Raw genomic sequence first — 57,671 nt, forward strand, 5'->3', positions numbered from 1 at the left:
ACAAATCACATAATTCATCCCTAAAGAAGGCATACGGTTTTCATGTCCCTGGTTTCCTCCTTGTGGTTCTAGTGTAACATCTCCTAAATCAACGGAGTTACTATTCAGCCCCACATTTGGTTCTGTCTGTACAAAACCTTGTGTAGGAACTTTCATACGACCTCTTGATTCAACAGGTGCAGCCAAACTAGAGCCTGATGTAATCCTTGCTTGAGTAGCACCCTTCGCACTTACCTTAAAATGATTACCTTTTATTTCTACAAGATGTAGATGCGCAGGCATTTCTGTAGAGGTTAAGGCATGCGTTTCTTCACCTGCCGTTTTCCCTAAAGAAATTTCATTTGAAAACCCTACAGGAATTCGGCCTCTAAAATCCGGTAAGGCAAATGTTGTTACGCCATTTCCTCCATACATCGCTCCCAGTATACTAAATAAAGCTTGATTCTGATTAATAGACAAAATTTGTCCATAGCAGAAAGCCCAATTCCTAGGAGCATACGGACCTGCAAACATCCGAATTTCACCAATTGTTCCTTCGTACATATAAATTAAAGTTTTTGAATTATCCTATTTAATAGGAAGGAGAGAGTAGAATGGCAACCTATATAAATTGCGTTATANNGAGCTCAACTTTTAGAGGGGGGACAAATAGGGGGGACAAATTCATAAAATAATATTTTTTCCGAAATAATAAAGAATAAATGATTAAAAATAAACAAATTACATTGTTAAAACCTTATAACAGATAAAAAATACAATCCAACTAAAAACAATAAAGTAGCCATGTCGTATGCCATAAAGTAGCTTTGCCGTAGTCAATCTCTTTCCTCAAAAAATAAAAGCCAATAGGTTTGCACATTATTTTAAAACTAAACAAAAAGTATGAAAAAAAGCGTTTTCCTTTTTACAACTTTATTCTCTGTCCTCTCGTTCGGGCAAGTAGGGATTAATACAGAAAATCCTCAAGGAATTTTTAATGTAGATGGTAAATCTTCTCCCGAAACAACAAATCCAAAAACAGGAATTCCAGATCCTTTACAAGCTTCAGATGACTTTGTAATTACGTCTTCTGGTAGTGTTGGAATTGGAACAATATCTCCAGATCCATCAGCTATTTTGGATGTAAATACAGATGGTGCCTCTAATGGCAACAAAAGAGGTTTTTTAGGTCCTAAAGTTTCGTTAGAAAGCAATACAGACCAAACCACAATAGCCAATCCTGCTATAGGATTGCTAATTTACAACTTAGGAAAAAGAGGATTAACAACAGAAGGTTATCTCTATTGGAACGGAACCGAATGGGTTAAATTTTCTACAAGAAGTAGTATTTCTCCTTCAATTAACAAATTAGATTGTAGTTTAGCTTATATCACACCAAAAAAATTCGAACAAGGAGTTCCTTATATTGGAACTTTAGTAATTCCTTATTCAGGAGGAAATGGAGGATCTTATCCTGCTGGTTCGCCAATACTTTCTACAGGAATAACTGGTCTTACAGCTACATTACAATATGGTGATTTAGAATATGGAGTTGGTCAACTAATATACTCAATAACTGGAACTCCTTCTGGTTCATCTCCAAATACCGCAGAATTTGCAATAGATTTTTTTGGACAATCTTGTTCTGCTACTGTAGGAAAAAATGAACTTTCTCGAGGCGAATCAGAATATTTTAGTGGAACAGGGGTTTTAGCAAGTCTTTCCAATGTTTTATTAAGCAGCAATGGAGATAAAATGCCAACGATTGAAGACACTTTTCAGTTTGATGCTTTCGCAATCTCAAGTTCTAATTCCGCAGGTCCTGTATCCATTGTGCCTAGAGTATACAATATAAGTAATGAAGCTCAAAAATTTTGGTGGATGGGAATGACCTCCCAAGAAGGACGTGGTGATGCGAATGTCATCCTAGCTCCTAATGGTTATCAGAATCTTGATAACGGAATGTATTTAGGATATGGTGTAAATATGGTAAAAGGAGTTTCGACTCCAGGTACTGCGGTTACATACTCAAATAATACCGAAGGATATAATTTTGATTTTATCCTCGAAGGAAATAAATGGTACAAAGTAGAAATGTCTTTTACCATTGATAATATGGACACGACAAATAATGCCGATAATGTTCGAAAATGGTACTGCCGAATTACCAGAATGTTTTAACCAAACAAACCTATTAAGTTACAATACGGGATAAAAAAATCCCGTATCTGTAACAATTCATACCACATGAAATATTGAACTTAAAAAATAACAACCATAATTTGTTTAAATAAAAAAAGATAAATTCATGTATGGGATTTTTTCCGAAATAACAAAAACTAAACAACTTAAAAACAATTAATTAAACTTAAAAAAAAATACACAACAGGTAAAAAATACAATCCCTCTAAAAAAGATTAAGTACCTATGTCGTACAAAGGAAGGTAGCTTTGCTGTAGTTGATTTCTTTTCATAAAAAAGAAAAGAGAATAAGTTTGTAAATCATTTAAAACTAAACAAAAGAAGTATGAAAAAAGGCATTTTATTTTTTATAAATTTACTCTCTATCCTCTCTTTTGGCCAAGTAGGTATTAATACTTCCAATCCGCAAGGCTTATTCAATATTGATGGAAAATTAACAGCAGAAACTACCAATCCTTCAAGTGGAGAGCCAACATCTAAACATTTTGAAGATGATTTTATAGTCACTAAATCTGGAGCGACTGGTATAGGTACAAATCCTAATAAATATGCTATGCTTGATGTTTCATCAATAAATAAAGGTTTACTTGTTCCTAGAATTACTTTAAATTCTAATACAACGGATCTTAATGCAGATGGTGATAATGATATTTCAAACCAACCACAGGGTTTACTAGTTTATAATATAGGTACAGCTTTACCAAAAGGATATTATTTCTGGAACGGAACCGAATGGCGAAGCATTGAGGACACTACTTCTGTTAAAGCAAGTGCATCTGTAAATTGCACCGCTTCTACAATAGATCCTTCGCAAAATATTGATGGAACTTCTCCTAAACCTATACTGTCAGGTAGTATCATCAAAGTTCCATATACGGGAGGAAACGGTGGAAAATTTGTAGGTGTTACCTTAACATCTGTAGGTAATCCTAATATTACGGCTACAATTGCAGATGGAAAGTTAGAGTATGGTTCAGGCTACCTAGTTTTTGCAGTACAAGGAATACCCATTGCTTCTCAGTCGTCGCCAATAGGAATCTCATTTGATTTAACTTCTTTTTTTGAAGCAAATACTGATATAACAGGATGTAAAGATATAACTGTTGGTACGCAAATGAACGCTGATATTAAAATAATTGCAGTGATGGATTACATGAAATTTGTAACAGATCCTGATACAGGTGTAAAAGGCTTTACTGTTAATGCTACAACTCCTGACGGTTTATATACTATAAAAGTTTTTATGAGACACTCTATTCAGAATAATACAGCTACTTCAAAAAATAATACTTATCGTACAGACAGTGGTACTGAGAACAACGTCTTGATTCGTAATAATACTGCTGATTTAAAAACAATTATGTGGAATTACAACACAGAATATGGTGGTTATATAGGAGATGCTGGAGGCTCATTAAAAGTACCTTCAAAAACACCTGGAGGAGGTGTAGGAAATACATGGAGAACATTGTCTACTTCAAATACAGGTGCTTGGGCAGATCAGGGAATCTATAATGCAAGTAATTCTGGTCCTGAACATAGAAGATACACTTGGATTGATACAACTTCTAACACAAAAGTAGCATACACAGCTATTGTTATGGCAGGTATGGATCCTACTACTGTGCAAACTGATGTAGAAAAATTAAAAGTATATATAAAAATAGAGCAAGTAACAGGTTTGTAAAACAATCTTTTTATTAATCTCTTATAGATAATAAACTACCTACAACAATTTTTTTAATTAAAATCTCTTTCATTTATCTAAAAATTGAAAGAGATTTTTAACTATCAAAAGCAATAATTTGTCGTATAAAATAAGACTTCATATTTAGAGTTTACTTTTCTATTTCTCTTTATTAAAATTCTATTTTATATTAAATAAATGAAAAATGAATTTCAAAAACATCCATATCGGATCTATTATTCTTCAACGAGTAAATGAATGTAACATTGAAAACACACGTATTTGTAATTTTTTAAAATGCAATGAAATAGATCTTCAAAAAATGTATTCTTCTGAAAGTTTAGACTCAAAAATTTTATTGAGATGGAGCAAATTATTAGAATATGATTTTTTTAGAATTTACTCTCAACATCTCATTTTATTCTCTCCTCCAAATCCTCCAAATCAAACAGATAAAAGAAACTCTTTGCCTCAATTCAGAAAAAACCTTTATACAAAAGAGCTAATTGATTTTATTGTAGATAAAATTAAAACGGATAAAATGACGACAAAACAAGTCATTGAGAATTATAGAATACCTAAAACAACTTTACACAAATGGCTAGAAAAGAACAAATAATAAAACCAAATTATAAAAAAATTTACAATGATATTCTAGATGAAATGTTTCCTGAAAAGAAACAGGAGTTCTCCTATTTTTTTAATAAAAAGCAGGTATCATCTTTAGATATTATTGATATAAATAATAAAATATTTGGCTACAAATCTGAAATTGACCGAAAACATTATGCTTATTTAAAATCAGATATCATTGAGATTCTAAATTATCAGAAAAAACATTGTTTAAATGATGCTCAATTAGCAAAACATTTTAATATCAGTAGAAACTCTGTAGCAAAGTGGAAAAAAATATTTTTATAACCATATTATATCAAAAACAATATTTACACATACACAATATTGATTTAAAACACTTTATCTATTTTATTTATAATGAGACTTAATTAGAAATTACGTTTATTTTAAAGCTTTTCTAACATGTTTCTTAAAATTTTAAAAATAAGATTGGTAGAAGTTACTTCTTCATTGAAAAAGTTTACTTATCTCGTATTTTTATAACTATATCGTTAATTTACAATACTTTGCTAAACTTCTCGAATAATTATATTTGCGGAATGATGATAAAGAAAAGTTGGAATTTTATTTTAAATCGACATATCCCCTCCCAAATAGACGAACTAGAACTTATATATGCACAAAGAATGAATTTATTTTCTTTTGCTTTAGGTATCGTGTTTTATGTAAATGGAATTCGCGATTTATTTTTTGGTCATACCATTTATTTTAGTGCCTTAATAGGTATTGGAACAATTTATATGATTGTGTTATTTGGTTTAAACCTATAGCTTGGCTATTTAACCTCATCTTCTTACTTTTTGTTATTTTCTTTTTCTCCACCACAAAGGGATTTGGAAACGGCTTGTCAATGTATTATTTTGTAATTCTGATTGCTTCGTTATTTATTTTCAATGAAAAGGATACGGTTAAATTAAATATCATCATTTATACTATTGCGTTGATATTATTTATAATAAGTCATTATTATGATTTTAGGATTTTTACAATCGAAGATTCCGAACATAAAACATATACACGAAATCAAAGAATTTTTACATTTATTGAAACGTTCATAGGAATTATTTGCTTCGGATATTTTATTCTATCAAAACATTTTAGAGTAGCTCGTTTATACAAACAAACTATGCGAAGCGAAAAAATGATTATCGAACTAAGGCGAAAACTTAGAACTGATACTCAAATTTATGCGATAGAAGAAGTCGTAAAACTCGCTGTAAAAGACGATATAGCTTATATTCCTAAATTTAAGTTAGTTTTTCCGAATTTCTATGCCAATCTTTTGTCCATTAATCCTGAAATGACGCCAGACGAATTCAAATTTTGTTCTTTACTCAAATTAGGTTTTACAACCAAAGATATTGCAGAATACAACAATCTTGCAATAAGAACTGTGCAAACAAGAAAAAGTAGATTAAGAAAAACCTTTGACATCTCTTCCGAAGTTGATTTGTACAAATGGATTGACGAAGTGTGAATAACTTTTTCTATTCCTTTTTTTTTAAAATGACAAGTTTTGGCGTTATCAAAAAATATCTTAGCCATCCAATCAAATTATTAGGTATGAAAAAAGATTTTTTTTTGACACGTTATGCTCTTATCATTAAAAGATTAGAAAGGTCAGCAGCTACATACGAAGGAATAGAAGATTATCTATTGAATTCATTTGAATTTCAAGATGCTGAGGTTTATACTTATTCTAAACGAACTCTTCAAAGGGATTTGAGAGCAATTCAAAACTTATTTAATATCGAAATTATAAATGATCGGTCTAATTTATTTAAGTATACAATTGTCTCTCGTCCTATCATGGAAGTCGATGAGTACAATCAACGTTTACTAGAATCTTATCAAATTATTAATACACTTAATACTTATCCCGATTTTGAAGACTATGTTTTTCTAGAATCTAGAAAACATCGTGGAATAAATTCTTTTTATGAATTGCTACATGCAATAAGAAATAGAAAAGTAATCCAGTTCTCTTATCACAATTATTTAAAAAATACATTTACGGAACGGAAGGTACATCCATTAATTTTAAAAGAATCGAAAGATCGTTGGTATTTAGTTGCTCTTGATAAAAAGGACGAACAAGTAAAATGTTTTGGTTTAGATCGGATATCTAATTTATCTCTATTCGATGCTACGTTTAAAAAATATGAAATGGATTTTAAAACTTATTTCAAATATGCTTTTGGAATTATATGTTTTCAAGACCAAAAACCGTATCGAATTGTTTTGGAATGTAGCCAAAATCAGAAAGAATATATCAAAAGTTTTCCATTGCATGACTCTCAAATTATAGTAGAAGAAACTACACAAAAATGTGTGTTTGAAATGTTACTTTATCCATCGTATGATTTTATGCAAGAAATTTTGTCCTATGGAAAAGAAGTAAAAGTACTGGAGCCTCCTATTTTAATTAACCAAATAAAAGAACAATTAATTGCTTCTTGTCAAAATTATCAAATTCTTTAAAATAACAACTCTATATATTTTCTATCGATGAAATCAAACAGTTTTTGTACTGCAGATTTCATCGATTTCTTTTTTACCAAAAAATTCATTTCACCTACGACAAGTTTTGGCATAATCTACTTTTAGTTTTGTTTAAAACGACAAAAAAAAGTAAATTTTATGAAAAATGATTATTTAAAAGACCTCGATGATTGGGATAATGAATCGCAACAGATTTTATTATCTCTAGCTAAAAATAACGAATTTATTTCTTTTGAAGAAATGGAAAAAGGAGTTTTAGGAAAAGGAAAAAATATTTTTGATGGAATTAAAACAAACAAAACTTTCCAAGATATTTCAAATGAAATTGCGATAGAAAGTCCATTTGGAAAGCAAAGTATTTTTTATAACTATTTTGTAACAATTAGTAATCCAAAAGACAAAGTAATAAAAGATGAAAAGAAATTCTATACCAATTTTATAGCATGCAAATCTGGTAGTGAAGTTTTTGAACGCTATAATGATGATCAAAATATAGCTGATAATGAAATGAACATTTATTGTGAAGAGGAAGTACTGGAAAGTCAAACTTCTTTGGAACAGCATGTCGTGTAAGAATTGGAAAAGGTTTTAGAGGAATTTTAGAAAGAAATAATTTTAATGTTTTTATAACCAATTTCAATACGACAACAACTTCTTTAAATGATTTTGTATCAAAAATAGCAGCTTCTCATAAAATTTCTTCTTCTTTATTAGAAATAGCGATTAGGATTGAGTTTTTAGAAAAGAATGAGCTTAATCAAGCTTATCAACAAGTAGCTAAATTAAATAATTCTGTAGCAGATTTTTTACAATCAGGAGTAGAAATATTGGATACTTATAAACTGACAGATGTAAGCTATGATTACGAAAAATATTTTCTGAGTCTTAGAAATACAACGAGTCAAAATTATCCTTACAAACCATTATTACCTATCAAAGCTTTTATGACAGAGCAAGATAGAATGTACTCTAAAGATGCAAAAAATTTTGTAACAACAGGTTTAAAAAGTTTAACTAGTTTTTTAGGTACTTTCGAAGAACTAATCACTGGAGTTGGCTATTATTTATTGAAAAAGACAAAAGAGTTTTCGCAAGATGTTGCAGAAGCAATTGTATTTTTTGCAAAAGAACAATTAGAAAAAATAATTCCGGAATCTATAAAAACAATTTTTAAACGATTAAAAAATTGTTTAGTAAAAATAGTTAACGCGATAGATAATGCAGGACAATTAGTTAAAAACAAATTGGGACATGATTTGGCTATGGCAAATGCCTTTTTATGCGGATTAGCAAATGGATTAATTTCTTTGGTACAAACAATATTAATGCTTTTAGCTTTTGTTGTGGATAAGATACCTTTATTGGAGGTAGAAAAAATGACTCCTTCGGAATTAGTTAAACACCAAGAAAAGTTAGAATTTGTAGAAGATACTATTGATTTGTTAGAAGAAAAAGTACCTCATTTAGTAGATGCTATCAAATTATTGATTACAGATAATAAGATATGGAGAGAGTTAACAAGTTTCTGTAAATTATTGAAAAATAAAATTGCTAACCTCAACCAATATTTTTGGATGTTTTTTATTGGAGCCGTCACTTTTGAAATTTTACTAGAAGTTATTATTGTAATTTTTACGGCAGGTAGTGGTAATGTAGTTAGTTTATCATCAAAAATAAGTAGAATTTCTACTAAAGCAGAACAACTTGCCACAAAAACTGCTAACTTCGTTGGTAAACTTACTTCTCAAGTCAAAAATTCTCTCAACCAATTGATCAAATGGCTAAAAAAAGAGTTTGAAGATTTAATAGAAGCTGTAAAAAGTGGAAAATTTGTAGACTATGTAAAAGAAAAATTTTATAGATTAATAGATGATCAAGATGGTTTAAGAAAAATATATCTAAATAAATGGTTACATAAATTTGATGAAAACTTTGTAAATCATTTGAGTGGAGATGTTGAATTTATTAGTCAAAAAGTTTTCAATAAAAAATGGTTGAAATATGAGGAATGGATATATTTAGGAACGAAAGGACAAGGAGGCCATTTTATGAATAAATTTGTAAGGATAGATGAAATTATATATCCAAAGAATACTTATTCTATGTTACAAATAGCCGAAGATATTCCTTTTAAAGCTAAAATATCTGTAAAATCACTAAATGGTAAATCATTTCCTAAACTTGCAGAATCTTCGATGTTTCCTAAAAATTGGGATGTTAAGAGAATACAACAAGAAATAGCCTATGTATACGAAAATACGGTGGAGAAAGGAATAGGATTAAATCCAGATTCATTGAGCAAGAAATTTAAGCAGTATAAATTTAAAGATTCTTCTGGTAAGTTTGATATTTTAATAGAGATCGATGAAGCTGAAAATATTATGAATGCATATCCAAAATTATAATAATAAAAAAAAGTTAAAATGAAATATAATTTTAAAAAACATGATTGGGACGGAACAATGGTTTTTGGAATAGAGTCAGAACAGAGTACAATTAATAATATTGGTAGTTGGGATTGGACTTCAGAAAAAGTTCAAAAAATTATAAATGGAATAGAAGACAGTAAAACCAAACCCAAAGGAGAAGAATATACATGGGGCAATGAAGATGTCAACCTCTATTCGAATAAAAATGGCGTTTTGTTAATAGATGTTCTAGCTCAAAGAGGTAAACAATATGATCCAGATATTATAACATTAAAATTAACGCACGAAGAAATTTTAACATTTCTAAATGATTTTAAAAAATTTGTAGAAGAAAACAGTTAATTTTAAAAACCGCTCAATGAGCGGTTTTTCTTTTTAATAAAAATCCATTTCCACTACGTCAACTTTTGACACAAGCGGCTGTTACTTTTGTCTAAAATCACAATAAAATGGATAAAGTAACACAACAACGCATTGCAACTTTACATCCTTTGGTTAGAGAAGAAGTGGCACAAATTATCAACGAAATAGATAAACGATTAACAGGACGAGCTAAAGTGCGTATTACACAAGCTTTACGAACATTCGAAGAACAAAATAATCTTTATGCGCAAGGTCGTACAAAAAAAGGATTAAAAGTAACGAATGCTAAAGGTGGACAAAGTATTCACAATTATGGATTGGCAGTTGATATCTGTTTAATTATCGATGGAAAAACGGCAAGTTGGGATATGAAAACCGATTGGGACGATGACGGTTTAGCCGATTGGATGGAATGTGTTTCAATCTTCAAAAAATATGGATGGATTTGGGGTGGAGATTGGAAAAATTTCAAAGACGGAAGTCATTTCGAAAAAGAGTTTTTACAGACTTCTAAGGGAAAACAAAAAGTAAATAATTGGAGAGACCTCATCAAAATGAAACAGGACAAATTGGGCTACATTATTTTCTAAACAATTCAAAAAAAACACAAAAAAATGAAAAAGAAAATTACTATTCTCTCCATTGACGGAGGAGGAATACGAGGAATTATACCTTGCATCATCCTCCGTTATATCGAAGAGCAAATACAATTATTAGATAACCCATATGCCAAAATAGGTGATTATTTTGATTTGATTGCAGGAAGTAGTACTGGAGGTTTATTAGCTTCTATTCTGCTTTATCCAAATGATCAAAGAACAGCAAATTATTCGATTAAAACAGCATTTGATTTATACACAGAAAAAGGAAATGATATTTTCAATGTTTCATTTTGGCAACGATTAATCAATCCGTTTGGATTATTTAGTGAAAAAATTTCTGAAGAACAATTGGAAAAACATTTAGCTGATTTCTTTGGTAACCTTGAATTGAAAAGTTTAATAAAACCATCGTTAATTACTGCTTATGATTTAGAAAATAGGAAAGCTAAATTATTTAATTCGTTTAATGCGCATGTAGATTCAAACAATTTTCAGGTAAAAGATATTTGTCGTGCAACATCTGCTGCCCCAACTTATTTTTCTCCAGCTCAAATCAAATCAAAGTATGGCCAATTGTTTACGTTGATTGATGGAGGAGTTTTTGCAAATAATCCTGCTTTGTGTGCATATGCAGAAGCTCGAAAAATTCCTTTTGGAGATTTGTTTCAAGACCTAGAAAAACCAAATTATCCTTCAATCAAAAATATGGTAATCGTTTCTATTGGTACTGGAACTGTTTTGAAAAAATATGCGTACAATAAATTTGAGAATGCAGGAAAGCTAAAATGGATAGAACCACTTATAGATATTTTACTATCTGCAAATGCAGAAACCGTCGATTATCAATTGTCTCAAATGATAAATACGTTAGGCAAGCGAAATCGTCAGAATTATTATCGAATCAATCCATCAATTAAGAATGCATCTTCTGAGATGGATGATGTCCGAAAAGAAAACATTGAAGCATTGATTCAAGCAGGATTAAGCTATGTTGATGAGAATAAAGAAGTATTGCATCAATTGGCACAAAAGTTAATTAAGAATAAAGTTTCAAATCAAAATTCCATTACGACAACTTTTGGCACAATCGCCGTATAGCTTTGTATTGTAAAAGAAAGAGCGCTCTTTTATAATTAAAAACCACAAATTATGACAAATGATTATTTAAGAGATCTCGACGATTGGGACGAGGAGTCTCAGCAAATTTTATTGTCTTTAGCCAAAAATAACGAGTTTATTTCTTTTGAAGAATTGGAAAAAGGAGTTTTTGGAAAAGACCCATTTGAGAAAATTAGAATTAATGAAAATTCTAACCGATTAGTAAGTCCATTTTACAAAGAATTTGGACTAGAAGAAGGTGAAAGTATAAAAGTAGATGTTCCGATTTCTATTTTTAACTATACAGGAAAAAAAACTTCCTCTAATAAAAAATCGACAGAAGAAGATTCTCCAAATGAAAAACCAAAGGAAGTACACGGATATGCGTACGAAACTCATGTACAAGTAGAAGATACTGGTACAAAGGTTTTTGAAGCCTATGATAAAGAAAAATCAAGCTTTAATCCATATCATGTCAAATTGTATTATGAAAAATTGAACAACCAATATTTTAATTTTAGTGGACGAAACTGCATTGTAAATATAGGGAATACATATTATCAAAATTTTATGTCACAATTTCCTAAGCAGAAAATCAGAAGTTGGTATGACAATAGAACAAAATCAATTATTGTAGACTCTATTGAGTTAGAAGCTAAATATACCAAGCTTGTTTTAGATTCTGTTCATCAAGACAATCAACTATCAGAAGTTGATATTTATAAAGCAATCAAACTAAATGCTTGGTCAAAAAGCGAATCAGGTTCTATACTTAATGCAATCGGGAGTATAAACGATGGTATGGCAGAAGCTGTAGCTAAAATAGCAGAATTTATTGGAAAAAGTAAAATAGCAGAAAAACGTTATTTAGCTGATAGAAATGATTATCAACCCTATTTAGTAGAAAAAGCAGTTTCTTCTCCAACAGTTATTTCTATCGGAATCGGAATTTCTGTTTTAGAAAAACTTGTACAGAAGAATCTTAATTTATTAAAAAAGCTGAATGTTGAGAATTATTTACCATCAGGTTTCAAAAAAGTAATAGAAGAATTAACAGGTTTTACAACCAAAGTCAATACTATGATAAAATCTGCTGTAACTATTGTAGCAGATATAGCAGGAGAATATCTGAAACTTGTTAATGCTTTTGTTTGTGGTTTGATTAATGGATTAATCAGCCTTTTCGAATTTCTATTTCAGATTATTTCTTTTATCATTGGTTTAGATGCTTCTATCAAAAGTTATAATGATTATTTAGAACAACAAAAAAATATTGAAACATTAGAGGAAGTTCTTAATTTTTTATTCTCCGAAACATCCGCTTTTTTGGATGGTTTTATAGATCTTATTAAAGATTTAAAAAACTTAAGACTTAAGGATTTTGAAGCATTAATCAAAAGTCTTTTTGAAAAATTAGGAAATATCTCGAGATACCAATACGCTTATTACGCAGGAAATATTGTATTTGAAGTGATAGTTGGGGTTATATTGGCTCTTCTTACTGGAGGTTCTGGTAATATTGCTCAGGCAGTTAGTAAATCAGAAAAACTAATTCAATTTCTTAAAATCTTAGGACGCGAATTTATTTCTACTGTTACTTTTGGTATTACAGATTTATTAGCATTTTTCCGTAAATTAATCCAATCCTTTGCAAGAGCATGCAAAAACGGTTTTAAAGGATTTATAGAATGGATACGTTCTTTGTTAAATAGAGAAGGAAAACATCTGGATGAGGTGTTAGATGAAGTTGAAAGAAGAAGTTTAAAAAACTATTCTAAAACTGAAATCTTAGCTCTGTTAGTACAAGATAATATTAATAAATTTTATAATTCTACACATCTTGAAGCAATTTATAAAAAAGCTTTACAATTAGATATGAGTCTTGAAGATTTAAGAGGTTTTGTTAAAACAGGTAATATAAAAGAAATTAAATCAGTAGAGTTACTAAAACAGATGGACAATTACATTAATATCGTATTAAAAAGAGGTTATCCTTTTGGTTTTAGAAATTTAAAAGAATTTGAACAGTTTTGTGATATATTAAAAAGTGAACTAAGTTCAATTGGTTTATCAACTAACGATATTAGAATACAAGGATCGTCTTTAAGAAAATTAAAACCAAAAGATTTAGATCTAGCTGTTTTCATTGATGATAGTAATTTTAACAATTTACTTCGTAATGCTTTTGAAGGTAAAATTAAATTAAATGGTAAAATAGTAGATATTTCTAAAATGAGTGACAAGGAGCTAATGAATCTTTCAGAGAATATTTTCAAAAATGATAAAACAAATGCGGTATCTAGAACTTTTGCATTTGCCATGCAAAATAGGAAAATAAGTGGATTGACTAAACCTAGAATAAAAGCTGGGCATCGAAAAATAATAGAACAGCTAAATAAAAAATTTTATAATTTAAGAATTGATGATATTTCAATTCAAACTAGAGGAGGTAAATTAGAGTTAAAACCAGATTTAAAAATTAAATAACTATGAAAAAATTTGAATACAATGGATATATAAGATCCTCATATCCTATTATATCTAAATGGTTAAATAGAAGCTTTAAAAATATCATTGAAAAATCAAAAGTAGAATTTATTTTAAAAGAGAGCAGAAAAGAACTTTATATTTATGATGATTTTAATGGTGGCTTTTTATTCAGTGCAGAATTTTTAGGGACATTTGATGAAGCTCAAAAATTTATCAATACAATTGTTGATAATCTAAAAAAGAATGGTATTTCATATTATCAATTTCAATGGAACGAAATTGATAAGGAAGGAAATCAAATAGGAAAAGAATATGAAATAAATTCTTAGTCTAAATTTAAAATTTTTAAGAGGCTGTCCGAAAAAGTCGGGCAGCTTTTTTTATAAAAATATAAACAATTGAATATTGAAGATATTTCCATTCAAACTAAAGGAGGAAAATTAGAATTAAAACCAGATTTAAAAATTAAATAATTATGAAAAATAAATATGTTTATGCAGGATATATAAAAATTGAATATGATAAAATGAAAGCTATAATGAAATCTATATATGGTAATAAAATTAGAGATAGATTTGCTTCAGATATTCAGCCTGAAATTAATTATGAAGATTCAAACACATTCATATATATATCAGAGTCAGATGAAAATGCATTCTTATTTAGCGCCGAGTTTTTAGGTAAATTTGATGGAGCTCAAAATTTTATAAATACTATTGTTCAAAGTTTAAAAAAACATGGAATATTATATTATCAATTTGAATGGAATGAAATTGATGATGAAGGAAACCAAATAGGAGAAGAATATGAAATAAATTCTTAATCTAAATTTTCTAAACCGCTTCGTAAAAAGCGGTTTTTATTTTTTCTTAAATTACTCCAATCCTTTGCTAGGGCATGTAAAAACGGTTTTAAAGGATTTATAGAATGGATACGTTTTTTGTTAAATAGAGAAGGTAAACACCTGGATGAGGTGTTGGATAATGTTAGTAAAAAAATTGACGACCTTATTCCTAATAGTAGAAAGTATTTAAAATGAGGAGGTGATTCTACTAAAACATTTGCAGAAAATGCAGGATTTAAATTACAAAAATTTGTAAGCAAAACCAAAGTTTTTGGACAAAGTGAAGATTATACTTGTGTAGCTACTTCACTTAAAATGGTTTTGAAAGATAAAAATATTGTAAAAAATGAAGAATATCTTGCACAAGCATTGAATACAAATAAAGATGGAGCAAGAATTAAAGATATTCCAGATGCTTTATATAATAGTTATCTTGATGATGTGGTAGCAATTTATGAAGAAAAAATAAAATTTTCTAAATTACTCGAGAAATTAGACGTTGAAGATAAAGCAATTGTAAGTGTTGGTACAAACGAATTTAAGGGGCACGCTATGGTTTTGGAGAAAGTGGAAAATGGAAAAGTTTTTTTACGAGATCCTTTGCCTATACATCAAGGGGCTTCCTATACAATGAGTTTAAAAGATTTTGAAAAAATATTTAATGATAAAGCAGTAATTATTAAAAAATAAAAAAATGACAGAACTAGTAAATATAAAATATAATACAAAGGGAGAAAAACCTCAAAAAGGTTATCAAATTATTTATGTTAGAAGTATACCACATGCAAAAGAGGTGTTAGACAATTTTAAGAATGCAGTACTAACAATTTTAAAAAATATTAAACTAAATGATGAAGACTCAAAATGGAATAATTTATTACCACAAGGAATAGTTACGAAAACAAAACAATTAGATAGTGATGATTATGCAAATGATGAATTTCTAACTGATATTGATATATCTATTTATAAATATCAAAAAATTAAAGATTGGGAATGGTATAGCTCTTTAGAAGTAGAAAATGGTTTTGATATTATCGTAAAAGGTAATTTTAATACTTTCCAATTTATCAGTTTTATTCATTGTCAAAATGCTCCATTAGCTAATATCAGACTGGTAGATGTGGACAAAAATAAGATGTATGAGTTAAGGACTATCAAAGATTATACAACATATAAAATTTTAAAGTAATTATTAATAAAACCGCCTCATGAGAAGCGGTTTTTATTTTTTCTTAAATAATTTCAAAAACTAAATTTCATTACGACAAGTTTTGACACATTCCTGTAGTTTATTTGTATTATCAAAATAAGGGAAGAAAAGTAATTAAAAAAAAATTCCTTACGACGACTTTTGGCGTATCTGCCATCTAAATTTGTCACTATAATAAAACAGAATACAAAAAATATATCTAAAAAGCGAAGCCTTTTTGGACATGTATAACCTATACTTTTTTTATCGGACTTGCAAGTAAATAGAAATCTATAACCGAGCAAAGAAAGTTATAAATACTTTTTATCAAGACCCAAATTAAAATTATTATGAAAAAAAATACAGGAAAAATAATTAGAGTAGATAGTCTACCTCCAAAAATGGATCGTTTTACAAATGTCATTTATCAAGTATCTGTAACTGGTTCTCCAACTTATATAGATTATGCTATAGATGAAAATGGAGATATAAAAACCCCAACTTTAGATACAACATTAACAGAAAATAATTTTGGTAAAGTAAAAACGGTTAATGGACAAGAGCCTAATGAGAATGGAAATATTAAAGTAGATGATTATGTGCAAATTTATCATTCTGAAGAAGAATTACAAGATATTTTAGATAAAGGAATACGAGATAATATTTATTTTAATCATGACACAAAATCACTAGTTTTCGGACATTCTGATGGAGATGGTTACAGTAAATTTGAAATGAATGAATATTTGGAAAAACCAGTTAATGAGACTTCTGATGAAGATAAAAAAGTAGTTTTATATTCTGAAGACGAAGATAAATCTTATTATATTCCTTTATCCAAGGTTGCAGGTAATGTAAAAACAGTTGATCGTAAAGAACCTGATGAAAATGGTGAAATATATTTAGGAGTGTATACAAAAGTAGCAATACCACCAGAGAGAGAGCTTAATAGAGTTTTGTTAGGAGATGGTTCTACAAAAGCTCAAATAGAAACTCGTAGATATACATCTAATAATATAGTAGGTAGTGGTATTGAACAAACGACAAGTAGTTTAAAAATACCAAACATATATAAATTAGGAGGTTATACAGAATTTAGAAATGGTCCAGGGTTACGAAACGAGAATATGTATGGTACAAGAGTATGGTATGCTAAAGAAATGGTTATCACTACATGTTTTTTCAAGTATGGAGTAGAAGGCAAAATTGATTTTTATAGTACTAAAACTATGGAACTTGTAAGAAGTGTACCCATAAAAACATATTTGAATAGACCTAATGATGAGATTATAAATGTCATGGCGGATATAGATAAAGAAAACTTGAGAATCTATTTTGTATCTGCAAGTTTAGCAAATTCTTACAAGGCTATATATGTTTATGATTTTACTACAGACGCTATGAAAGAAATACCTGGAAGTACAGAGATTCTAGCTAAAAGTGCAGGTAGTGATTTTAGAAGTATACGTTATAATAAATATACAAATACTTTCACTTATCTACATAGAGAAAGTAGTCCAACAAACCCTGCAACTCAAATATGGAGTTCGTATGATTTTGACGTAAGTAATTTTGAAGACATAAAAATACTACCAAATCTTTTGTTTAATATAGTATATTCGACAGCTTACGACGATAATGTAAGTTTTACTAAAGATGGTGTATTCGTTACAAATAGCCAATATTGTATATTTGTAACTACATATAATGATCCCTATAGATATCAGATGACAAAAATAAATGCAACATCTGGTTCTTTTATAGTGCATACTCTTACATCTGCAGGAACTGCTTTAGCTGTAAGTTGTCTTACAGGAGATATCTGGGAAGTATATCCTTCATTAACAAAACCAGCAAGAAAACTTGGTACATTACCGCAACCAGCTAATAGGCTTAGTAGACCAATTATAGATAAGAACAATAATGTATATGTTTCTACAAGTGAAGATGGTTGGTTTCCTAACATATATAAATTTAAATTAGAGGATGGAGAACTTGATATACAATTAGCTTATCGAGGGGACTCAGCTTTATATGCAAAATATGTATCTTTTATGTGTACAGACGGTGAGAATATATATTTCACCCCAGCTAATAATGTAGCTCCTAATACACCTAGAAAGATATCACCTATAGGAGATAACAAAATACTAGGTATAAATAACAAAGAAGAGCTATTTCTTTTGGATATTACTCCAGAAGAGTTTATTCCACTTACAGGAACTGAACCTAATAAACCAATAACTGGACATATAGAATTAGCACCAAATGTAGCAATTAAATCTTCTAATTTATCTGGAGCTGGTATAATTATAAATGATGGTCAAGGTTATAATAATGCTAGTATATTTTTTGATTTAGGAGATCCATCAAATGGTACTTTATATGCAAGTACATATTTCTCTGATACATCATCTCCAGGAATGTCAGGAACGGTTTTAGCTCAAACTTATTATGTAGATCGAGAAGTTTCAAAAGCTTATATGGTTGATGATTCAATAGAACCTCTAACACTTGTAGATTTTAAATCGAAATATAATGAAGATATAAATAAAGAAAAACCATTTACTGTATATTTCCCTAATCTTTCTGATGAAGTAAAAAAGAAAATAATATTCTTAGGTAACGATACTTATGTAGAAGAAGTTATAAATAGTTTAAAATAAAATTCCTTACGACGACTTTTGGCGTATCTGCCATCTAAATTTGTCACTATAATAAAATAGAATACAAAAAATATATCTAAAAAGCGAAGCCTTTTTGGACATGTATAACCTATACTTTTTTTATCGGACTTGCAAGTAAATAGAAATCTATAACCGAGCAAAGAAAGTTATAAATACTTTTTATCAAACCATAAAAATTAAAAACAAAAAATGAGTACAAATGCATCACAAACATTATTCAGATTTACAAGTTTACGTAACCCTGAATTAGCGACTACAAAAGATAATCCAAGGTTTATTACAAGAGAGAATTATGTTGGAGGTTTCTTTGATGATATTTTAAAAGATAAAACAGATCAAAATCAAACAAAACTAACTTATTTAACATCTCGTGCGAAAGAGTTTAAAAGTCAAAATCATTATATTTCAACAGAAGATATTTTAAAATCAAAATATAATTATCTATATAATCTCAAATTCCCTCAATTAATTGCAGAGATTACAGAAATTTTTCAAAATAAAAATGCGCAACAAGTAACAGAAAATATTACTCTTACAACAGAGCAAGTTAAAGTCCTTTGGGATAATTTAATTTATCAGGTACTTACAGAAGAAAATTTTTATCTAAAAGAAAAGATTTTCGAAATTTTACGTAAACGTAATTATTTTACTTTTATCTATAATAAAGCAGAAAACCAAGCAACTAAAGAAGATTATGATAAGGTAAAAAATGCAAAAATTGTTATGCCTGATGAGTTATTTGTAGATGGTGTAAAACAAAGACCAAAGCTCCAAATTTCTCACTCTATTCTTACACAATTACAACAAAAAAATGAAAAATTACAGACTTTAACACAAGCTAAAGCTGAAAGAGAAAAATTGATTGAACTAAAGACAGAGTTTTCTAAAGCACAAACTATTTATCAGAAAAACTACGCTAAAGCTTTGAAACAAGAGCAAGCTACTTATGAAGAATCTATTCGTGTTGAAAGAGAAGCTTATGAATTGAGATTACTTCAAGCCGAAGCAAATTTAGCAGCAGATGTAACAGAAGCCCAACGAAAATTAGCTTTGGCAAATGTAGTAAAACCAGATTACGATACGTTTAATTTTACATTTAGAGAAGAATTAGATACAACATTTTTAGAAGAAAAATTATCGTCAGACTCTCTTACAATGTTAGATAATGTCCTTTCTAAAAAAACGATTAATATTGATTTAGAAGAAAATCAAGAAGCTGAACGACCTTCAGGTTTAATTAATTTTGATCAAGATGAATTTGAGTCTTTTAACGATGTTCTAAAAACAATTGACGAAAAAATTGCTTTACAAGATCAATTAATTATTGCTAATACTGAAATCGAAAAACAACAATTTGTAAATGTTGGTGGAGTATTGTTACCTATATCGAGTAAGATTAATGAAACGAGTACTTATAAATTAATATTAGTTCGAGTATATAACAATAGGGAGTTATTAAGAAATTTTAATATAGATTTAGTTATTCCTGATGGCTGGAGTGTGGTTAATGGTAAATTAACAATTAAAAATGCTAATGGATATGAAACATTTGAGAAAGACTATGATAATCAGAGTGGTAATACTGTAAGTTTTCAATCTTTATTAGGAGGTAATATAGATTCAACAGCCTATAGCTTAATATCAGAATTAAAATTTGAAGTATTTTTCTCTAACGGAGCTAAAGGTGAATTTGTTGCTTATAAAGTAGAATATGATAACCGTACTGGAACAGAAGGGGTTTTAAATATAATTTATAATGACACTAACGGTTCGGGAGGTACAAATAATAATACATATAATTCATCCGAAAATAATTTCATTCCATCAGGTTTTGGTGTTCGTCGATTAGGAATTGTAGATTATTTGAAAGTAGAGCAAAGTACGCATGCTTATGTTCCTGGAGAAGTCGCGCATATTGAGAATATTATGGCACGTGAATACCGAGAAAAATCGACTCGTCGTTTATCTCGAACAGAAGACACAACAACTTCATCATCAGAAACAGAACGTGAACAGTTAACAGACACAACCACAACAACGCGTTTTGAAATGCAGACAGAGATTGCAAAAATTATGTCAGAAACAACTGATATTGCTACCTACGCTAATGGAAAAAAATGGGGTATTGAGATGGGAGCGTCTTTTGCAAACAATCGATCAAAAGAAGAAAGTTCTCGTGCAGCAACTACCCAGGCACAAGATATTACTGCGAGAGCTTTGGATCGTATTGTATCTAAAGTAAAAGAGGAGCGCGTGCGTAAAGCCGTAGAAGAGTTTGAAGAAAACAATATGCATGGCTTTGATAATAGACAAGGAGATCAGCATGTTGTTGGTGTATACCGTTGGGTAGATAAAATTATGAAAAATCAAATCTTCAATTACGGAAAACGAATGATGTTTGAATTTATGATTCCTCAACCATCTAAGATTCATCGTTTAGCAATGGTGAATATGAACCCTACAGAAGTAATTGAAAAGCCTATTGATCCAAGAAAAGCGGAAGATTGGCATTTTGACTTAAATGCTTTTGTAACAGCAACAGGAATTGAAAAAATAACACAATTTAATGCGTTAAAGTATTGGGCAGGTGTATATAATGTAGAATTACCTAATTATACTGATGAAATTTACATAGGTAAAGCTTTTTCATTTGTCAGTACAGAAGCAGGAAATGGAAAAGACAATTGGGATGAAATTTTTGCTAAAGATGATTTTATTGAAATTCCTGAAGGGTATATTACAAAAAAAGCTAGGGCTTCAATTAGTTTCCCTTCTGGAGATTCTTATAACAAAATTTCAGTATCTGTAGGAAATAGAGTGTTTTATAGACCTAATTTTAATGTAGCTCCAGAAAATGATAGACCTATTACTGATGTGGATCAAATCCAATTAAATATTTCTCCATTTACAGGATCAATTCCTATCTCTATTTCTCAGATGGGGCTTCATACAGGTAATGTTAACATTGAAGTTAAATGTGAATTAACAGAATATGGTCGTCGATTATTGTTCAATAAAATTATTGAAGCATACGAAGAAGCATTAACAACTTATGAACAAAAAGTAAAAGAAGCTGGAGAAATTGCTACAAATATAAAAGAAACAAATGCAAATTTCTACCGTCAAATAGAAAGTGATGTTCTAAAACATAACTGTATGGCTTATTTGGTTGATCCTAATGCCTTAGGAACAGATTTAATTTTAAATGGAGACAGATTAAATGATATCCAAGTCAAATTAAATAAAAGTCTTGATGAATACACTTCTCTAGTTAAATTTATGGAACAAGCTTTTGAGTGGGACATTATGTCGTACAATTTCTATCCATATTTCTGGGGTGCTAAAAAAGATTGGGGAGAATTATATCAATCTGAAAGCATCGATCCTTTATTTCGTTCGTTCTTGCAAAGTGGAATGGCTCGAGTGGTAGTTACAGTAAAACCAGGCTTCGAAGATGCTGTACAATTCTATATGTCGACTGGTAAAATTTGGAGCGGAGGTGAAGTTCCTGTTATTGGAGATCCAATGTATTTATCTATTGTAGATGAAATGCGCGAACCAACAGGTGAAAAAGTAGGAAAATTCTGGATGACTAGAATTCCAACTTCATTGAATATTTTACAAGCAGAGAGTATCGGATTGAAAGTAGAGCAAGCTTTACCATATACAATAGAGGAAAAGACAAATTGTGAAAATCCAGATTTGATTATTGATTCTGAAAAATTTCCATTTAAAAATGAAAATGCTCTGTTAAATGGAGGTTCTTCCTCTAATGCAAATAATGAAATAGAAGAAGTTATTTCTGGTGATTGGACAGATACAACATCTGTAGATTAATATTTAGCTAACTTAAAAAAATAGATAAAATGTCAAAAAATATAGGAAAAATAATTCGTGTAAATAGTTTACCTCCAAAAGGAGAGCGTTTAACAAATGTCATTTATCAAGTAGCAGTCCCAGAGACTGCTACTTATATCGACTATGCGGTAGATGAGAATGGAGATATCAAAACTCCAACTTTAGATAAGTCTTTAGCTGAGAATGATTTTAGTAAAGTAAAAACAGTTAATAATGAAGTTCCTGACGAACAAGGAAATATTGATGTAAATGACTATGTCCAAATCTATAATTCAGAAGAAGAGTTACAAGAAATTTGGGATAATGGGATTCGTGATAAAATCTACTTCAATCATCAAACAAAAGATATGGTAATTGGACATTCCGATGGAGATGCTTATAGCTTGTTTAAAATGGATGAGTATTTAGATAAACCTATTACGACAGGAACAGATCAAGAACACCCTTATGTTGTAGTTGTGGATAATGAAGGGAATTCTGCTAAAAGAGATTTAGAGGATTTTGGTAAAATAAAAACTGTGAACAACCAAGAACCAGATGAAAATGGTAATATAAAAATAGAAGAAGAATTTGTAAAAAATGGTAATGGATGGTCATATAAATATGCAAAAGATAATCCTTTATTTTATGGTGAACAAGGAGAATATTCAATAAACTTATCATTTACAAATAACGAAAATACAGAAGAAGATTATAAATTTGGCTCAATTGGAAAATACTCTGTAGCAATGGGTCTTAATTCTTCTGCTATGGGTAAATCTTCATTTGTATCAGGAGAATCAAACAAATCTTCAGGTGATTATAATCATATAATTTCTTTTGGAAGTAAAATTATAGAAACTAGTGGTTTTGCTGAAGAGGGTGAAAAAAATACCAATGGTATATTTGGTGGTGGTGAAAATATTATTAAGGATAATTATGGAAGTGCTACTCTTGGAGGGTGGAATAATAGTATAATTGGTATTAGAGAACCTAAATTTGTTAATAATTATTCTCACGATAATGTAATAGTTGGTGGATATGAAAATACTCTTGATGTTGACCCATCTAATACAAATGCAGTTATTAGAGCGTGTGCTATAGTTGGTGGTAGAAAAAATAAAGGTCAAGGATTTTATCAACTTATTTCAGGTGCATATAATGAAGCTGTTACAATGGGAGAGACTATTGTTGGTGTTTATAGTACTATTCAAGATAAAACTATTTCTAATCGTGATTATGTACCTACAGCTAGAATGTTTAATGTTGGTATCGGGTATTGGAAAGGTTATAATCAAGATGTAATTCAAAAAAGACAAGATGGTTTATCCGTTTTTTGGAATGGTCTTGTTACAGCACCTACATCTTCTATTTCTTTAATTAATTCTAATAATAAATCATTAGTAACTAAAGAATATATTGATAATAGAATTAGTAGTTTATCAACTATAGATTTATCTAACTATTACAATAGAACTGAAACAGATAATTTAATAGATAATAAAACTGAATTTGTTAAAAGTGGAAATGGATGGAGTTTAAAACCTTATAAGGATAATGGTAATACAGGATTAAATTCTATTAATTTCGGTTATGATTCTTCAAAAAATACGGGCGAACGTTCTATGATTTTTGGAGGTAGAGGTGTTACAGTAAGCGGAATTGCTAGTGTTTCAATCGGAGGAGATAGTAACAATATTTCATCATCATCATCTTTAGCTATTGGTAATAATAATAATATTAGCGGAGGCGATAATAACTATGTTTTAGGTTATGGAAGTAGAGTTACAGGTCAAGGGAATTTTATACATACGAACGATGAACATGTAACTGTAACGGGTAATAAAAATACTTTATTTGGAGCAGATAGAGTTACTGTAAATAGCGGTGGTAATAATAACGTAATTGTTGGAGGTTCAGGAATTACTACAGGCATTGGTAGTTCAAATAATACTATTATAGGAGGAACTTCAACAAATATAGGAACTAAAGGTGATAATATTATAATAGGCGTTCAAAATAAAACTGATTTTCAGAAAGCTAAAATATTAGGTGATAATAATACAGCTTCTAATGATTCAGAAATAATTCTAGGAACCGCTGCTACAGATGTTAAATATACTTCAAATGATAATGTACTTAAAGTTGGTATGGGGACTTTAAGTGAGACCACAGGTTCAGTTACAGAGAGAAAAGATGCATTAATTGTAGATAAATCTGGTTTAGCTTACTTACCAACTTCAACAAAAGAATTAATTGAAGCGTCTTCAAAAGGTACTACTATCGTAACTAAAGATTATCTTACAGATAAAATAAATAATTTACCAATTCCTAGCGGTAATTATATTCCACTTACAGGAACTGAATCAGGTAAAAATCTTACAGGTTCTATTGAAGTAGCATCTGATAATTCCATTCCTATTTTTAAAAGCGGAAAAAGTAGTATCTCTTTTAAAGAAAATGAATTAGCTACAAAATTAATTTTCGATTATAACCAAGGTAATCTTAATTTAGGTTCATACACTATTTCAGACTATTCTTCAGGAGCAGGTAATGAAAAAATTTATACTAGAAAAGCAGGTGATATTATAGACTTTACTTCATTTAAACAATCAGTTGATGAGTTTTCTTCTAATATAGATTTATCTACAAAATCTAGTTTTAATAATTTATCTTTTGTTCAAAAATCATATGTAGATAAATCTATTGAAAAACAAATTACTTTTAAAGATGTTACTGATAATTATTTGGTAGAAAATTTTAATTCAAGAGAATTAATTATTGAAGCCAATATTAGAGGACAATCTGATAATCCTGCTGTAAATATTCCGTTATTCACTAATAGTAAAGGTAAAAAAGTAACTATAGTAAATTCAACATCTAAAACAGAAGAATATTCTTCAATTGAGATATATTCAGATGGAAGTGTTTTATTAGGAACTATTGAGCCTGGATTAAAAGTTACATTTATTTCAAATGGAACTAAATGGATTAAGATGGATAATATAATTTCTGCAGGAATAGGTACTAAAATAGATGAATATGGCAATGTAAATTTAGATTTAGATTGGTTAAAAATTTGGATCAATCAATACTTCCTATCTTTAGATGGAGGCACTGTAAATGGTACTGTAACTGCGAATGCTTTTATCGAAAAATAAAAAAATTTCAGAACCAAAAAGAATAGCCACTTTCGAGTGGCTTTATACCAACATATATGATTTTGAAAGGAGATACTCCAACTACTAAAAAAAATGTTACAAAGACAGAATTAATAGCTAATTATAATGTGGATGAAAAGTTATTGACAGGATATTTAGATAAACAGTTAATTACTAGAGAAAGATATGTAAGACATCTAGTAGTATTAGTTGGAGATAATTTTTCAAGATTTAATAACGAATCTTATCTTAATCTAATAATTATGAATCTAAATAATGGACAACCATTAAATACTTTTTCATTTTTAGAAAGTGATTTAATTTATACAAAGTGTGAAACAATGTTTAATTCAAATTTATATAATAGGAGGATTTAATAATTAAACGTATTTTTTATAATACCTAACATACAAATACCTTTAAAATATATAAATACAAAACAATATTCCTTTTCCTTCATCTATAAACTTTAACACATTGATTTTTAAGTATTCATTCTCAAATTGAGACATTTTTCTTAAATTAGTATTTAAACGAATGAAATATGAAAGCCTTATATACTTTATTTACAATTATTTGCTTATCGCAATTTAGCTATGCGCAATATTTTACTTTAACATCAAATGGATTTGTTTCATCTAAAGATAAAACTGATTATATCGTAATTGATAAACCAAATACCAAAAAAAATGAGTTATACAGAAATGTGTTGTCAGCCTTATCGAGTATGTACAAAGATCCAAAGGAAGTATTGAGTTTAGCCGAAAATGAAAGTATAACAATTAACGGGTATGAGCAGGAAGCGTTAGCCGTAAAACAAAAAATGAGTTATATGCAAATAGGAAAATCAAAGATGGAATATGACTTATCTTATTCGATTACAATTCTCTTTAAAGATGATAAAATTCGAATTAATCGACCTTCTTTTGAAGCAAGAAAGTGGAATTCGAGCATAGGAGATTATTATTATCTTCTATTGAATCCAACAAGCAAAAACAAAAATTCTATCTATAATAAAAAGAATGAGGTCGATTATCCTGACGCAGTAACTGGTTTGGAGAATCATTTTAATAAATTAATTCAAGAGATTTTAGATAAATCGAATAAAATTAATAATTGGTAATTGGTAGAAATTATAGAACCTCTCTATAGAAAATAAATTCAAAAAACTATTCTTTAAAAATTAAGAAACAGCCTATATATTTGTTCTCTCTTACCTATCCTACTCTACGATTTTTTTTACTTTATTAGTTTCAGAATTATTCCTGCAATTATTAATCTTATTTTTTAATTCGATGTTTAATTCCCTTAAAATAAAAAAGCGAATCAAAAGATTCGCTTATCATAAATTAAAAATTGTATGTAAAACTTAGATTAAAAGTTCTTCCTCGTCCAGCGTAATAAAACAATTCTGGAACTTTATATGCACTATACAAAACTTGTGATTTTGCACTCCAAATTGTTTGATAATCTGTATTAAAAATATTTTGAACACCTAAATTAATTTTACCGAAAGGTAATTTGTAAGCAATCATTAAATCTGATGTATTGTATGAATCAATCACATTCTCCAATCCATCAGTGTATTTGAAGCTTTGCAAAGTTTGAAATCTAAAATTCCAATTATCAAATCCATAACCTGCGTAAGCTGTAAATTTAGAAGGTCCAGAAGTTGAAACATCTTGTTTTTGCCAATCACCATTTTTCTCCACTTCAGATTTGATTAACAATGTATTTGCTCCAACATAAAATCCTCCATTTGTATAAGAAACCTCTGCTTCAACGCCCATATTTCTTAATTTCTGATCGACTACTTCTACCCAAAGATTTAATCCATCACGTTTTAAAGCAATATTTTTGTCGGAATTACTGATAAATCCAGAGATTTGTCCTTTAAATCCATTATTTGTCCTGAAACGATAACCAAGTTCAAATTGTCCTGTTTTCACACCAGAAAGAGGAGAATCTTTTACATTCACACTCGAACTTAAATCCCAATTATTGGTTGCAGAATTAAATTTATAATTTCCATATCCATAAAATTTTGATGGATCAGCTAACGAAACACCTTGTGAATAAGTTGTCCAAACTTGGTTCAATTCGTTAATTTTATACAACAAACCAGCATTTAACATCGTCATATTATAGCTACTTTTTCCGCCTGGAATATAATCGGCACTGTTTCCATAACCATTAGCTATTTGCAATTGTTGAGTAGAACCGATAAAATCATCCAACTTAATCGAAATATCTTGGTAACGAATTCCTCCCGAAACTTTCAATTGAGGTAAAATATCATATTCAGCTTGCGCATATCCTGCAAAACTTGTAGAATGATTGGTTGGATAACGATCAATTGTTAAAACAGTGTGATTAATCATTCCTCCACTTGATAATGATTTCTGAGAATCAAACACATTTTGTTGTCCTTCAAACTTTTCAAAGTCAGCATCTACACCGTATGTTAATTTCAATTTCCCCCAATCTTTAACCAAAACAGCTTTTAGACCCGAATAATACGTATCCTGTTGAGAAGCCGACATATAAGGACTTGTTCCAGAAGGCAACGTTAAATTACCTGGAAATGGATAAAATCCTAATTTCTCAACACGAGAAGCAAATTGAACATACACATCTTGCCCTCCTAAAATATTCGTTCCATTATAACTCAATGTTCCCATTACACGCTCTGTTCCTGGATTTTTATCCGTATCAAAACCATCACGCATTTCCAAAACAGAAGCATCTCCTTTGGTTAAAACACTAATGTTTTCACCTAAATATAAACTACGATCTCCACTATATTTAGAACGATAATATTGCACAGATCCATTGATTTGATGTTTCGGATTGAATTTGTAACCTGCTGTTGCCAACACATCAATCGATTGATTATATTGTAAATCTAATTGCGAAATATCTGCAAATATTTGATCTCCATCTGCATCATAAGCTCCGCCATTTTGTTGAAATGCTACAGCCAAACGTCCAGTAAATTTATCATCTTTATAACCAATAGATTGAGCAGCACGCCAATCATGATCATCACTTCCTGAAAAACCTGTACGTGAACCAAGTTCTGTTTCGCCACTAATTCCATTTTTTAGCGCTTTTTTCGTCACAATATTGACAATACCACCTGTCGCATTTCCGCCATAAATTGCGCTTGCACCAGATAAAACCTCAACTCTTTCGATATTAAATGGATCTATTGCATCCAATTGACGACTTATGTTACGGATACTATTTAAGGAAACACCGTCTATCATCACTAACATCGAACGTCCACGCATATTTTGTCCATAATTTGATCTTCCTTGCGAGCCAACATCCATCCCTGGAATCATAATCGCTAAAGCTTCTTTTAATGGAACACCATTTTTAGCTTGTTGCGCAATTTGTTCTTGATTGATCACCCAAACAGTTCCTGCCAAATCAGATATTTTAGTAGGTTTTCTTGAAGCAACTACCACAACATCATTCAAATCTGTGGATATACTATCATTCGTTTGGGCATATGACAGCGAGGCACTCCCAAATAAAATTGTTAAACAGATGATATTTTTTTTCATAGTGTGTTTTTAAATAATTTATATTTGCTGCAAATATAATTTTTATTTATTCTAAATTAATTTTATTGATGAAAAAATATTTTCTTTTCCTTCACAAATGGCTTGGATTATTTACAGGTATTATTGTTTGTATTGTAGCAATAACAGGAGCTATCTTTTGTTTTCAAGATGAAATAAAAGATGCACTGTTTGATTATAGAAAAGTTGAAATTGTTCATCAACCATTCATAAAACCAAGTGAAATTATTCATAAAGTACAAGACAAAAATCCTAAACATGTTGTACTTCGAGTGATGTATATGGATAAAGATCGATCAACGGTTGTGATGACAATGGATGATAAAAAAGAATCTTACTTTGTATATATCAATCCATATTCAGGGAAAATCTTACATCAAGAAAATATGAAACAAGATTTTTTCTTGGTGATTCAATACATTCACATGAATCTTTTGTTGGGTGATATCGGAAAAAATATAATTGGTTTTTCAACTGTTATTTTTATCATGATTATGATAAGTGGTTTAATTCTTTGGTGGCCAAAAAAGAGAAAACAAGCTAAAAATGGATTAACGATAAAATACAAAGCAAAATGGAAACGCATCAATTATGATTTGCATAATGTATTGGGATTTTATGCTTTTAGTATTGCTTTTATTGTTGCTTTATCAGGTATTGCATTTAGTTTCAAACCTGTTCGCAATTCATATACACAAATTGTTAATTTAGGAAAATCATTTCCTAATGAAGAAAAAGGATATGTCTATCAGCCTAAAAAAATGTTAGAAAATAATTACACTATTGTTGATTCGGCATATGCTTATAGTTTAAAAAATAGTCCAACAGCTTCTATGTATTGGATTTATTTACCTGTTCCTGATAAAAATCCTTTAGCCGTAAGAGCATATCATAAAAGTTTGCGCTATTATGCGGTTGACGAATATCAATTTGATTCGGAACAATTTCAGGTTTCTAAATTAATGAATGAGAATTTATCAAATGGTAAAAAGTTTGCAAACTCAATGTACGATATCCATACAGGACAAATATTAGGTTTATTTGGTAAAATATTAGCCTTTACTTCTTCAATAATTGTGGCAAGTTTACCCATTACAGGTTTTATTATTTGGTGGAATAAAAAAAGAAAACAGAAAAAAACTATTCGTTCATAAAGATTTTAAAATTCATTAATCATTTTCATCCGATGATTTTTACCCCAATCAACCAAAACATCTATGATTTCTTTAGTCGTTTTACCATAATCCGTAATTGAATACGCAACGGTTACAGGTTTGGTATTTTGAACTTCACGATACACCATTTTATTGACTTCCAAGTCTTTCAATTCTTTCGATAACATTTTCGCCGAAATTCCCTCAATATCACGTTCCATCTTCTTAAACGTATTCGTATCTCTTTCACGTATAATCAAATAATGTAAAACAAGAAGCTTCCATTTTCCACCTAAAATATCAAGTGTATCATTCATTGCAAGTAAATTTTCTGTACAAAGTGGCGGATCTGATAACGGTTTTTTCATAAATCACTTAATTTTAAATTAGTAGTTACCTCAAGTAAACTGATAGTAAAGATAAGTTTATTCGGGTGTAAATTTGAATATAAATTAAAAATCTAATAACAAATGAAATACTACTCATGAGTATTCCATATAACTATTAAAAACAAAATAAATACATATGAAAGAAATAGTCTTAATCACTGGTGCCAATAGTTTTATCGCAAAACATTTAATTCCGATTCTTGAAAAAGATTATACTATTAAATTATTAACGCGATCGCCAAAAGCTGAAAACGAGTTTGCTTGGAATGTTCATGAAAAAACAATCGATCCAAAAGCCTTAGATGATGTCAATTATATTGTGCATTTGGCGGGTTCTAAATTGAATGACGGAACGCCTTTAACCGATGAACGTAAAGCATTGATTTACGAAAGTAGGATTGGTGCTTCGGATTTTTTGAGAGCTGAATTAAAAAAACGTCAACAAAAGTTAACGGCTTTCGTGTCGGCATCAGCAATTGGTTATTATGGTTACCAAGATAATACCTTGGAAATTGATGAAAATGGACAACGAGGTGTTGGTTTTTCTGCGGATTTAACCGAAGATTGGGAAAAAGCAGCAGATCGTTTCAAAGAAGATTCGGTTGCGAATCACGTTTCAAAAATACGAGTTTCCTTAGTTTTAGGGAAAGAAGCGGGGATTTTCCCGATGTACGAATCGTTGGTAAAAAATAATCCAAGTATCGTTTCTCAACAAAATAATGGTGCTGTTCCTTGGAATCATGTCGATGATATGGCGGGAATTTTTGCGTTTGCAGTTCAGAAAAAATTAGATGGTGTATACAATTCGGTGGCTCCAAATCCAGCTTCACAACAAGATATTTACAAAGAAATTTCAAACGAATTGCATTTGAATACTACTCAAGAAATTACACCTTTTCATGGACAACATTTGGTGGCACATAAAATTCAAAAAGAGGGTTATCAATTTAAATTTCCTACAATTCAAGAAGCGATTCACGCTATTTATCAAGAAAAATAATCAGTTGAAATGGCAATAAGAAACATAGAAAAAATACTACATCCCGGCACGTTCAATTGGGTTGGCGATGCTTTTTATACGACTTCTTTTATTGGTAAAAGCATTTCGAGACGACGAATGGATCCGTTTTTTGCTTTGGGCTACAATGCGGATATTCATTTCGATGCAGAAGAATTTCCTCGTGGCGTTGGCGCACATCCGCACAAAGGTTTTGAAACCGTGACTTTGGCATACCAAGGAAAAATTGCGCACAAAGACAGTCGCGGAAATCACGGTGTGATTGGAGAAGGCGATGTACAATGGATGACGGCTGGTTCGGGAATTTTACATCAAGAATACCATGAAGAAGAGTGGGCAAAACAAGGCGGAACGTTTCAAATGGTGCAGATTTGGATGAATTTACCAGCGAAAGACCGCGAAACGGCTCCACATTATCAGGATTTGTTGTTTGATAAAATGACGCGAATTCCATTAGATGGCGAAACGAGTTTTGTAAACGTAATTGCAGGAGAATACAAAGGCGAAAAAGGAATTGCAACGACATATTCGCCGATCAATATGTACAATGTGTATTTACAAAATGGTATAAAAGCGGATTTTAACTTTCCAAACAACTACAACACAGCGATTTTGGTGATTGCAGGAAGTGTAAAAGTGAATAATACAGAAATTTTGAAAAAAGACACTTTTGCTATGTTTGAGAATAACAATGGCGAAGATTTTTCTATCACTTCAACAAGTGATAATACGATTGTTTTGGTAATGAGTGGCGAACCGCTTAACGAACCAATTGCGCATTATGGACCATTTGTCATGAATACACAAGAGCAATTACAGCAAGCTTTTGAAGATTTTAAAGCAGGAAAATTTGGGATGTTGTAAGAAATGTTTTGAATAGAAATATAGAAAGGCTAATCGCGAAGATTAGCTTTTTTTGTGTCAATAATTTCTATTTGATGTCAATTCATTTTGTAATTTTGTTCATTAAATAAGAAGGTAAAATGCAAGGACCAATTGGTGTTTTTGACTCTGGTTATGGTGGATTAACCGTTTTCAAAGAAATACAGAAAAAACTTCCGCAATACGATTATATCTATTTAGGTGATAATGCTCGTTGCCCTTATGGAATTCGTTCGTTTGAGACGGTTTATGAATATACCAAAGAATGCGTTTTTAAATTGTTTGATTTAGGATGCAATTTGGTTATACTTGCTTGCAATACAGCCTCTGCAAAGGCTTTACGAACAATTCAGCAAAACGATTTACCCGAAGGTAAAAGAGTTTTGGGTGTTATTCGCCCAACAACAGAATCGATAAATGAATACACTAAGAATAACAAAGTCGGAATTTTAGCTACGCAAGGAACTGTTTTGTCCGAATCGTATAAAATTGAGATGAACAAATTTCATCCAACAATTGATGTTTTTCAATTAGCTTGTCCACTTTGGGTTCCTTTGGTTGAGAATAATGAAATTGATAGCAAAGCTGCGCACGATATTGTAGAAAAAGATATTCAACGCTTATTTGATCAATCATCCGAAATCGATACAATTGTATTGGCTTGCACACATTATCCGCTTCTTCTTCCTGTGATTTCGCAATATGTACCAGAAAATGTAACAATTCTTTCGCAAGGAGAATTGGTAGCGAATAAATTAACTGACTATCTACATCGTCATCCCGAAGTAGAAACACAATGTTTAAAAAATGGGCATCTTACATTTTATACGACAGATGATGCGAAAAGTTTTGAAGCAAATACGACAATTTTTTATGGTCAGAAAATTACTGCTTCACATTTAGATGTTTAAAATATTTTTTCAGAAAAATACAAATAAAAAAAACCGAGCATTTGCTCGGTTTTATCAATTAACAATATTCTTAACAACAAGAAACTTATTTCTATTTTTTGATAAGTTTTTGAGTTTCTACATTACCTTTTTCGTCTAAAATTCTAATTAAATAAACGCCGGTATTCAAGTGTCCTAAATTTAAATTTGTCTTTTTCAAATTAACATCTTGAGAATTCACTTTTAATCCTGCCATGTTAAATACCTCTACAGATTTTATCAAATTAACTGATTCTATCGTTACTTGGTTTGTAAACGGATTTGGAGATATTCTTGTTTTTGTTAACTTTTCTTGATCATTTGTAGCTAAACTACTACATGTAGAAATTAACTTATAAACTATCTCAGAATTATATGAACTCCACATATCATTTGGTATAACAGGCGGTATTGCCTTCATTACAAAAGCCTTAGGGAAACTCCCTATCGTCACATCTACATTAGGATTTACATCCCAAAAACCTAAATTCTGTACTTCACTAAATGATAACCAATATTTACTCGCTATATCTCCATCTATTGTTACAGGTTTGTCAAAAGTGATAGAGATCTTTTTCTTTATCAACAATATCGAAAGCTGATCAGAAGGAATATAGACTGTTTGAAGATTTACTGTATCTAATTTTTCAATTCCTATTGGCAACACATTTTTATCTTCATCTTTATTTATTGGTTGATCTGCATCTAAATTCGCTGATAATAAATTCAACTTCATTGTTGGTAATTCATCTTTAGGAATTGTTCCATCCATTGACAATCCCATAAACCAACCATCTATTTCAATTCCAGAAACAGTTAGTTTTTTTCCTTTTTCCGCTACAATATCTATTGCTGTTTCTGATGTTGCCATACCTTCAATAGTAGGCAATGACATATCAGCTATTTTTGGTGTTTCTGGAATGACTTGATTACATGCATTGTTAAGACATTCAGCTTTTAACTGGTATACTGCTTCTAAATTAGTAGAAATCGTCCATTTTCCTTGATTATCTGTTGAATTTTTACTGGCTAATTTCGTTGCTACTGCAAAATTTGAATTCACTTCTAGTGTTTGAGCATCAGTTACTAATTTCAACCATTTTTTAATTGAAGTTGTAGTTTCTAGTGCATTTAAATCAATCGGTTTATCAAAATCAATATCATATTGGTAACTTGGCTTACCATTTATTGTTCCAAGAGATGTTTTGGAAATAATTTTTCCGACAATTTTTGAAACTAATGTAGAAGGCAAACCGTTCGTATCTTCTAACAACTCGAAATCAACCTTACTTGCATCTCCTTGTAAATTAATTTTCAATCCAGTAATTTTAGAAGATCTTCCTCCGTAAGCATTAATATCAAATGCTATTTCTTGATTTTTCGTTCCGTTTAATTCTTTCGTCAAATTAAAGTCTACCGAAGGTATGCCCAAATTACAAGGTTCGTTAATTGGGTTCTTGTTCATATTCATTACAAAAATTGTGACATCTGTTTTATCAGTTGACGCATCGCAATTTTCATTTCCATGCAAGTATAATCTAACAGTACCAGTTAACGTACTTTTCCAATTAAATGCCCCTTCTATAGATGTAAGATTTGTGTTCGTTTTTAAATCTTTCAAAGAAAGATAAGCATTCTTAACAGATGGTTCAAAAGTATAATCGTTTCCTTCGTAAACAAAAATATCAACATAACTTCCTAAGCTAACATTTTTCAGAAAAGTATCTTGAACATTATTAGTAGGAATAAATGTACCTTGATATGCAGCCCCATTTGGAGTATTTGTACAAACTTTAGGCGGAACTAAACTAATCGTATAATCTTCTACTTGACCGTATACAGATCCTAAATCACATGCTGTTTTAGGATGAAGCGCCGACTTATAATCAGTTTGTCTTTTCAAAATACGCATTCTTGTTTCTCCTAAAGTAGCATCTTGAGGAATAGTTATCGTTTGCGAAACAGATTTACCATCTACACCATTCGAATTAAATAATAACTCATCCACATTAATAATTTCTCTACTATTAATTTGATCATCATTTGAAATCCTTCCAAAAATTCCATCCTTATTATAATCAATCATGATAGTAAAAGAACTGTAGTAAGCTCCTTTTGTATCACCTTGAAAACTTAATGTATATTTTGATGTTAGTCCCAGCTCAGCTGGTTTAACAGTTGTAAAATCTTCATAACCAATAGCTGTATTGTTTGCACTTACATGATCTAATAATGTATTGATTGAAGTCTTAATACTAACCCTTGTAATCTCTTCTGGAGATGAAATCTCAGCTGGTGTACAATATGTTAAGTTTAATTTATTTTGAAAGGATTGAGATAATGCTTTTTGAACAATAGGACTCTCTATCTTGATAGGTTTAGTTGCTTGATCTAACCAACTTTCTAATGCTTTAGATGATAATTGTTGACCAAACATACTTCCTCCTAAAAGAGATAAAAAAAGAATATTTAGATGTTTTTTCATATTATTAGATTTAGTCATTATTTCTTGATGATTTTTTTCGTTACGACTTCTTTATCAGTATATAATTTTAAGATATATAAACCAGCAGATAAACTATCAGTAGATACACTACTTACTTGACCATCTTTTTTTACAGATCCAGAATTTATTACACGTCCAGTAACATCTATAATTTCATATTTCTCTACATTATCTTTCGAATTGATATATACTAAATCTTTTACGGGATTAGGATATATACTCACCGTATTCGCTTCTAAATCATCCGTTCCTAATCTTGCACATGTTGGTGGTAAATCAAAGGCTTCTTTCCCGTCACTTCTTAATAATGGATCTCCTTGATCTGCGCTATAACCCAATCCTCTTTTAGCAAAAGCTTCCCATATTAAACATTGATTTTCTCCTTTATTCAATACAACATCTGCCATTAAAATACCATCACGTCCATCTACAAATCCTGGATTTGCTTTTTGCATTTTAATTCCTTCTAAAACCAAGTCAAGAGCCATATTATTACCACCTGTATTTGATTTGAAATCTGGATTAAATCCATATTTAGCAATCAATTTCCAGTGCATTTCCCAAAGCATTAACGCCCATACATATCCTGTTGGATGTTGTTTATTCTCTCCTGCACCAATTTCTTTTAGTTTATCGTAAGTATGTGGATTTGCTTTCATGTCTGTTGTATAAGGCAATTCTCGAAGTCCTGCTCCATCAAAGGCATATTCGCCCATATTGATTAAATCTTTAGCTGTATGATAGGCTTGTTGCGTTAAATTTAAAGCGACATAATCACTCCATCCTTCACCCATACCTTCTTCACCACTAATCAATCCAGCACTTAAACGATTACTAACAGCGTGTGTATATTCGTGTAACAAAACTTGACTATCAAAATCACTATCCCTTACTCGGTATTTGAAATTTGATGAAGGCATAGTACCTACAATTTTTTCATTTTTAGAGATTGCAGTTTTTATCTTATCTCCCAAATCTTTTGAAATTCCGCCTACTGGAATTGTCAAATCAGGATTTGTTATATCCATAGATCCTGCAAAATCTCCTACGGTATTATTAATCACTATTATTCCTGCAGGATTATATGTTTTAATATTGTCTACTTTTACACCAAAAGAACATGAACCTCTATTTACTAAAGCAAATTTTCCGTTCAGTTGATCTCCATTAACAACAGATTCACAGCCGTCTTGAGAATCAGTACCTGTATTATCATTAATTAAAACCATCTCAGCACTAACAGGAGTAGATTTTCCAAAAACAAAACCTGCGTTATTACCAGTAGCACCTTTATAAATACCTTTCAAATCACCATCTTTTATTTCTAAAATACCTGCACCTTCAGCCAATGTATCAAATGTAAAAAACATGGTAACAGGATTTTTTCCTAAGAGTGATGAATAAGCCATTACAGCATTATTTGTTATGGTATTTGTTTTTCCTAATCCAGAAGTAGAAAAACCGATAACTCTACTCTTGTCGCCATCATTCATTTGAAAACTCCCTGCTTTCGGATTAAACCCGTGATAATGTAAAATATCGTGAATAGAATTCATTGAATAAAACATTTGTGTTGAAGCTGCTTCTGTATAATTTAACGGATCATAACTCATTGAATTACCAGGTATAGGAAAATCAAACAAAAGTTTTTCCCCTCCATATGCTTCATTTTTTACAAATTGATCTCCTGCTGCTATTAAAAGTTGAAAAATTCCAAAAACAATATCACTGAATTCTCCATCTTTATCATAGCCAACCTGCATATTATTTCCTACAGTATGATATTTTGTTAGGCTTGAATTTCTTGCTGCTGCCTCTGGAATTAATTTGTGCCAACCTTCTTTAGAAGCTACTGGATCATAAGTATTTGTTAGTAACTTAAAATCTGATTTCAAAGGACTTTGCTGTGTAGCAGGGATTACGCGGTAAGTAGCATTTAAGGGTGCATCTGCCAATAAACTAGACTCTTCTGATGGTGAATAAGTTGCATATGCTTTTTCTATCCATTTAAAATCCTCTGGATTGTTGTGATAAACATTTTGTTTTGAAGCCGTAGCGTCAAAATTACAACTATTAATAATAGATTTTTTAGCTAAAAGTTGACCAGTGTTTGCATCAATAATGGTTTCGTAAACACGTTCAAGTTTATCTATATGATCATTATTTTTGATTTCAGCTAATGTAACCCAAGCTAATTTTATTGTTCCATTATCATTGTAATAATTTAAAAAACTTGGAGAATCTTTAAGAAAAGCTACATATTCTTTATCTTCATAAGTTTTAGCTGATTTTTTAAATTCAGCAGTTATATTTTTAGGATCAATTTCAATGTACTGCTTCCCTAAAGATTTTGCTAAACCTAATACTGCTTGATCAATTGTTAATTTCGGAGTTACTGTTAAAGTATTATCAACTATAGCATTAACAAAATTTTCATTATGATTAATAACTTTTCCTTGTTGAACGTGAAAAGTACCGCTAGTCCCATAAACGGGAATTCCATTAATTGTTTGTTGAATCTTCACATAGTCTCCTACATTATTTCCAACAACATTTTCAGTAACTACAGTATAATCAAACTGTGAGTTAATTGTACCTTTTCTTTGTGTTTGATTCAAAAAATCATCAACAACTTGCACCGGCGATTGAGCAAAAACGGAAGCTGATGATAAACTAAGAAGAAGGAGTAAAAAGTAATTTTTTCTCATGTTTATAATATTTTTAGACTTCATCAAATTGATAATATTTGATTTATCTAAAATTAACATTATACTTACATCAATTTAACTCCTTTTAATTCTTGTCTACAAAAAGTGACAAATTGTAGACAAGAATTAAATAATTAAAAACTTAAATAACAATCAGTTGCGTAAAAATATTAAAATACTCATCAATAATTACATAGACTTATTGTAGACATTCAATCAGTTATATTTTCGGAAAAAATGAAACAAATATGATAGTGATAAATCAATATTTCTTTAAAAAACATAATAAATATCATAGAAAATAAAATTGTAACGATTGTCTACCAATGTAGAATCTATTCATAAAATATTCAAAATAAAAAAACCGAGCTAATGCTCGGTTTTTTTATTATGCTTTTTGTACAAATTATGATACTGCTTCTACATTCAGAATTTCATATTTTTTTGTACCATCATTTGCTGGCCATTCAATTACATCTCCAATTTTATAACCAATTGTTGCTAAACCTTCGTCCATTAAAATAGAATGACGATTCTTTTTCGGTTTTGCCTTTTCTGGGCTAACAAAATTTAATTGATATTCTTGATTAGAATTTAATTCTTTTATTGTTACTTTTTTTCCTACAGTTACAATATTATCTGCCAAATCTCTTCTCAAAATTTGTTCTGCATGACGCAATTCTTTTGTCAAGATATTTTCTTGTTCTGCTGTTACTTTTTTTCTTCTTAAATGGTCTTTAATTAAATCGTATAATCCTGTTGTTAAAATAATATTTGTTGTCATTTTGATAAATTCTTAGTTAAACTTTCAATCATTCTAAGAGGATTTCCTAAGACTCAAATATCAAATGACCGAAAATAAAATTCGCTAAAATTTGATACAAATCTCCTTACAGAAAATTGAAAATAATTGATAATTGAAAAAAAATAGAAGGTTCCCTGTCTCGAGTCGTAACAGGGATTAGTTGATAAACTCTTTCGAGCTTCTTAAGAAAGTATCATCATGCAAATATGCCAACGACAAAAACAACCACGATTGGTTGTTTCTTCTATAGATGTCGATAAAATTTGCCATAAATTGATCCTAAAATGATTAATTCAAAGTTACGATATCTTTCTCAATCTAAAAAATATAAACCTTTTAAGATTATTTCATTAATGTCATTTCAATAAAAAGTAACTTAAATTTAATTTCTGAAAAAACTGATAATCTTCATTTTCAAAATAAATAAAAACTGTCTAATTTTATAAAAATTTTAAGGAATTGAAATCTTACCTTTTCATACTAACTGTTGTTCTAATAACTTGTAGACCATTGCTACCAGTTATTGACTATTTAGTGAATTATGATAAGATTTCTAAAGAATATTGTGTTAATATAGAACGTCCAGAATTATTGTGTAATGGCGTTTGTTATCTGAAAGAACAGATTTCCAAGACTGTTAGTGATGAACAAAATGATGATAATAAAATTCAAGTTTCTTTACGCACAATTGATTATTTTATCTATCAACCTACCTTCGAAATTAATACATCTAACTTTACAAAATCTATTGAAAAAATATCGACTTTCGAATTAGCTTTCGAGACTCAATATCAATTAGATCAACAACTTCAGCCTCCTATTTGATAAATAGCCCATATTTATCAAATTATTATCTCATTAACATTTAATCAAGTTGACATTTCATATAAGATTTGTCAAAAGTTTCAATTGTTTATTGATTGCATTGTTCGTGCTTTTAATTGGTTTTCGATCATTAATTCCTTTTACTGTATTCATTAGTACTCAGGAGAAGATTATTGATAAATATTGTATCAATAAAGAGCGACCAGAAATGCAATGTAATGGAAAGTGTTATTTATCGAAGCAACTAAAAGAAACAGAACAAGAATCTGATTCGGTTTTAGTAAAGAATATTCGATTTGCAGAAATTTATATACATTTCGAATACTTAGATATTCCATTTATTCAAGATTTTATTGTAAAAATAAAACATCGATTCTTTTGGCAATCATCCTATTCTATCGATTGGGTTTTTAAATATCTAAAACCTCCAATTGTTTAATTAATAGAACAAATATCCAGTATTGGAGAACAATAATTGTTTTCCAACAGCATTTTTATTCAAAAAAATTAAACAATTATTACAATGAAAACAATCAAATATTTTTTAAACTTATCATTTATCGCATTACTTACTTTATTTACTTCCTGCAACAACGATGATGATTTCTCTGAAATTAAATCAACTGAAACAGGTAAAATTCAATTAAAGTTTGAAAATGGATTTGATAATTTGGGAGGAATTGTTTTAGATCAAACAACGCAAACCTCATCAAACGGACAAAAACATAAATTAACAACATTAAAATATATCATTTCTAACATCACATTAATTGATGAAAAAGGAAATGAATTTGATTATCATAAAAACGATCCAGACAAAGGCGCTTTTGTTATTAATCAAGATTCTGCAATAGCTAATGTCGTTTATTTAAATTTGGATAATATTCCTCAAAATAAATATACAAAAGTACGTTTCGGACTTGGTGTTTCTCAGAAAGCTTATTTATTAGGCCAGACTGGACAAGCTACTTTTTGGGAAAAAGCAAAGAAAAATGGAATGACTTGGTCTTGGGCTGCTGGTTATGTTTTCTTTAAAATAGAAGGTTTTTATGGCAAAACTACTACAGACACTTTCTTCTTAACTCATACTGGAAATATGGGAGATATTAACAAAAATAATGTTCAAGATTTATATAGAGAAGTAACATTAGATTTACCTACATCTGCACGAGTAACTTCTAAGATTAAGCCATCTATTCATATTATGGCAAATTTGAATACTTATTTAAGTGGTGATCATAAATTGATATTAGATGAGTCGAACAATAATATTATGGGATCTTCCAATTTTGCGCAATTAGTAACAGAAAACATACAAAATATGTTTCGAGTTGATCATGTACATAACGACGAAAAAAATCAATAAAGTTTATAGCGGTGTTTTATAAACACCGCATAATTCTACAAACAATGAATAAAATAATAACAATTATTTTCAGTTTATTCATCTTGTTAAGTTGTAACGATGATGATATTGATTATGGACAGATCGTTGATGAACCTTATCAATTAGAAATTCCTTCTTATTTCCCTAAAATAACATTTGATACAGATAAATATCCGTTAACTAAAAATGGAGTTGAGTTAGGAAAAAAACTATTTTATGAAGGTCGATTATCTAGAAATAATACTATTTCATGTGCTTTTTGCCATATTCAAGAAAATGCCTTTACTCACCACGGACATCCTGTTAGTCATGGAATTGATGACCGATTAGGAATTCGAAATGCCCCTGCTATTCAAAATTTGGCTTTTCTAAATCGATTTATGTGGGATGGCGTTATTCATGATTTAGCTCAACAACCAATTTCTCCTATTACAGCTGAAGAAGAAATGGATACAACTTTTCCCGAAATCATTAAGAAATTATCATCAGATTCTTCTTATCGAAAAATGTTTAAAAATGCTTTCGGAGATGATAAAATCGATGCAAATCGTATTCTCAGCGCATTAGGACAGTTTATGGCTTCAGTTGTATCAAAAGATTCTAAATATGATCAATATTTAAGGAAAGAGGCAGATTTAAACGAAACCGAAAAAAAAGGTTTACAACTTTTTCAACAGAAATGTTCAAGCTGTCATAAAGGAACACTTTTTACAGATGAGTCTTTTCGAAATACAGGAATGTATTATAATAAACAATACAAAGATGGAGGTTTATATCGTGTCACATTAGATTCGACTGATTTTATGAAGTTTAGAGTTCCAAGTTTAAGAAATATTGAAATGACCAAACCTTATATGCACGATGGACGATTCTATAGTTTAGAAGCTGTTTTGAATTTTTATTCAGAAGGTGTACAAAATGATAAATATTTGGATTCTCAACTCAAACAAAATAATCGAATTGGAATTCCTATGACAGAAGAAGAAAAAAAAGCAATTATCTCTTTTCTAAAAACATTAACTGATTACTCATTTATTAATAACCCTGCTTATGCAGAATTTTAAATCTATTCAAATGAAATTATATATCAATTTATTTTTCGTTATATTATTTACACCCATTTCATTATTTGCTCATACAGATAATGATTCTATTGTAATCTCTCATTTATATGATTTAGGATTAGATTGTGATGCTTGCGGTTGTTTTGCGACTTCAACCTCAAATGGAATTGAAAATCTTATAAATTCAAATTTCGTTGGTATTCGTTATCTTCATCAATCTTATAAAGCTAAAGAAGATGCTTTTTCTAATAAAAGAACACAAAAGCAACAATTCAATACCATTCAATTATGGGCAAGAATTCCAATAAATAATAGAATTGACATCAATGCTAGCATTCCTTACCATTTTCATAATAAAGAAGGTAAAAACTCTTCTTCTATTTCTGGTATTGGAGATTTAAATATGATGGGAATAGTTAAAGTCATTAAATCAAATACAAGTTCTAATGAGCTAAAACATGGATTAAGTGCTGCAATAGGTTTAAAAATTCCAATCGCAAAATTTAATCAAGCAAATGCTGAAACAACCAATCCTAGTTTTCAATTAGGTACAGGAAGTTGGGATACTCAGTTTGCAATAAATTACCAATTAGCTTATAAGAATTCGACTTTACAATTAGTAACAGACTATAACTTGAAAGGAGAGAATAAAAAGAAATACAAATTTGGAGATCAATGGAATCAATTAATTCAATTACAACATCTTTTCATTAACAATGAATTAAAATNNTCGGTTTTCAAAACGAACTTTATTATAAAAATGAACAATTTGGGGAGACGATTCCAAAATCTAAGGGAAAAGCTCAATTTGCGAAATTAGGATTAGAAACAGCTGCTCGAAAGTTTAATTTTGGTATAGAATATTTTCAACCTATACTTTCTGATTTAAATTCAGGAGAAATCGAAGTAAAAAACAGAATAGGTTTCTTTTTTAATTACAATTTATTTCAATCTAAAAATCAATAACAATGAAAAAAATATTAACATTAACATTCTTCATCATCTCTTTTTCAATTTTTGCTCAACAAAAACTAAAAGTAAAAGTTGTAAACGAGAAAGATCCTATTTGTGGAATGAATACCGCACAATTCTTAACAGATACCGCAATTTATCAAAAGAAAATTTATGGTTTTTGTAGTAAAAGCTGTAAAGTTGAATTCAAAAAAAATCCAAAAAAATACGTGAAGAAAAAGTAAGAATAAGGAAATAATTTGACAGTAGTTACACTTGAATCTAAGAAGAATTATTAAGTAACTACTGTCTTTTTTATATCAAAAATTGTTTTACAATTTCCTGTAAATCATCTTCAAACTTTACTCCATAATGTTTCCAAAGTAGCTTTCCTTGATGAAAAAGCATCAAAGTTGGTACACCATTTACTTGATACATTGCATCAAATTGAATAGTACTTACTTTGTCTTTATCTACATCTATTTTTATAATTTCTACATTATCAGGAAATTTTTCTTTCAAATTTTCTAAAAACTGAAATTGTAATTGACATGGAGCACACCAATTTGCATAAAAATCAATCAAATAATAATTATTTCCTTGTATTTTATCCAATAAATCCATTTTAAAATTTAGATATTATTACACTTATTTTATTGTTTGCCAAGGACCGCCGTTTATTGCATCAAATCCATTTTTATTTAAAATTGTTACTGCTTGCGCACTACGAGCTCCACTTCTACAAACTGTTACAATTTTTTTGCTTGGTAATTCCTTTAATCTTACTTCTAATTCTTGCAACGGAATATTCACCGCATCTGCATGATGTCCCGCCAAAAACTCTGCTTTTGTACGAACATCCAACAATAAAGCACCTTCTTGTAGATAATTTTCTACATTCGAATTTGATGTCAACATTTTTAAAATCTTTTTAAAAAACATATTATTTAACTAATGGTTTTTGATTCAATTTCCAGTCAGCAATTCCTCCACTATAATTTTCAACTTCAAAACCTTTCGATTCCAAAAAACTTTGTGCAATCGTTGCTCGATCTCCAGCTTGACAATGCAAGGCAATTTTTTTAGTTGGATCTAGTTCATTGTATCTTTTTGGTAAATAACCAACAAATATATGCTTCGCTCCTTCAATATGACCTTCTTTAAATTCTGCTTCTCCTCTAACATCTAAAATCTGAACCTCATCATTTCCAATGTAATTTTCCATTGTATCTGCATCGATCAAAATAGAAGATTGTAAAGAATTAAAATTACTCAACATATCTGTTGGAGTAATATAACCATAGACATTATCCAAACCAATTCGCATCAATTTTCGCGTCATTTCTTCTACTTCATCCTCTTCTACAATCAACACAATTGGTTCTTGATAATTTACCATCCAACCCATCCATGTATTGAACGTTTTATTGTTTTGAATATTTAATGTTCCTGGTAAATGGAATTGAGAAAAATCTGTTTTGATACGCGCATCAATCACTTTCATTCCAAAATCTTTCGCTTTTTCAAATTCGATGTATGTTAATTTAGCCCATTTCGGAACTTCGATCAATAAAGGACGTTTTGTTTTATTCAGCTTTTTCATCATTGCAAAATAAGCTGGCGCTTCGGGTTGATCTGCCAACAAATAATCAACAAATCCTTTTTCATTCGAATCAAATTGCAACGCCCAATTTCTGATTTTCTCATAACCAACCGTCGTACTTGCTACAGCACCCAAAGCTTTTCCGCAAGCAGAACCTGCTCCATGTGCTGGCCAAACTTGTAGATAATCTGGTAATGCTTGAAATTTTTTCAAGGATTCAAACATCTGCTTCGCTCCTACTTCTTTAGTACCAATTAATCCAGCTGCTTCTTCTAATAAATCTGGACGACCAATATCTCCTACAAAAACAAAATCTCCAGTAAAAATCATAACAGGTTCTTTCGTCGCAGGCGTATCTGTCAACAAAAAACTAATACTTTCTGGCGTGTGACCTGGTGTATGCATCACCTCAAAAATTAGATTTCCAACTTCTATTTTATCGCCATTTTTTAATCCGACATGTTCAAAATCGTATTGCCAATCTTCTCCGCCTTCATCAGACAAATACATCTTCGCACCTGTTACGTAAGCCAACTCTTGACTACCAGAAAGATAATCAGCATGAATATGTGTTTCGGCAATATGCGTAATTTTCAGCTTATTTTCTTCTGCTATTTTTAAGTATGTATCAATATCTCTTTTTGGATCGATTACAATTGCTTCTCCTTTTGCTTGACAACCTACAAGGTAACTTGAATGTGCCAATGACTTTTCAAAAATGTGTTGAAAAAACATATGATAATATTTTTATAGTTTAACCTTTTCTAATTTGTTGAAGCAAAGTTAAGTTGCTAAAAAACAATCGACAGTAACCAATGTTACAGACTTAAAATAGAGAGAATAAAGATTTTAAAAATAATTTAAAACCAAAACCAAAGATAAAATGGAGATAAAAATCCAAAGTAAAATTCCGTATGATAAGGTTTTAAAACCTGCTTGTTTGATGGATTGTAAGTTAATCAACGAGCCAATCATAAATAAAGCAACGACCATTAATTGTTTCGAAATTCCTTGTAAAATATGATAGACTTTTTCGCCTTGAGGAAAATAAGTAGCGATAAGCATTGTTGCTATAAAACCAATTATAAAATAAGGAAATTTGTAAGAAGAGTTCTCTTTTTTGTTGAAATAACCAATTAATAAAGCCAACGGAAAAATCCATAATGTTCGGCTCAATTTTACAGTTGTTGCAACTTCCAAAGCTTGCTCACCGTATTGTTTAGCAGCACCGACAACAGAACTTGTATCGTGAATTGCAATTGCCGACCACAAACCAAATTGATATTGCGATAACTGAAAATAATGTCCGATAAATGGAAAAACCATTAACGCAATCGCATTCAATACAAACACAACTGCCATAGCAATGGTAATTTGATTCGCTTTTGGTTGTAAAACCGAAGAAATTGTAGCAATAGCACTTCCTCCACAAATAGCAGTTCCCGAAGTAATCAGCAGCGATGTATTCTTATTGATTTTTAATAATCGGTAGAATACAAATCCTAATGTAAAAACACTTAACACAGAAATAAAAGTGAGAAAAAATCCATCTTTACTTACCGAAACTGCCTCGTGAAGATTCAAACCTAACCCTAAACCAATGATTGCAATATTCAATAATTTCTTTGAATATCGTTTTGAGATTTCCCCAAATTCATTCTGAAAAATTAAACCATAACCAATCCCTAAAAGTAACGCCACAGACGACTCTACAAAAGGAAAAAAAGTAAATAGCAATAATCCAAAATAAACTATACGGGCAATCATTTGTTTTATGAAATACAAAACAAAAGTAATTGACCGTATCAAAATAGATTGTAACATTTGTTACAAATGATATTATTTTTAGAAAAATTTTCTACTATAAGTTGTTTCAAATAAAAAAAGGAAGCTCTCTACTTGAGCTTCCTTTGTATATATTTTTTAAATAATTTCTTACTTAATCGTGATTTCGTTTCGGTTTAATTGAAGAAAACCTTCCTTTTCTAAAGCTTTTAATAAACGAGAAATAACAACACGAGAAGTATTGAGCTCATAAGCAATTTCTTGATGTGTTTTTACCACAACTTTACCTTTGTTGATACTTGCGACATCCAACAGATATTTCTTCAAACGTTCGTTCATATCATTAAAAGCTAAATTGTCAATCGCTACCAACATTTCCTCCATTCTATTATTGTAACTATCAAAAATAAAACGTCTCCACGATGGATATTTTACCAACCATTCGTCCATTTTTACAATCGGAATCATTACCAATTCTCCATCAGTTTCGGCAACAGCACGTATTTTACTTTGTTTATCACCCAAACAACACGCCATCGTCATAGCACATGTATCACCTTTTTCGAGAAAATACAACAACAGTTCTCCTTCATCAAAATCTTCGCGCATAATCTTGATTGCACCACTCAAAAGAATTGGCATTCCTTTGATAAATTGGTTCAAATCTATCATCACATCATTCACTTTAAATTCTATCAAAGATCCTAATTCATCGATTTCATTCAATAATTCTTCTTCAAATTGATATGGATAAGTTGCTTCTATTTTCTCTTTTATCATGTTTAATGTGGGATTTTGTTTCTAATTTTTCCGTAAAGAAAGGTACCGATTAATGCACCTAAAATTGTAATTAAAATTGGATAAACTCCCGCGCCTAATAACACAAATATTGGTCCAGGACAAGCGCCAACTAAAGCCCAACCTAATCCGAAGAAAATTCCTCCGATCAAATAACGAGCAATTGATTTCGTTTTGGGTTGAATCACAATTTTTTCACCATCGATATCTTTTACTTCTTTCTTTTTCATCCATTGTATTCCAATCAAACCTACAACCAAAGCCGAACCAATAAATCCGTACATGTGGAAAGATTGAAAATTGAACATTTCGAAAATGCGAAACCAAGAGGCCGTTTCTGCCTTGTACATGGTTACACCAAAGATAACACCTAATATGATATAAACTAAACTTCTCATGAGATTAAAAAATTAAAGGAAACAAAACGTGAACCATCAAAAGTCCACCGATAAAAAAGCCGATAACAGCGATTAATGAAGGTAACTGCAAATCACTTAAACCTGAAATCGCATGTCCAGATGTACAACCACCAGCGTAGCGCGTTCCAAAACCAATTAATAATCCACCAACAAATAATAAAGCAATATTTTTAACAGACATCGTTTCAAAAATTTCGGTTGGAGAATATGCTTTTCCTGCACTTTCAAATCCCATTGCATTCAATTTTGCAATTGTAGCTTCTGAAATTTCAGGTATTTGATTATCTGATAAAAAATGTATCGAAACAAAACCTCCTATTACTGCGCCAACTAAGAATAATAAATTCCATTTTTGAGCTTTCCAATCAAACGAGAAAAAATCACATGATTTTCCTCCTCCCAAAGCTGAACAAATAGTTCTGAAATTTGATGAAAATCCAAAACTTTTTCCGAAATAAATCAATAAAAGCATTACAATTGCGATTATTGGTCCGCCAATATACCATGGCCAAGGTTGTAAGATAAATTCCATTTTGTATTTTTTCTAAAACGTGTACAAAGTTGGTAAATCAAAATTAAAATGAAAGTTACAAATGTTACAGTTTACTTAAGATATATTATTTCAAAAGCAATCCAAGAATTTTATACATTTGATCATTAATGAAAAAAATCAATAAACGAAAAGTTTTTAAACGAATGCTTTACTTCCTATTAAGTTTGATTGTAATTCTTGTAATTGCAACTTTCGCTATTCTACAAATGGATACTTTTGGTGCTGATGCAACTGGAAAACGATTGGAACGAATGAAACAATCGAAGTTGTATAAAAATGGACAATTTCAAAATATTCATCACACACCTGCATTTGCAGAAGGTTTTGATACCAAAAAAGTGATGTGGGATTTTTTCTTTGGTGCGAAAAATCCAAAACTCAATCCGAAAGATTCTATTCCGCATATTCAGACGGATATCAAATCTATTGATAAATCTGAAAATGTATTTATTTGGTTGGGACATTCGTCTTATTATATTCAATTGGATGGTGTTAATTTCCTAATCGATCCTGTTTTTAGTGATTACGGTTCGCCTTTACCAATTTTCAATAAAGCATTTAAAGGAGCAAATACGTATCACGCAAAAGATTTCCCAAAGATTGATTATTTGGTTATTTCACACGATCATTACGATCACTTGGATTATGAAACAGTGAAAGAATTACGTCCAAAAGTGGAGAAAGTGATTCTTCCGCTTGGAGTTGGCGCACATTTCGAGAAGTGGAATTATCTACCAGAACAATTAATCGAAGAAGAATGGAACACAAGCGTTTCATTAAAAAATAACTTAAAAATTACTTTTACACCAGCTCGTCATTTTTCTGGTAGAAAATTTAAACGAAATACAACACTTTGGACTTCTTATGTATTGGAAACACCTACGCAAAAAATATTTTTAGGTGGTGATAGCGGTTATGATACGCATTTCAAAGAAATTGGAGAAAAATATGGTCCGTTTGATTTTGCGATTCTAGAAAATGGACAATACAACGATGCTTGGAAATACATTCATGCTTTACCAACAGATTTACCTGCGATCATTACCGATTTAAAAGCTAAACATATTATTCCTGTACATGCTGCAAAATTTGCTTTGGCAAAACATGCTTGGGACGAACCTTTGGAAAAAATTATAGAGAATGGTAAGCAAAATAAGCTCGATATTTTGACGCCTATGATTGGTGAACCACTAAATTTGAACGATTCTGTCTTTCACTTCAAAGAATGGTGGAGGGATTAAAACATTTATTACCGAATAATATTCGAAATATTTTTTAAATCTTTAAACAATATTCGAAATTATTGATTTATAATAAGTTTATTCTGAATTATCTTCAGAAAACCATTTGTATTCCGTAATTTTGGCAACTGAAATTTAACTTTAAACAAAAAAATAAACAAAATGGAACTGAATAGAGAACGTCTATTGGAATTGGTGCAAAAATATGGTGCGCCCTTGTATGTATATGATGCGAACAAAATTAGATCGCAATATGAAAAGATGACAAATGCATTTTCTACAGTCAAACGTTTAAAGTTAAATTATGCATGTAAGGCGAACACAAATCTTAATCTTTTAAAGTATTTCAAATCACTTGGTTCAGGATTGGATACGGTTTCTATTCAAGAAGTAGAATTGGGATTAATGGCGGGTTTCAAGCCTAAAGAAATCATTTATACGCCAAATGGTGTTTCGTATGCTGAAATTAAAAAAGCAATTGATTTAGGTGTTCGCATCAATATCGATAACCTTTCTGTTTTAGAAACATTTGGTCAAGATTTTCCTAAATATCCAGTTTGTGTGCGTATTAATCCACATATTATGGCAGGTGGAAATGCAAATATTTCGGTTGGACATATTGATTCAAAATTCGGAATTTCTATTCACCAATTACCACATATCAAACGTGTTGTAGAAAATACAGGTTTACATTTGGATGGTGTTCACATGCATACAGGTTCTGATATTTTAGATATTGATGTTTTCTTACAAGGAGCTGAAATTTTATTTGAAGTTGCAGCAGAATTCAAGAATTTATCTTACATCGATTTTGGATCAGGATTTAAAGTTCCTTACTATCCAGGCGCAGACGAAACAGATATTGAATATTTAGGAGAGCGTTTATCAGCTCGTTTCAATGAGTTCGAAAAAGCGTACGGAAAACCTTTGACATTAATGTTCGAGCCAGGAAAATATATGGTTTCTGAAGCAGGATCTTTCTTAGCAACTGTAAATGTTGTGAAACAAACAACTTCTACTGTTTTTGCAGGAATTGATACAGGTTTCAACCATTTAATTCGTCCAATGTTTTATAGTGCTCATCACGAAATTGAAAATATTTCAAATCCAGAAGGTCGTAGCCGTTATTACACAGTTGTGGGATATATTTGTGAAACAGATACGTTTGGATCGAATCGTAAAATAAATGAAATTAGCGAAGGAGATGTGTTGTGTTTCCACAATGCAGGAGCATATTGTTTCTCGATGGCTTCGAATTACAATTCGCGTTTCAAACCTGCGGAAGTCTTGTTAATTGACGACAAAGATTATTTAATTCGTCGTCGCGAAACAATTCAAGATTTAATCGCAACAACAGAGGATATAAAATTCTAAGCTCAGAATTTTTATATATTTTTATAGTATTTTAAAGCTCAATTCAAGGATTGGGCTTTTTTTATTTACCTAATTTCAGTGGTTTACTAAAAAACAATTCGTGTACAGTACTTCTAAATAAGTTTTGTCCGTATGTTTTTGAATCATCATATTCGTAAGAAATTCTTTCTACAACAGGTTTTAAAGGAGAAATACTTGTTGGCTGATTAATATAATTCTTCACATTATCCAAGATTAATTCATTATTCTTTTCAAGCGATAAATCTTGCGAATACTTAAAATCAAAATAACCAGATTGTTGAGCAAAATTCATCAACAATTTATTTTTAAGATTATCATTCTGAGCAACTTCTTGCGCAAAAAGAGCAATTGGAAAAAGAAAGAATAAAAGTATTTTCATTATCAATCATTTACTGTTTTAAAGTTATGAAAATATTTTAAAGATTCAATCTATCCAATTTTAAAAACTTTACAATGACATTCATCTTATGCAATTCGAGATGAATTAAATACTTTTGTCACAAAGTTAGCATATGAAAGAAAAAAAAGATAAACGAAGTGCCTCTCAAAAATTAATAGACGATGCTTTCTTCCTATTTTTGATGATTCTTGGGGCTTTTTGTGTGTTAATAATACTTGTTGTTGTCTAAAAAATGAAATTGTTTGATACTTATTTTAGTTTTTATATTCTGAGTTGGATTTTTATCAAACTTACCCGAATTTATTCCATAGAAATTGAGTATCTCAACCATTATTTAACTGATATTTTTGCGGTACCTGCTATGACGCACTTAGGAAGTTATATCATTTCGAAAATTAAATACAACAATCAAGTTTATGTTTATCCAACAAGTTATTTGGTAATTACTGCTTTTGTTTTGAGTCTTTTATTAGAATTTATTATGCCAAAATTTTCTTCGAATTATACAGCAGATATATTAGATGTTGTCTGTTATTTTATGGGAATTATTTTTTACTTAAAATTCCATAAACCACATGTATTAGAGTTTAAGAATAAGATTATTGAATATTAAATTTCTTTAAGAATTTATAAATTTCTTGATTTGCTCCATAGATTACCAATACATCATCTTTTGTAATTACTGTATTTGATGTAGGAAAACCTTGTACTTCTGGAACAATTTTATATTGACCTAAAAAACTAGCTTCTTCTTTGTTTTTAATAATTGTCATTACCAAAATATTATGTTGCTTTTTGAATTGGATTTCATCAAATGTTTTTCCAACCAATTCATTTGGTGTTACAACCTCTATAATGCTAAACTCTTTGTTTAATTCAAAAGAATCTACAACTCCTTTCACATTTAGTTTTTTTGTCCAACGTTCTGCAGATTCAGCTTCGGGTCGAATAATTTCTGTAACTCCAATTGCTTGCAAAACATTTTCGTGTAAAGAATTGATAGAACGACTAATCAAACGTTTTACATTTTTATTTTTAAAAATAGCAGTAGCCATAATATTGGCACCTTCATTTTCCCCAATACTTACAATTACAATATCTGTATTATTTAGTGGTAATTTATTAATTGATAATTCATCTGTTGCATCTAAACAAATGGTATAGGATAACTTATCTTTCAAAGCTTCAACACGTTGAATATTATTGTCAACACCGATAATTTCGTGACCAAGCTTTACCATTTTCTTACCAAGCGCCGCGCCGAAATTTCCTAAACCTATAATTATTATTTTCATAATTTTCTTTTAAATTAAAATATCATCTGATGGATAACGATAATTAGATGAAACAGTTTTCTTAAAAAAAGCCATCAAAATTGTAATCATTGAAACACGACCAATAAACATCATTGTAATGACAACAATTTTACTTGGATCTGATAATGTAGGTGTTAAATTTAATGATAAACCAACAGTAGAATAAGCTGAAAAAGCTTCGAATGCAACATCAATAAGATGTAAATGATTATCAAATTTTGTTATTAAAAATATTCCTATTCCAATGACTAAAAAAGATAAGGTCATTGTAGCAAAAGCTTTTTGTACATTGATAGGGCTTAATTCTCTTTTGTAAATTTCGATTTTATTTTTTCCGCGTGCAATATTAATAAAATTAAGAATTGCAATAGCAAAAGTACTCGTTTTGATTCCACCTCCTGTCGAAGCTGGCGAAGCTCCAATCCACATCAATAAAATAACCAAAAGGATAGATGAGAATTGTAAATGAGAAAAATCGATATTATTAAAACCTGCTGTACGAGGCGTCATTGCGACAAATAAAGCCGAAATAAATTTACCAAAACCATGATGTTGACCTAATGTAGAATAATATTCTTCGAAGAATAAAATGATCGTAGAAATAATTAATATGACTAATGAAGTTATTAAATTTAATTTAGAACTTAAGGAAAACACCCAATTCTTACGATTATTCTTGTTGTGAATAATTTTTGAGATTAATTTTCGAATTAAATAATCCACATAACGCAAAATATTAATCAAGATAGGAAAACCTATTCCTCCTAAGAATATCAATGTGATTAGAACTGACTGAAAACCATAATTGTGTACAAATCCTTTGTTCATCAAACCGTTGGGCAAAGTCGAAAAACCAGCGTTACAAAAAGCCGAAACCGAATGAAAAATACTGAAAAATAATTTGTCTACAATACTAATATTATATGGTGCAATCGAAATATAAATTAAAGCCGCACCTACTAATTCGATTCCAAAAGTTAAATAAATAATCTTTTTTACAAACGAAAAAACTTCACTCAAAGAGTCATTATTCGCAATACTTCCCAAGGCAATTTGATTCTCATAAGAGCTATTTCCTTTGAAAAAATAAGCAATATATCCGGCAAAAGTCAAAATTCCTAAACCTCCTGCCTGAATGAGTAACATCAAAATAAAATGACCAACTGGCGTGTACGTGACATAGGTATCAACAGACGTTAAACCCGTTACACAAACGGCGCTTGTAGACGTGAACAATGCATCTAGAAAAGAAATTGGATGATAAGTTGCTTTTGGTAACATCAATAAACACGCTCCGCCAAAAACTAAAATGAAAAAACTGAAAATAAATAGTTGCGGCGGCGTAATAACTGATCGCTTGAATGTAAAATTAGGCGTAGCAATTTCTCTTACTAATTTTAAAACAATAGCAAATTGCAAATATTTGCTGACAAAAAACCAACTATAATCGGTTATTTGCATTTTAATGCAATAAAGAATAAATAGTATACTTACTATATCAAAAATGATGACTCGCGGAATAATTTTTTCTTTAAAATAAACATATTTAAGTATTGTTCTTAAAATTCCGACAGATAGTAGAATGATAAAAAAAATGTTTATATAAAGTTTATACTCAACAGGAAATCCAAATCCAAACATTACCAATAATGCTATAATAGCTAATGTGTACGATATTGAAAGGATTACGTTAAAAAACTTATTGTTTACTAAAATTCGAAACATATTTGTTTCATAATAATTAAAAAGGCAAATTTATAATTATGTATACTTCTTACAAGTTAATCATTACTTTTTTTTTGAAAAGCTATAAATTAGTTATTAATGTTTTTAAAGATTTTCATTCTACCAACCATAAAAACCATAATCAATCCAAAGCAAGCAAATAACGCATAAGAATATCTCAAATCAAAAGCTTCAGCAATATAACCAATCAGTGGTGGTCCCATTAAAAATCCTAAAAAAGAGATACTCGAAACCATTGCCAATGCAACACCTGGATTTACATTTTTGTTTTTTCCTGCTACACTATAAACCGTTGGCACATTACACGCAACGCCCAATCCAACCATCATAAATGCAATTGTACACACAATAAATTGAGGAAAAAATACCGAAAGCATCAAACCAGAAAACATCAAAATTCCACTAATTTGCATCACGCGTTGTTTACCATATTTACTGATAAAATAATCACCAACAAAACGTCCTGTCGCCATCATCACCATAAACGATGCATAACCAACGACAACCAAATTCTGCGGCGCTTTTACAATATCTTGAAAATAAACACCACTCCAATCGAACATCGCACCTTCTGTTGCCATGCTCAAAAAACCAATAATTCCCAATTGAACCAAAACTGTATCTGGTTTAGAAAAAATAGATTTCTTTTCCTTTGTTGGAGCTGGCGTAGAATCGACTAAATATTTTTTATTAATGAACCAACTCAAAATGATTAAGCCATAAATAATCACAAAATGATAGAATGTATTCACATGCAAATTCATCATCAATAATCCAATCAAAGCACCTGTAAAACCAGCTATACTCCACGCACCATGAAAAGATGACATAATTGATTTACCGTATATTTTTTCCACTTCAACCCCTTGCGTATTCACCGAAATATTGCACATATTTCCGATTACTCCAAAGAAAAATAATACAGCTCCCAATTGATAAAAGTTCTGAGCTAAACCAATACAACAAAGAATGAAAGGATAAATTAAAACAACAATTCGCAAGACATTTTTACTTCCAAATTTTGCTACTAATTTTCCTGAAAGTGCCATTGTACATAATTGGCCAATCGGCATTAATAGCAACAAAGTTCCTAATTGTCCTTCTGAAATTCCTAAATCTGATTTGATTGTCGGAATAAGACTTGCCCATGAAGAAAAGGCTAAACCTTGCGAAAAAAAGAAAAGCGAAACAGCTAAACGAATGCGATTTTTTTGAGTTGATGATAATTCTGTTGATGAATGCATGGCTAAAAAATGATTTGCAAAGTTAAGTTACTCTCCCGAAATTATAAACTCAAATGCAAAATAGGATAAGCTTTTCCTTCACTATCTTTTTCAGAACGAGAAATAAACTTAAAACATTGACTCAGATAAAAATCAATCGCTTGCTGATTTTGTTCATTCACATCGACAGATTTTACATTCAATTCTTGAATAGAAAAATCCAACAACACCTTCCCTACTCCTTTTCGTCGAAAATCATTGTGAATAAATAACATTTCAAGATTTTGTGTTGCAACACCTACAAATCCTACCAATTTATTCTCAATCTCGTAACCAAATAAAGTAACATGCGGAAAATAATTTGGTAAATTTTCTTTATAATATTCGAAATCTTCTTGTGCTAAAAAATCGTGTGTGTTTAGTACTCAACTTTCCTAAACTCTCTCAATCTCGGAAAAACTACTTCTTCAATTCTTCTAATCATAACTAAAATTAATTACAACAAAGATATAAATGACTCTTTTCAAAAAAAAGAATAAAAAATATTCTATTGAGAATCATTTTGTTAAAAATTATTTTAAAAATAATTGTTTTTAGAGTTTGGAAAAACGAAAAAGCGTTCTATATTTGCACTCGCAATACCGCAATAGACTGCGTTATTGGAGAGTTGGCAGAGTGGTCGAATGCGGCAGTCTTGAAAACTGTTGAGGGTCACACCTCCGGGGGTTCGAATCCCTCACTCTCCGCAAAGACAAATGGTACCTTTGGAAGACAAAGAGTACCATTTTTTATTACTTATTATTTGTTTTTCTTCATTTTATTATATTTTTTCTTTATTTTAAATATTTTTAATTTCTTTTATTGTTTCTTATTTTAGCGGTTACTTTTTGAGACTATAAATCCTCAATCATAAATTTCATTTAAAATGTCAGAAGAACAAAAGAAAATATTAGAGCAACAGCTTTGGAATATTGCGAATACGCTACGTGGTAAAATGAATGCTGATGAATTCCGAGATTATATTTTGGGATTTATTTTTTACAAATATTTGGCAGAAAAAATGGAGATTTATGCCAATTCTATTTTAGAAGAAGACAAAATTAAGTTCATAGATATTAATGAAAATACATCTGAAGGTCAAGCATACATCGATGCAGTAAGAGAAGAAGCTTTAGAAACTTTAGGTTATTTTCTAAAACCTTCTGAACTTTTTAGTGAAATTGCGCGACGAGGAAATAGTGATACAGATACATTTATTCTTGAAGATTTACAAAA

General features: G+C 30.1%; 52 protein-coding genes, 1 tRNA gene and 1 pseudogene (1 of these 54 running past the window's edge). 36 read left to right on the forward strand and 18 right to left on the reverse strand.

What is annotated here, in order from left to right:
• Window positions 1-513, reverse strand: a 513-nt coding sequence (locus B4H69_RS10540; RefSeq protein ID WP_291093889.1) for a phage tail protein, incomplete at its 3' end; no start/stop codon positions are given.
• A 369-nt stretch (window positions 514-882) separates the two neighbouring features.
• Here B4H69_RS10540 and B4H69_RS10545 point away from each other — a divergent pair.
• The 22 genes and pseudogenes from B4H69_RS10545 to B4H69_RS10650 all read left to right on the forward strand — a co-directional run bounded on the left by B4H69_RS10545 (window position 883) and on the right by B4H69_RS10650 (window position 26,832).
• On the forward strand, window positions 883-2,160 hold the full coding sequence (locus tag B4H69_RS10545) for a hypothetical protein (protein WP_180906065.1): 1,278 nt from the start codon (window positions 883-885) through the stop codon (window positions 2,158-2,160).
• A gap of 346 nt (window positions 2,161-2,506) precedes the next feature.
• Complete coding sequence (locus tag B4H69_RS10550) at window positions 2,507-3,868, forward strand: hypothetical protein (RefSeq protein ID WP_180906064.1); 1,362 nt, start codon at window positions 2,507-2,509, stop codon at window positions 3,866-3,868.
• 205 nt (window positions 3,869-4,073) lie between these two features.
• Complete coding sequence (locus tag B4H69_RS10555; RefSeq protein WP_180906063.1) at window positions 4,074-4,487, forward strand: transposase; 414 nt, start codon at window positions 4,074-4,076, stop codon at window positions 4,485-4,487.
• Window positions 4,466-4,789 carry a helix-turn-helix domain-containing protein gene (locus B4H69_RS10560; RefSeq protein ID WP_180906062.1) on the forward strand — a complete coding sequence of 108 codons (324 nt, stop codon included), beginning with the start codon at window positions 4,466-4,468 and terminating at the stop codon, window positions 4,787-4,789. Before B4H69_RS10555 ends, B4H69_RS10560 begins: the two co-directional genes overlap by 22 nt.
• Window positions 4,790-5,130: 341 nt before the next feature.
• Window positions 5,131-5,274, forward strand: a complete 144-nt coding sequence (locus B4H69_RS10565; RefSeq protein ID WP_180906061.1) for a hypothetical protein — start codon at window positions 5,131-5,133, stop codon at window positions 5,272-5,274.
• 80 nt (window positions 5,275-5,354) lie between these two features.
• Complete coding sequence (locus B4H69_RS10570; RefSeq protein ID WP_180906060.1) at window positions 5,355-5,981, forward strand: helix-turn-helix transcriptional regulator; 627 nt, start codon at window positions 5,355-5,357, stop codon at window positions 5,979-5,981.
• A gap of 86 nt (window positions 5,982-6,067) precedes the next feature.
• Window positions 6,068-6,985 (forward strand): helix-turn-helix transcriptional regulator, encoded by a 918-nt coding sequence (locus tag B4H69_RS10575; RefSeq protein WP_180906059.1) that lies wholly within the window; start codon window positions 6,068-6,070, stop codon window positions 6,983-6,985.
• Between the two features lie 159 nt (window positions 6,986-7,144).
• Window positions 7,145-7,579, forward strand: a complete 435-nt coding sequence (locus B4H69_RS10580; RefSeq protein ID WP_180906058.1) for a hypothetical protein — start codon at window positions 7,145-7,147, stop codon at window positions 7,577-7,579.
• Between the two features lie 254 nt (window positions 7,580-7,833).
• Window positions 7,834-9,411, forward strand: coding sequence for an EndoU domain-containing protein (locus B4H69_RS10585; protein ID WP_180906057.1), 1,578 nt, complete (start codon window positions 7,834-7,836; stop codon window positions 9,409-9,411).
• Between the two features lie 18 nt (window positions 9,412-9,429).
• Entirely contained in the window at window positions 9,430-9,777 is a 348-nt protein-coding gene (locus B4H69_RS10590; protein WP_180906056.1) for a hypothetical protein, read from the forward strand.
• 107 nt (window positions 9,778-9,884) lie between these two features.
• A complete protein-coding gene (locus B4H69_RS10595) occupies window positions 9,885-10,388 on the forward strand; it encodes a M15 family metallopeptidase (RefSeq protein ID WP_180906055.1) in 504 nt (167 codons plus the stop codon).
• Window positions 10,389-10,412: 24 nt separating this feature from the next.
• Entirely contained in the window at window positions 10,413-11,498 is a 1,086-nt protein-coding gene (locus tag B4H69_RS10600; protein WP_180906054.1) for a patatin-like phospholipase family protein, read from the forward strand.
• Window positions 11,499-11,549: 51 nt separating this feature from the next.
• Window positions 11,550-13,985 carry a hypothetical protein gene (locus tag B4H69_RS10605; protein WP_291093898.1) on the forward strand — a complete coding sequence of 812 codons (2,436 nt, stop codon included), beginning with the start codon at window positions 11,550-11,552 and terminating at the stop codon, window positions 13,983-13,985.
• 2 nt (window positions 13,986-13,987) lie between these two features.
• On the forward strand, window positions 13,988-14,317 hold the full coding sequence (locus tag B4H69_RS10610; protein ID WP_291093900.1) for a hypothetical protein: 330 nt from the start codon (window positions 13,988-13,990) through the stop codon (window positions 14,315-14,317).
• Window positions 14,318-14,463: 146 nt separating this feature from the next.
• The gene (locus tag B4H69_RS10615) at window positions 14,464-14,811 is read left to right on the forward strand and encodes a hypothetical protein (RefSeq protein WP_291093902.1); all 348 of its coding nucleotides are present in this window, start codon (window positions 14,464-14,466) and stop codon (window positions 14,809-14,811) included.
• 294 nt (window positions 14,812-15,105) lie between these two features.
• Window positions 15,106-15,522, forward strand: a pseudogene (locus tag B4H69_RS10620) (cysteine peptidase family C39 domain-containing protein); the annotation flags it as partial.
• Between the two features lie 4 nt (window positions 15,523-15,526).
• Window positions 15,527-16,024, forward strand: coding sequence for a hypothetical protein (locus B4H69_RS10625; RefSeq protein ID WP_291093904.1), 498 nt, complete (start codon window positions 15,527-15,529; stop codon window positions 16,022-16,024).
• A 350-nt stretch (window positions 16,025-16,374) separates the two neighbouring features.
• Complete coding sequence (locus tag B4H69_RS10630) at window positions 16,375-18,690, forward strand: hypothetical protein (RefSeq protein ID WP_291093905.1); 2,316 nt, start codon at window positions 16,375-16,377, stop codon at window positions 18,688-18,690.
• A gap of 210 nt (window positions 18,691-18,900) precedes the next feature.
• Entirely contained in the window at window positions 18,901-22,548 is a 3,648-nt protein-coding gene (locus B4H69_RS10635; RefSeq protein ID WP_291093907.1) for a hypothetical protein, read from the forward strand.
• Between the two features lie 29 nt (window positions 22,549-22,577).
• Complete coding sequence (locus B4H69_RS10640; protein WP_291093909.1) at window positions 22,578-25,709, forward strand: hypothetical protein; 3,132 nt, start codon at window positions 22,578-22,580, stop codon at window positions 25,707-25,709.
• Between the two features lie 62 nt (window positions 25,710-25,771).
• A complete protein-coding gene (locus B4H69_RS10645) occupies window positions 25,772-26,086 on the forward strand; it encodes a hypothetical protein (protein WP_180906051.1) in 315 nt (104 codons plus the stop codon).
• A gap of 167 nt (window positions 26,087-26,253) precedes the next feature.
• The gene (locus B4H69_RS10650) at window positions 26,254-26,832 is read left to right on the forward strand and encodes a hypothetical protein (RefSeq protein WP_280046171.1); all 579 of its coding nucleotides are present in this window, start codon (window positions 26,254-26,256) and stop codon (window positions 26,830-26,832) included.
• A gap of 226 nt (window positions 26,833-27,058) precedes the next feature.
• Here B4H69_RS10650 and B4H69_RS10655 read toward each other — a convergent pair whose 3' ends face one another.
• Window positions 27,059-29,281, reverse strand: coding sequence for a TonB-dependent receptor (locus tag B4H69_RS10655; protein ID WP_180906049.1), 2,223 nt, complete (start codon window positions 29,279-29,281; stop codon window positions 27,059-27,061).
• Between the two features lie 68 nt (window positions 29,282-29,349).
• Here B4H69_RS10655 and B4H69_RS10660 point away from each other — a divergent pair, with 68 nt between their 5' ends.
• Window positions 29,350-30,453, forward strand: a complete 1,104-nt coding sequence (locus tag B4H69_RS10660) for a PepSY-associated TM helix domain-containing protein (protein WP_280046170.1) — start codon at window positions 29,350-29,352, stop codon at window positions 30,451-30,453.
• A 5-nt stretch (window positions 30,454-30,458) separates the two neighbouring features.
• Here B4H69_RS10660 and B4H69_RS10665 read toward each other — a convergent pair whose 3' ends face one another.
• A complete protein-coding gene (locus B4H69_RS10665) occupies window positions 30,459-30,821 on the reverse strand; it encodes a winged helix-turn-helix transcriptional regulator (protein WP_180906047.1) in 363 nt (120 codons plus the stop codon).
• A 157-nt stretch (window positions 30,822-30,978) separates the two neighbouring features.
• Here B4H69_RS10665 and B4H69_RS10670 point away from each other — a divergent pair, with 157 nt between their 5' ends.
• The 3 genes from B4H69_RS10670 (at window position 30,979) to murI (ending at window position 33,653) form a co-directional block, all read left to right on the forward strand.
• A complete protein-coding gene (locus tag B4H69_RS10670) occupies window positions 30,979-31,842 on the forward strand; it encodes an NAD-dependent epimerase/dehydratase family protein (protein ID WP_180906046.1) in 864 nt (287 codons plus the stop codon).
• 9 nt (window positions 31,843-31,851) lie between these two features.
• Complete coding sequence (locus tag B4H69_RS10675; protein ID WP_180906045.1) at window positions 31,852-32,724, forward strand: pirin family protein; 873 nt, start codon at window positions 31,852-31,854, stop codon at window positions 32,722-32,724.
• A gap of 119 nt (window positions 32,725-32,843) precedes the next feature.
• Window positions 32,844-33,653, forward strand: a complete 810-nt coding sequence (murI, locus tag B4H69_RS10680; protein ID WP_291093916.1) for a glutamate racemase — start codon at window positions 32,844-32,846, stop codon at window positions 33,651-33,653.
• A 91-nt stretch (window positions 33,654-33,744) separates the two neighbouring features.
• Here murI and B4H69_RS10685 read toward each other — a convergent pair whose 3' ends face one another.
• The 3 genes from B4H69_RS10685 to B4H69_RS10695 form a co-directional block, all read right to left on the reverse strand.
• Entirely contained in the window at window positions 33,745-36,156 is a 2,412-nt protein-coding gene (locus B4H69_RS10685) for a T9SS type A sorting domain-containing protein (protein WP_280046168.1), read from the reverse strand.
• 17 nt (window positions 36,157-36,173) lie between these two features.
• Window positions 36,174-38,885, reverse strand: coding sequence for a M36 family metallopeptidase (locus B4H69_RS10690; RefSeq protein WP_280046167.1), 2,712 nt, complete (start codon window positions 38,883-38,885; stop codon window positions 36,174-36,176).
• 406 nt (window positions 38,886-39,291) lie between these two features.
• Window positions 39,292-39,669 (reverse strand): GreA/GreB family elongation factor, encoded by a 378-nt coding sequence (locus B4H69_RS10695; RefSeq protein ID WP_038334079.1) that lies wholly within the window; start codon window positions 39,667-39,669, stop codon window positions 39,292-39,294.
• Between the two features lie 531 nt (window positions 39,670-40,200).
• Here B4H69_RS10695 and B4H69_RS10700 point away from each other — a divergent pair.
• The 5 genes from B4H69_RS10700 to B4H69_RS10720 all read left to right on the forward strand — a co-directional run bounded on the left by B4H69_RS10700 (window position 40,201) and on the right by B4H69_RS10720 (window position 44,162).
• Window positions 40,201-40,515, forward strand: coding sequence for a hypothetical protein (locus B4H69_RS10700; RefSeq protein WP_280046166.1), 315 nt, complete (start codon window positions 40,201-40,203; stop codon window positions 40,513-40,515).
• A gap of 91 nt (window positions 40,516-40,606) precedes the next feature.
• Window positions 40,607-40,954, forward strand: coding sequence for a hypothetical protein (locus B4H69_RS10705; protein WP_280046165.1), 348 nt, complete (start codon window positions 40,607-40,609; stop codon window positions 40,952-40,954).
• Between the two features lie 84 nt (window positions 40,955-41,038).
• Entirely contained in the window at window positions 41,039-41,881 is an 843-nt protein-coding gene (locus B4H69_RS10710) for an MbnP family protein (RefSeq protein ID WP_280046164.1), read from the forward strand.
• Between the two features lie 44 nt (window positions 41,882-41,925).
• Window positions 41,926-42,966 carry a cytochrome-c peroxidase gene (locus B4H69_RS10715; RefSeq protein WP_280046163.1) on the forward strand — a complete coding sequence of 347 codons (1,041 nt, stop codon included), beginning with the start codon at window positions 41,926-41,928 and terminating at the stop codon, window positions 42,964-42,966.
• Between the two features lie 968 nt (window positions 42,967-43,934).
• Window positions 43,935-44,162, forward strand: coding sequence for a YHS domain-containing protein (locus tag B4H69_RS10720; RefSeq protein WP_038334051.1), 228 nt, complete (start codon window positions 43,935-43,937; stop codon window positions 44,160-44,162).
• A gap of 70 nt (window positions 44,163-44,232) precedes the next feature.
• On the opposite strand, the gene B4H69_RS10725 is transcribed toward B4H69_RS10720, so the two are convergent.
• From B4H69_RS10725 to B4H69_RS10755, 7 genes are all read right to left on the reverse strand, one after another.
• Complete coding sequence (locus tag B4H69_RS10725) at window positions 44,233-44,532, reverse strand: thioredoxin family protein (RefSeq protein ID WP_291093923.1); 300 nt, start codon at window positions 44,530-44,532, stop codon at window positions 44,233-44,235.
• Between the two features lie 33 nt (window positions 44,533-44,565).
• Entirely contained in the window at window positions 44,566-44,835 is a 270-nt protein-coding gene (locus tag B4H69_RS10730) for a rhodanese-like domain-containing protein (protein WP_244958012.1), read from the reverse strand.
• Window positions 44,836-44,860: 25 nt separating this feature from the next.
• Window positions 44,861-46,255 carry an MBL fold metallo-hydrolase gene (locus B4H69_RS10735; RefSeq protein WP_180906037.1) on the reverse strand — a complete coding sequence of 465 codons (1,395 nt, stop codon included), beginning with the start codon at window positions 46,253-46,255 and terminating at the stop codon, window positions 44,861-44,863.
• Window positions 46,256-46,369: 114 nt separating this feature from the next.
• A complete protein-coding gene (locus B4H69_RS10740) occupies window positions 46,370-47,287 on the reverse strand; it encodes a YeiH family protein (protein WP_038334035.1) in 918 nt (305 codons plus the stop codon).
• Window positions 47,288-47,455: 168 nt separating this feature from the next.
• Window positions 47,456-48,085 (reverse strand): Crp/Fnr family transcriptional regulator, encoded by a 630-nt coding sequence (locus tag B4H69_RS10745; protein ID WP_280046162.1) that lies wholly within the window; start codon window positions 48,083-48,085, stop codon window positions 47,456-47,458.
• Between the two features lie 2 nt (window positions 48,086-48,087).
• Window positions 48,088-48,501, reverse strand: a complete 414-nt coding sequence (locus tag B4H69_RS10750; protein ID WP_114999314.1) for a YeeE/YedE family protein — start codon at window positions 48,499-48,501, stop codon at window positions 48,088-48,090.
• A gap of 4 nt (window positions 48,502-48,505) precedes the next feature.
• Window positions 48,506-49,054 carry a YeeE/YedE family protein gene (locus B4H69_RS10755; RefSeq protein WP_114999312.1) on the reverse strand — a complete coding sequence of 183 codons (549 nt, stop codon included), beginning with the start codon at window positions 49,052-49,054 and terminating at the stop codon, window positions 48,506-48,508.
• A 128-nt stretch (window positions 49,055-49,182) separates the two neighbouring features.
• On the opposite strand from B4H69_RS10755, the gene B4H69_RS10760 reads away from it, so the two are divergent.
• Window positions 49,183-50,316, forward strand: coding sequence for an MBL fold metallo-hydrolase (locus B4H69_RS10760; RefSeq protein ID WP_180906036.1), 1,134 nt, complete (start codon window positions 49,183-49,185; stop codon window positions 50,314-50,316).
• A gap of 162 nt (window positions 50,317-50,478) precedes the next feature.
• Window positions 50,479-51,690: a diaminopimelate decarboxylase gene (gene lysA / locus B4H69_RS10765; RefSeq protein WP_180906035.1), complete on the forward strand. Its 1,212-nt coding sequence runs from the start codon at window positions 50,479-50,481 to the stop codon at window positions 51,688-51,690.
• A 61-nt stretch (window positions 51,691-51,751) separates the two neighbouring features.
• Here lysA and B4H69_RS10770 read toward each other — a convergent pair whose 3' ends face one another.
• Window positions 51,752-52,090: a hypothetical protein gene (locus B4H69_RS10770; RefSeq protein WP_180906034.1), complete on the reverse strand. Its 339-nt coding sequence runs from the start codon at window positions 52,088-52,090 to the stop codon at window positions 51,752-51,754.
• Window positions 52,091-52,343: 253 nt separating this feature from the next.
• On the opposite strand from B4H69_RS10770, the gene B4H69_RS10775 reads away from it, so the two are divergent.
• Complete coding sequence (locus B4H69_RS10775) at window positions 52,344-52,724, forward strand: hypothetical protein (RefSeq protein WP_180906033.1); 381 nt, start codon at window positions 52,344-52,346, stop codon at window positions 52,722-52,724.
• On the opposite strand, the gene B4H69_RS10780 is transcribed toward B4H69_RS10775, so the two are convergent.
• The 4 genes from B4H69_RS10780 to B4H69_RS10795 all read right to left on the reverse strand — a co-directional run bounded on the left by B4H69_RS10780 (window position 52,711) and on the right by B4H69_RS10795 (window position 56,722).
• Window positions 52,711-53,406 carry a potassium channel family protein gene (locus B4H69_RS10780; RefSeq protein ID WP_135836030.1) on the reverse strand — a complete coding sequence of 232 codons (696 nt, stop codon included), beginning with the start codon at window positions 53,404-53,406 and terminating at the stop codon, window positions 52,711-52,713. The genes B4H69_RS10775 and B4H69_RS10780 overlap by 14 nt on opposite strands.
• A 9-nt stretch (window positions 53,407-53,415) precedes the next feature.
• The gene (locus B4H69_RS10785; RefSeq protein ID WP_291093928.1) at window positions 53,416-54,888 is read right to left on the reverse strand and encodes a TrkH family potassium uptake protein; all 1,473 of its coding nucleotides are present in this window, start codon (window positions 54,886-54,888) and stop codon (window positions 53,416-53,418) included.
• A 353-nt stretch (window positions 54,889-55,241) separates the two neighbouring features.
• Window positions 55,242-56,417: an MFS transporter gene (locus tag B4H69_RS10790; protein ID WP_291093931.1), complete on the reverse strand. Its 1,176-nt coding sequence runs from the start codon at window positions 56,415-56,417 to the stop codon at window positions 55,242-55,244.
• A 41-nt stretch (window positions 56,418-56,458) separates the two neighbouring features.
• Window positions 56,459-56,722, reverse strand: coding sequence for a GNAT family N-acetyltransferase (locus tag B4H69_RS10795; protein ID WP_349679664.1), 264 nt, complete (start codon window positions 56,720-56,722; stop codon window positions 56,459-56,461).
• Window positions 56,723-57,057: 335 nt separating this feature from the next.
• Between B4H69_RS10795 and B4H69_RS10800 the strand changes: the two genes are divergently transcribed.
• Together B4H69_RS10800 and B4H69_RS10805 are read left to right on the forward strand one after the other, a co-directional pair.
• A tRNA-Ser gene (locus B4H69_RS10800) sits at window positions 57,058-57,142 on the forward strand.
• 179 nt (window positions 57,143-57,321) lie between these two features.
• A protein-coding gene (locus B4H69_RS10805) for a type I restriction-modification system subunit M (RefSeq protein ID WP_180906029.1) crosses the window boundary here: on the forward strand, window positions 57,322-57,671 show its 5' portion. It continues 1,210 nt past the right edge of the window; the window shows 350 of its 1,560 coding nt (coding positions 1-350); its start codon is at window positions 57,322-57,324; the stop codon falls past the right edge of the window.

It is taken from the genome of Empedobacter sp. UBA6745 (assembly GCF_002453775.1).
GTDB classification, from domain to species: domain Bacteria; phylum Bacteroidota; class Bacteroidia; order Flavobacteriales; family Weeksellaceae; genus Empedobacter; species Empedobacter falsenii_C.

Bases quoted from the DNA above. Each gene is read 5' to 3' on its own strand.
- B4H69_RS10755 (WP_114999312.1), bottom strand. From the start codon at position 49,054: ATGGAATTTATCTTACAACCTTGGCCATGGTATATTGGCGGACCAATA.
- B4H69_RS10560 (WP_180906062.1), top strand. From the start codon at position 4,466: ATGGCTAGAAAAGAACAAATAATAAAACCAAATTATAAAAAAATTTAC.
- B4H69_RS10735 (WP_180906037.1), bottom strand. From the start codon at position 46,255: ATGTTTTTTCAACACATTTTTGAAAAGTCATTGGCACATTCAAGTTAC.
- B4H69_RS10595 (WP_180906055.1), top strand. From the start codon at position 9,885: ATGGATAAAGTAACACAACAACGCATTGCAACTTTACATCCTTTGGTT.
- B4H69_RS10730 (WP_244958012.1), bottom strand. From the start codon at position 44,835: ATGTTGACATCAAATTCGAATGTAGAAAATTATCTACAAGAAGGTGCT.
- B4H69_RS10565 (WP_180906061.1), top strand. From the start codon at position 5,131: ATGAATTTATTTTCTTTTGCTTTAGGTATCGTGTTTTATGTAAATGGA.
- B4H69_RS10590 (WP_180906056.1), top strand. From the start codon at position 9,430: ATGAAATATAATTTTAAAAAACATGATTGGGACGGAACAATGGTTTTT.
- B4H69_RS10555 (WP_180906063.1), top strand. From the start codon at position 4,074: ATGAATTTCAAAAACATCCATATCGGATCTATTATTCTTCAACGAGTA.
- lysA (WP_180906035.1), top strand. From the start codon at position 50,479: ATGGAACTGAATAGAGAACGTCTATTGGAATTGGTGCAAAAATATGGT.
- B4H69_RS10545 (WP_180906065.1), top strand. From the start codon at position 883: ATGAAAAAAAGCGTTTTCCTTTTTACAACTTTATTCTCTGTCCTCTCG.
- B4H69_RS10770 (WP_180906034.1), bottom strand. From the start codon at position 52,090: ATGAAAATACTTTTATTCTTTCTTTTTCCAATTGCTCTTTTTGCGCAA.
- B4H69_RS10695 (WP_038334079.1), bottom strand. From the start codon at position 39,669: ATGACAACAAATATTATTTTAACAACAGGATTATACGATTTAATTAAA.
- B4H69_RS10625 (WP_291093904.1), top strand. From the start codon at position 15,527: ATGACAGAACTAGTAAATATAAAATATAATACAAAGGGAGAAAAACCT.
- B4H69_RS10655 (WP_180906049.1), bottom strand. From the start codon at position 29,281: ATGAAAAAAAATATCATCTGTTTAACAATTTTATTTGGGAGTGCCTCG.
- B4H69_RS10665 (WP_180906047.1), bottom strand. From the start codon at position 30,821: ATGAAAAAACCGTTATCAGATCCGCCACTTTGTACAGAAAATTTACTT.
- B4H69_RS10675 (WP_180906045.1), top strand. From the start codon at position 31,852: ATGGCAATAAGAAACATAGAAAAAATACTACATCCCGGCACGTTCAAT.
- B4H69_RS10670 (WP_180906046.1), top strand. From the start codon at position 30,979: ATGAAAGAAATAGTCTTAATCACTGGTGCCAATAGTTTTATCGCAAAA.
- B4H69_RS10550 (WP_180906064.1), top strand. From the start codon at position 2,507: ATGAAAAAAGGCATTTTATTTTTTATAAATTTACTCTCTATCCTCTCT.
- B4H69_RS10660 (WP_280046170.1), top strand. From the start codon at position 29,350: ATGAAAAAATATTTTCTTTTCCTTCACAAATGGCTTGGATTATTTACA.
- B4H69_RS10715 (WP_280046163.1), top strand. From the start codon at position 41,926: ATGAATAAAATAATAACAATTATTTTCAGTTTATTCATCTTGTTAAGT.
- B4H69_RS10780 (WP_135836030.1), bottom strand. From the start codon at position 53,406: ATGAAAATAATAATTATAGGTTTAGGAAATTTCGGCGCGGCGCTTGGT.
- B4H69_RS10640 (WP_291093909.1), top strand. From the start codon at position 22,578: ATGTCAAAAAATATAGGAAAAATAATTCGTGTAAATAGTTTACCTCCA.
- B4H69_RS10575 (WP_180906059.1), top strand. From the start codon at position 6,068: ATGAAAAAAGATTTTTTTTTGACACGTTATGCTCTTATCATTAAAAGA.
- B4H69_RS10630 (WP_291093905.1), top strand. From the start codon at position 16,375: ATGAAAAAAAATACAGGAAAAATAATTAGAGTAGATAGTCTACCTCCA.
- B4H69_RS10775 (WP_180906033.1), top strand. From the start codon at position 52,344: ATGAAATTGTTTGATACTTATTTTAGTTTTTATATTCTGAGTTGGATT.
- B4H69_RS10790 (WP_291093931.1), bottom strand. From the start codon at position 56,417: ATGCATTCATCAACAGAATTATCATCAACTCAAAAAAATCGCATTCGT.
- B4H69_RS10610 (WP_291093900.1), top strand. From the start codon at position 13,988: ATGAAAAAATTTGAATACAATGGATATATAAGATCCTCATATCCTATT.
- B4H69_RS10760 (WP_180906036.1), top strand. From the start codon at position 49,183: ATGAAAAAAATCAATAAACGAAAAGTTTTTAAACGAATGCTTTACTTC.
- B4H69_RS10600 (WP_180906054.1), top strand. From the start codon at position 10,413: ATGAAAAAGAAAATTACTATTCTCTCCATTGACGGAGGAGGAATACGA.
- B4H69_RS10580 (WP_180906058.1), top strand. From the start codon at position 7,145: ATGAAAAATGATTATTTAAAAGACCTCGATGATTGGGATAATGAATCG.
- B4H69_RS10570 (WP_180906060.1), top strand. From the start codon at position 5,355: ATGTATTATTTTGTAATTCTGATTGCTTCGTTATTTATTTTCAATGAA.
- B4H69_RS10615 (WP_291093902.1), top strand. From the start codon at position 14,464: ATGAAAAATAAATATGTTTATGCAGGATATATAAAAATTGAATATGAT.
- B4H69_RS10605 (WP_291093898.1), top strand. From the start codon at position 11,550: ATGACAAATGATTATTTAAGAGATCTCGACGATTGGGACGAGGAGTCT.
- B4H69_RS10740 (WP_038334035.1), bottom strand. From the start codon at position 47,287: ATGATTGCCCGTATAGTTTATTTTGGATTATTGCTATTTACTTTTTTT.
- B4H69_RS10745 (WP_280046162.1), bottom strand. From the start codon at position 48,085: ATGATAAAAGAGAAAATAGAAGCAACTTATCCATATCAATTTGAAGAA.
- B4H69_RS10710 (WP_280046164.1), top strand. From the start codon at position 41,039: ATGAAAACAATCAAATATTTTTTAAACTTATCATTTATCGCATTACTT.
- B4H69_RS10785 (WP_291093928.1), bottom strand. From the start codon at position 54,888: ATGCAAATAACCGATTATAGTTGGTTTTTTGTCAGCAAATATTTGCAA.
- B4H69_RS10750 (WP_114999314.1), bottom strand. From the start codon at position 48,501: ATGAGAAGTTTAGTTTATATCATATTAGGTGTTATCTTTGGTGTAACC.
- murI (WP_291093916.1), top strand. From the start codon at position 32,844: ATGCAAGGACCAATTGGTGTTTTTGACTCTGGTTATGGTGGATTAACC.
- B4H69_RS10685 (WP_280046168.1), bottom strand. From the start codon at position 36,156: ATGAAAAAACATCTAAATATTCTTTTTTTATCTCTTTTAGGAGGAAGT.
- B4H69_RS10635 (WP_291093907.1), top strand. From the start codon at position 18,901: ATGAGTACAAATGCATCACAAACATTATTCAGATTTACAAGTTTACGT.
- B4H69_RS10650 (WP_280046171.1), top strand. From the start codon at position 26,254: ATGAAAGCCTTATATACTTTATTTACAATTATTTGCTTATCGCAATTT.
- B4H69_RS10720 (WP_038334051.1), top strand. From the start codon at position 43,935: ATGAAAAAAATATTAACATTAACATTCTTCATCATCTCTTTTTCAATT.
- B4H69_RS10690 (WP_280046167.1), bottom strand. From the start codon at position 38,885: ATGAGAAAAAATTACTTTTTACTCCTTCTTCTTAGTTTATCATCAGCT.